The sequence below is a fragment of the Enterococcus sp. DIV0213h genome (assembly GCF_051711285.1).
Taxonomy (GTDB): Bacteria; Bacillota; Bacilli; order Lactobacillales; family Enterococcaceae; genus Enterococcus_D; species Enterococcus_D casseliflavus.
This window is the reverse complement of the sequence record NZ_JBIOMH010000001.1, coordinates 2,776,116-2,833,786: the sequence shown is the minus strand read 5'-3', so window position 1 is coordinate 2,833,786 and position 57,671 is coordinate 2,776,116. Positions and strand designations below refer to the sequence as shown.

At 43.3% G+C, this 57,671-nt stretch carries 53 protein-coding genes (2 of these 53 cut by a window edge); 35 read left to right on the top strand and 18 right to left on the bottom strand.

The window, feature by feature from the left end; translation table 11 throughout:
• Window positions 1–347, top strand: the 3' portion of a protein-coding gene (gene cls, locus IGI77_RS13265; protein ID WP_005228785.1) for a cardiolipin synthase. Its footprint begins 1,099 nt before the window's first position; the window shows 347 of its 1,446 coding nt (coding positions 1,100–1,446); its start codon lies off the left edge, out of view; the stop codon is at window positions 345–347.
• A gap of 64 nt (window positions 348–411) precedes the next feature.
• Here the strand turns inward: cls and IGI77_RS13260 are convergent, their stop codons facing one another.
• Window positions 412–531 carry a DUF4044 domain-containing protein gene (locus IGI77_RS13260; protein ID WP_005237290.1) on the bottom strand — a complete coding sequence of 40 codons (120 nt, stop codon included), beginning with the start codon at window positions 529–531 and terminating at the stop codon, window positions 412–414.
• A 332-nt stretch (window positions 532–863) separates the two neighbouring features.
• On the opposite strand from IGI77_RS13260, the gene IGI77_RS13255 reads away from it, so the two are divergent.
• From IGI77_RS13255 to IGI77_RS13165, 19 genes are all read left to right on the top strand, one after another.
• Window positions 864–1,232: a DUF3397 domain-containing protein gene (locus IGI77_RS13255; protein ID WP_005228786.1), complete on the top strand. Its 369-nt coding sequence runs from the start codon at window positions 864–866 to the stop codon at window positions 1,230–1,232.
• A 198-nt stretch (window positions 1,233–1,430) separates the two neighbouring features.
• Complete coding sequence (mraZ, locus tag IGI77_RS13250; RefSeq protein WP_005228792.1) at window positions 1,431–1,862, top strand: division/cell wall cluster transcriptional repressor MraZ; 432 nt, start codon at window positions 1,431–1,433, stop codon at window positions 1,860–1,862.
• 25 nt (window positions 1,863–1,887) lie between these two features.
• Window positions 1,888–2,847: a 16S rRNA (cytosine(1402)-N(4))-methyltransferase RsmH gene (gene rsmH / locus IGI77_RS13245; RefSeq protein WP_010749771.1), complete on the top strand. Its 960-nt coding sequence runs from the start codon at window positions 1,888–1,890 to the stop codon at window positions 2,845–2,847.
• 5 nt (window positions 2,848–2,852) lie between these two features.
• A complete protein-coding gene (gene ftsL, locus IGI77_RS13240; RefSeq protein ID WP_005228796.1) occupies window positions 2,853–3,272 on the top strand; it encodes a cell division protein FtsL in 420 nt (139 codons plus the stop codon).
• Entirely contained in the window at window positions 3,273–5,468 is a 2,196-nt protein-coding gene (locus tag IGI77_RS13235) for a penicillin-binding transpeptidase domain-containing protein (protein WP_087627818.1), read from the top strand. It begins immediately after the preceding gene.
• A 19-nt stretch (window positions 5,469–5,487) separates the two neighbouring features.
• Complete coding sequence (gene mraY, locus IGI77_RS13230; RefSeq protein WP_010749769.1) at window positions 5,488–6,450, top strand: phospho-N-acetylmuramoyl-pentapeptide-transferase; 963 nt, start codon at window positions 5,488–5,490, stop codon at window positions 6,448–6,450.
• A gap of 12 nt (window positions 6,451–6,462) precedes the next feature.
• Window positions 6,463–7,821 (top strand): UDP-N-acetylmuramoyl-L-alanine--D-glutamate ligase, encoded by a 1,359-nt coding sequence (gene murD, locus IGI77_RS13225; protein ID WP_128431585.1) that lies wholly within the window; start codon window positions 6,463–6,465, stop codon window positions 7,819–7,821.
• A 15-nt stretch (window positions 7,822–7,836) separates the two neighbouring features.
• Window positions 7,837–8,931 carry an undecaprenyldiphospho-muramoylpentapeptide beta-N-acetylglucosaminyltransferase gene (gene murG, locus IGI77_RS13220; RefSeq protein WP_010749767.1) on the top strand — a complete coding sequence of 365 codons (1,095 nt, stop codon included), beginning with the start codon at window positions 7,837–7,839 and terminating at the stop codon, window positions 8,929–8,931.
• Window positions 8,932–9,017: 86 nt separating this feature from the next.
• Entirely contained in the window at window positions 9,018–10,001 is a 984-nt protein-coding gene (locus IGI77_RS13215) for a cell division protein FtsQ/DivIB (protein ID WP_081116377.1), read from the top strand.
• A gap of 153 nt (window positions 10,002–10,154) precedes the next feature.
• Complete coding sequence (gene ftsA / locus IGI77_RS13210) at window positions 10,155–11,477, top strand: cell division protein FtsA (RefSeq protein ID WP_005228814.1); 1,323 nt, start codon at window positions 10,155–10,157, stop codon at window positions 11,475–11,477.
• 31 nt (window positions 11,478–11,508) lie between these two features.
• Entirely contained in the window at window positions 11,509–12,753 is a 1,245-nt protein-coding gene (gene ftsZ / locus IGI77_RS13205) for a cell division protein FtsZ (protein ID WP_005228816.1), read from the top strand.
• 12 nt (window positions 12,754–12,765) lie between these two features.
• Entirely contained in the window at window positions 12,766–13,437 is a 672-nt protein-coding gene (locus IGI77_RS13200) for a YggS family pyridoxal phosphate-dependent enzyme (RefSeq protein ID WP_074536072.1), read from the top strand.
• A gap of 16 nt (window positions 13,438–13,453) precedes the next feature.
• A complete protein-coding gene (locus IGI77_RS13195) occupies window positions 13,454–14,107 on the top strand; it encodes a cell division protein SepF (RefSeq protein WP_010749764.1) in 654 nt (217 codons plus the stop codon).
• Window positions 14,108–14,133: 26 nt separating this feature from the next.
• Entirely contained in the window at window positions 14,134–14,397 is a 264-nt protein-coding gene (locus tag IGI77_RS13190; protein WP_005228822.1) for a YggT family protein, read from the top strand.
• An 18-nt stretch (window positions 14,398–14,415) separates the two neighbouring features.
• Window positions 14,416–15,198, top strand: coding sequence for an RNA-binding protein (locus IGI77_RS13185; protein ID WP_010749763.1), 783 nt, complete (start codon window positions 14,416–14,418; stop codon window positions 15,196–15,198).
• A 20-nt stretch (window positions 15,199–15,218) separates the two neighbouring features.
• A complete protein-coding gene (locus IGI77_RS13180) occupies window positions 15,219–15,974 on the top strand; it encodes a DivIVA domain-containing protein (RefSeq protein WP_005228824.1) in 756 nt (251 codons plus the stop codon).
• Between the two features lie 583 nt (window positions 15,975–16,557).
• Entirely contained in the window at window positions 16,558–19,353 is a 2,796-nt protein-coding gene (gene ileS, locus IGI77_RS13175) for an isoleucine--tRNA ligase (protein ID WP_438770201.1), read from the top strand.
• 366 nt (window positions 19,354–19,719) lie between these two features.
• On the top strand, window positions 19,720–24,225 hold the full coding sequence (gene gltB / locus IGI77_RS13170; RefSeq protein ID WP_205589251.1) for a glutamate synthase large subunit: 4,506 nt from the start codon (window positions 19,720–19,722) through the stop codon (window positions 24,223–24,225).
• Window position 24,226: 1 nt separating this feature from the next.
• A complete protein-coding gene (locus tag IGI77_RS13165; RefSeq protein WP_005228830.1) occupies window positions 24,227–25,666 on the top strand; it encodes a glutamate synthase subunit beta in 1,440 nt (479 codons plus the stop codon).
• A gap of 83 nt (window positions 25,667–25,749) precedes the next feature.
• Here IGI77_RS13165 and vanS read toward each other — a convergent pair whose 3' ends face one another.
• The 11 genes from vanS to IGI77_RS13110 form a co-directional block, all read right to left on the bottom strand.
• Window positions 25,750–26,880, bottom strand: coding sequence for a vancomycin resistance histidine kinase VanS (gene vanS / locus IGI77_RS13160; RefSeq protein ID WP_015510159.1), 1,131 nt, complete (start codon window positions 26,878–26,880; stop codon window positions 25,750–25,752).
• On the bottom strand, window positions 26,870–27,565 hold the full coding sequence (vanR-C, locus tag IGI77_RS13155; protein WP_005228837.1) for a vancomycin resistance response regulator transcription factor VanR-C: 696 nt from the start codon (window positions 27,563–27,565) through the stop codon (window positions 26,870–26,872). Before vanR-C ends, vanS begins: the two co-directional genes overlap by 11 nt.
• Window positions 27,566–27,663: 98 nt before the next feature.
• On the bottom strand, window positions 27,664–29,766 hold the full coding sequence (vanT, locus tag IGI77_RS13150; protein WP_438770200.1) for a membrane-bound serine racemase VanT: 2,103 nt from the start codon (window positions 29,764–29,766) through the stop codon (window positions 27,664–27,666).
• Complete coding sequence (locus tag IGI77_RS13145; RefSeq protein WP_005228842.1) at window positions 29,763–30,335, bottom strand: D-Ala-D-Ala dipeptidase/D-Ala-D-Ala carboxypeptidase VanXY-C; 573 nt, start codon at window positions 30,333–30,335, stop codon at window positions 29,763–29,765. Before IGI77_RS13145 ends, vanT begins: the two co-directional genes overlap by 4 nt.
• Entirely contained in the window at window positions 30,332–31,384 is a 1,053-nt protein-coding gene (locus IGI77_RS13140) for a D-alanine--D-serine ligase VanC2/3 (RefSeq protein WP_063856670.1), read from the bottom strand. Before IGI77_RS13140 ends, IGI77_RS13145 begins: the two co-directional genes overlap by 4 nt.
• A gap of 339 nt (window positions 31,385–31,723) precedes the next feature.
• Window positions 31,724–32,272 carry a TIGR01440 family protein gene (locus IGI77_RS13135; protein ID WP_015510154.1) on the bottom strand — a complete coding sequence of 183 codons (549 nt, stop codon included), beginning with the start codon at window positions 32,270–32,272 and terminating at the stop codon, window positions 31,724–31,726.
• A 5-nt stretch (window positions 32,273–32,277) separates the two neighbouring features.
• A complete protein-coding gene (locus tag IGI77_RS13130; RefSeq protein WP_015510153.1) occupies window positions 32,278–32,757 on the bottom strand; it encodes an ECF transporter S component in 480 nt (159 codons plus the stop codon).
• Window positions 32,754–33,542, bottom strand: coding sequence for a bifunctional hydroxymethylpyrimidine kinase/phosphomethylpyrimidine kinase (gene thiD / locus IGI77_RS13125; RefSeq protein ID WP_438770199.1), 789 nt, complete (start codon window positions 33,540–33,542; stop codon window positions 32,754–32,756). The genes IGI77_RS13130 and thiD overlap by 4 nt, the downstream gene beginning before the upstream one ends.
• Window positions 33,543–33,645: 103 nt before the next feature.
• Window positions 33,646–35,172: a glucose-6-phosphate dehydrogenase gene (gene zwf / locus IGI77_RS13120; RefSeq protein WP_015510151.1), complete on the bottom strand. Its 1,527-nt coding sequence runs from the start codon at window positions 35,170–35,172 to the stop codon at window positions 33,646–33,648.
• A gap of 9 nt (window positions 35,173–35,181) precedes the next feature.
• Complete coding sequence (locus IGI77_RS13115) at window positions 35,182–35,829, bottom strand: metal-dependent transcriptional regulator (RefSeq protein WP_015510150.1); 648 nt, start codon at window positions 35,827–35,829, stop codon at window positions 35,182–35,184.
• 143 nt (window positions 35,830–35,972) lie between these two features.
• A complete protein-coding gene (locus IGI77_RS13110) occupies window positions 35,973–37,208 on the bottom strand; it encodes an aminopeptidase (RefSeq protein WP_015510149.1) in 1,236 nt (411 codons plus the stop codon).
• Between the two features lie 231 nt (window positions 37,209–37,439).
• Here IGI77_RS13110 and IGI77_RS13105 point away from each other — a divergent pair, with 231 nt between their 5' ends.
• Window positions 37,440–38,015: a TetR/AcrR family transcriptional regulator gene (locus tag IGI77_RS13105; protein WP_005228861.1), complete on the top strand. Its 576-nt coding sequence runs from the start codon at window positions 37,440–37,442 to the stop codon at window positions 38,013–38,015.
• A 55-nt stretch (window positions 38,016–38,070) separates the two neighbouring features.
• Here the strand turns inward: IGI77_RS13105 and IGI77_RS13100 are convergent, their stop codons facing one another.
• Window positions 38,071–38,517, bottom strand: a complete 447-nt coding sequence (locus tag IGI77_RS13100) for a flavodoxin (RefSeq protein WP_015510148.1) — start codon at window positions 38,515–38,517, stop codon at window positions 38,071–38,073.
• Window positions 38,518–38,693: 176 nt separating this feature from the next.
• Here IGI77_RS13100 and map point away from each other — a divergent pair, with 176 nt between their 5' ends.
• The 8 genes from map to IGI77_RS13060 all read left to right on the top strand — a co-directional run bounded on the left by map (window position 38,694) and on the right by IGI77_RS13060 (window position 47,034).
• The gene (map, locus tag IGI77_RS13095; RefSeq protein ID WP_005228863.1) at window positions 38,694–39,458 is read left to right on the top strand and encodes a type I methionyl aminopeptidase; all 765 of its coding nucleotides are present in this window, start codon (window positions 38,694–38,696) and stop codon (window positions 39,456–39,458) included.
• A 79-nt stretch (window positions 39,459–39,537) separates the two neighbouring features.
• The gene (locus IGI77_RS13090; protein ID WP_005228865.1) at window positions 39,538–40,461 is read left to right on the top strand and encodes a YihY/virulence factor BrkB family protein; all 924 of its coding nucleotides are present in this window, start codon (window positions 39,538–39,540) and stop codon (window positions 40,459–40,461) included.
• A gap of 19 nt (window positions 40,462–40,480) precedes the next feature.
• Complete coding sequence (locus IGI77_RS13085) at window positions 40,481–41,701, top strand: glycosyltransferase family 4 protein (RefSeq protein WP_438770198.1); 1,221 nt, start codon at window positions 40,481–40,483, stop codon at window positions 41,699–41,701.
• A gap of 281 nt (window positions 41,702–41,982) precedes the next feature.
• Window positions 41,983–42,969, top strand: a complete 987-nt coding sequence (locus IGI77_RS13080) for an aldose epimerase family protein (RefSeq protein WP_015510146.1) — start codon at window positions 41,983–41,985, stop codon at window positions 42,967–42,969.
• 141 nt (window positions 42,970–43,110) lie between these two features.
• A complete protein-coding gene (locus tag IGI77_RS13075; protein WP_008377382.1) occupies window positions 43,111–43,557 on the top strand; it encodes a CopY/TcrY family copper transport repressor in 447 nt (148 codons plus the stop codon).
• A gap of 37 nt (window positions 43,558–43,594) precedes the next feature.
• Window positions 43,595–43,804, top strand: a complete 210-nt coding sequence (gene copZ, locus IGI77_RS13070) for a copper chaperone CopZ (protein WP_005228873.1) — start codon at window positions 43,595–43,597, stop codon at window positions 43,802–43,804.
• Between the two features lie 126 nt (window positions 43,805–43,930).
• The gene (locus IGI77_RS13065; RefSeq protein ID WP_438770197.1) at window positions 43,931–46,405 is read left to right on the top strand and encodes a heavy metal translocating P-type ATPase; all 2,475 of its coding nucleotides are present in this window, start codon (window positions 43,931–43,933) and stop codon (window positions 46,403–46,405) included.
• A gap of 101 nt (window positions 46,406–46,506) precedes the next feature.
• A complete protein-coding gene (locus IGI77_RS13060) occupies window positions 46,507–47,034 on the top strand; it encodes a hypothetical protein (protein ID WP_010749742.1) in 528 nt (175 codons plus the stop codon).
• Window positions 47,035–47,198: 164 nt separating this feature from the next.
• Here the strand turns inward: IGI77_RS13060 and IGI77_RS13055 are convergent, their stop codons facing one another.
• On the bottom strand, window positions 47,199–47,918 hold the full coding sequence (locus IGI77_RS13055) for a DUF2087 domain-containing protein (protein ID WP_438770196.1): 720 nt from the start codon (window positions 47,916–47,918) through the stop codon (window positions 47,199–47,201).
• Between the two features lie 178 nt (window positions 47,919–48,096).
• On the opposite strand from IGI77_RS13055, the gene IGI77_RS13050 reads away from it, so the two are divergent.
• Window positions 48,097–49,266: a pyridoxal phosphate-dependent aminotransferase gene (locus IGI77_RS13050; RefSeq protein WP_081116389.1), complete on the top strand. Its 1,170-nt coding sequence runs from the start codon at window positions 48,097–48,099 to the stop codon at window positions 49,264–49,266.
• 194 nt (window positions 49,267–49,460) lie between these two features.
• Window positions 49,461–50,369: a phosphate ABC transporter substrate-binding protein PstS family protein gene (locus IGI77_RS13045; RefSeq protein WP_016608721.1), complete on the top strand. Its 909-nt coding sequence runs from the start codon at window positions 49,461–49,463 to the stop codon at window positions 50,367–50,369.
• A 145-nt stretch (window positions 50,370–50,514) separates the two neighbouring features.
• Here the strand turns inward: IGI77_RS13045 and pnpS are convergent, their stop codons facing one another.
• A complete protein-coding gene (gene pnpS, locus IGI77_RS13040; RefSeq protein WP_438770195.1) occupies window positions 50,515–52,251 on the bottom strand; it encodes a two-component system histidine kinase PnpS in 1,737 nt (578 codons plus the stop codon).
• The gene (locus tag IGI77_RS13035; RefSeq protein ID WP_005228895.1) at window positions 52,248–52,955 is read right to left on the bottom strand and encodes a response regulator transcription factor; all 708 of its coding nucleotides are present in this window, start codon (window positions 52,953–52,955) and stop codon (window positions 52,248–52,250) included. The genes pnpS and IGI77_RS13035 overlap by 4 nt, the downstream gene beginning before the upstream one ends.
• 150 nt (window positions 52,956–53,105) lie before the next feature.
• Here IGI77_RS13035 and IGI77_RS13030 point away from each other — a divergent pair, with 150 nt between their 5' ends.
• The 4 genes from IGI77_RS13030 (at window position 53,106) to IGI77_RS13015 (ending at window position 55,935) form a co-directional block, all read left to right on the top strand.
• Entirely contained in the window at window positions 53,106–53,579 is a 474-nt protein-coding gene (locus IGI77_RS13030; protein WP_016608717.1) for a DUF523 domain-containing protein, read from the top strand.
• Window positions 53,569–53,907, top strand: coding sequence for a putative DNA-binding protein (locus tag IGI77_RS13025; protein WP_005228897.1), 339 nt, complete (start codon window positions 53,569–53,571; stop codon window positions 53,905–53,907). Before IGI77_RS13030 ends, IGI77_RS13025 begins: the two co-directional genes overlap by 11 nt.
• A gap of 14 nt (window positions 53,908–53,921) precedes the next feature.
• Complete coding sequence (gene ffh, locus IGI77_RS13020; protein ID WP_005228902.1) at window positions 53,922–55,340, top strand: signal recognition particle protein; 1,419 nt, start codon at window positions 53,922–53,924, stop codon at window positions 55,338–55,340.
• Window positions 55,341–55,734: 394 nt separating this feature from the next.
• The gene (locus tag IGI77_RS13015) at window positions 55,735–55,935 is read left to right on the top strand and encodes a CsbD family protein (RefSeq protein ID WP_005228904.1); all 201 of its coding nucleotides are present in this window, start codon (window positions 55,735–55,737) and stop codon (window positions 55,933–55,935) included.
• A 46-nt stretch (window positions 55,936–55,981) separates the two neighbouring features.
• Here the strand turns inward: IGI77_RS13015 and IGI77_RS13010 are convergent, their stop codons facing one another.
• On the bottom strand, window positions 55,982–57,142 hold the full coding sequence (locus IGI77_RS13010; protein ID WP_159160855.1) for an ABC transporter permease: 1,161 nt from the start codon (window positions 57,140–57,142) through the stop codon (window positions 55,982–55,984).
• Between the two features lie 12 nt (window positions 57,143–57,154).
• On the bottom strand, window positions 57,155–57,671 hold the 3' portion of the coding sequence (locus IGI77_RS13005) for an ATP-binding cassette domain-containing protein (protein WP_015510136.1). 365 nt of this gene lie beyond the right edge of the window; 517 of the gene's 882 nt are visible here — the last part of the coding sequence; its start codon lies beyond the right edge, outside the window; the stop codon is at window positions 57,155–57,157.

Here is a 57,671-nt window from a genome sequence, read left to right as displayed (position 1 = left end):
CGGATCATCCCTTGGTATATTGGGCGACCTATTCCTTTGCGGCTGAGCTACTGCATTTTGGGGCAGTCATCGAAACCTATGAGAAAGGGTTTATGCATGCAAAAACGATGATCATTGACAGTGGGCTCGTTTCGATTGGTTCAGCAAATATCGATGTCCGATCGTTTCGTTTAGACTTTGAGGTCAATACGATCATCTACGATGCACAACTCGCGACGCAAACGAAAGAAGCGTTTCTGGCGGATTCGATCGATTCTAAGCACTTAACGATCGAAGCGTATCAGCAAAGAAAGCTGACGATCAAAATCAAAGAAGGCTTGGCACGCCTTGTGTCACCCTTGCTGTAAAAAAAGTGCCCTTTTCCAAAAGATGGAAGCCATCATTTTGGAAAAGGGCACTTTTTTAATAGGATTAACCCATAATACTTGTGTATGCTGCTAAGAAAATCGAGCCAACAGTGAGAATAAGCATGGTCCAGATCACGACTTGCGTGATTTTTGCAAAGGTACTTTTTGGTTTTTTCTCGTTCATTCTAATCCACCTTTTAGAGTTATTCTAGTGACAGTTTACCCTCAAATACACAAGAACTCAAGTTGAACCAAGGAGAAATTAAGAAATTTTCAATTTCAGGACAAAAAAAATCATTAGAATGGCAAGATAGACTTGTTGAAGATACGCCCTTCTGTTTTAATAGGTAAAGAAATGCATTCTTCAAGACTTTCAAAAGTCAGCTGGTGAACAAAGAGGCTCCTTAAAAAATTTCATGACTGTCTTATTCCAGCTCAGATTTTTAAAAGAACTGAAACACGGATGTAAAGAAAATAAAGTATAGTGACACTAGTTGTTAGAAAGGATTTTGCTGTATGTCTGGATTTAATCCAATCGTTTTGTTTTGGTATATCTTCCCTGTGCTCGTCTATTTCGCCTGTCGGTTCATTGTTTCCGCGTTGTCCTTGAATGATCGTTACCACGTGAAGGCACCGGATTTAGCAGTACCGTTTTTGATGGTCGGGATTCATCAATTATCAAAGTATACTTTTGATCAAGCGATCACATTGTACTATTTGATCTCCATTTTTTTATTAGGGATTCTGCTGGCAGTTTTTCAGGCATATTACTATGAGGAGATCCAATATGGTCGCTATTTAAAGATGTATTGGCGTAGTATTTTTCTATTTACGATCATTTTTCATGTCGTTTTGATCATTCTAAATATTGTTAGTTACTTATAGTGTTTTGACTCTTGATAAACGCCCATTTTTTCACTTAAAGTTTTTTTAAAAACTTTAAGTAGTCGGTTTTCCTCTTTTTCCTCATTTGGTAAAGAAAAGTCAAACAACTTCCCTTTCAAATTTCATATAATTTGTGGTAGAAAGTGGGGGATTGTGGTAGACTGTGAATATCAGGTGGAGATCGGGGGTTATTTATCGATGTTTATGGGTGAATTTCAACATTCGATAGATGCAAAAGGCCGACTAATCGTCCCTTCAAAACTACGAGAAAAACTCGGAGAAAAATTTGTTGTGACACGTGGATTAGATGGCTGTTTATTTGGCTACCCCTTATCTGAATGGGAAAAACTTGAAGAAAAACTAAACGAAATGCCTTTAGCGAAAAAGGACGCTCGGACATTTGTCCGCTTCTTTTATTCTGCTGCAACAGAGTGCGAAATCGATAAACAAGGACGAATCAATATCCCTGTTACATTGAGAAATCATGCAGACCTTACCAAAAGCTGTGTGATCATCGGCGTTTCAAACCGAATCGAGATTTGGGATGAAACGCGTTGGCAAGCATTCTCTGAAGAAGCAGAAGAAAACTTTGATGAAATTGCTGAAACAATGATTGATTTTGGCTTATAGGCTTGATAGGAAGAGGAAAAAACACATGGCAGATTTTCAACACTACACCGTTATGCTACAGGAGACCGTTGATGGGTTAAAGATTCGTCCAGAAGGCGTCTATGTCGATTGTACATTAGGTGGAGCCGGTCATAGTGAATATTTATTGTCGCAACTGTCTGAAGAGGGACATCTCTTTGCTTTTGATCAAGACCAAACTGCTATCGATCATGCGAAAGAACGTTTAGCACCATATGTTGCTAAAGGAATGGTTACGTTCATTAAAAGTAATTTCCGCTATTTAAAGGAAGCATTGCATCAACACGGTGTGAGCCGAGTCGATGGGATTTTGTACGATTTAGGTGTTTCCTCACCCCAATTAGATGAAGCCGAACGCGGCTTTAGCTACCACCAAGATGCACCGCTGGATATGCGGATGGATCAAACTGCAACATTGACTGCCTATGAAGTAGTCAATCAATTCGACTACCACCAATTAGTCAAAATCTTCTTCCGTTATGGAGAAGAGAAATTCTCGAAACAAATCGCTCGTGAAATCGAGCGGGTGCGACAAGATCATCCAATCGAAACAACGGGTGAGTTGGTCGATATCATCAAAACAGCCATTCCGGCGCCAGCAAGAAGAAAAGGCGGACACCCTGCAAAACGGGTTTTCCAAGCCATTCGCATTGCAGTCAATGATGAGCTAGGTGTGATTGAAGAATCACTTGAACAAGCGATCCATCTTTTAGCAGTCAACGGACGTGTGAGTGTCATCACGTTTCACTCTTTAGAAGATCGCATCGTGAAATCGATGTTCAAGGAATACAGCACACCGAAGGATATGCCGCCAGGTTTGCCGATGATACCAGAAGAATTCCAACCAACACTTAAACTTATAACAAGAAAACCACTACTTCCAACTGAGGAAGAAGTAGCTGAAAATAATCGTTCTCGCAGTGCGAAACTGCGAATCGCGGAAAAAATCAAGGAAAGCGAAGGGTAACAACTATGGCAGAACTAAAAGTTCATGACTATGAATTCAGAGAACCACTTGAATCACAACCTATGGAACACTCTGAACCGACAACTGAAAAACTGCCTACTGATCCCCAGCGTCCTGAGGTCATCCGCGTACCAGCATCTCCGGCTCGTCGGTTAAAAAGCATTTCTACTCTGGAAAAACTGATCGCTGCCTTTGTGATCATCTCTGTATTGACGTTGGCGATCTTGACCATCAATATTCGAACCAATATCAGTCAAGTCGAACACGATATTTCTTTGATCCAATCGGATATCAATGAAAAAACAACACAAGCAGAACAGTTGGAACAAGAGAAAAATGAACTTTCTAAAACCGAGCGCATCCAAAAGATTGCTGAGGATAATGGATTGTCGATCGATGACGGCAATTTAAGGAAAGTGGACTAAATGAAGTTAACAGATAAATTCAAGCAATACTTAAAAAAGAACAATCAAACTACAACGAACAATCGCAAAAAAGTAGGTATTATTCTCTTTGCTACGAGTATTGGATTGTTCTTTTTGTTTGTCACGCGTTTGAGCTACATCGTCATTGTCGGAGATGTCGCTGGGACTTCCTTAGCTGAAAAAACGAAAAATCTTTATGAAGGCAGTGAAGTCATCAAAGCGAAACGTGGAACGATCTATGACCGCAATGGGATTCCAATTGCTGAAGATGTGACTTCCTATTCAATTTACGCTGTTTTGAACCAAAATTACAAAGATGGCAAAAAGAATCTTTTTGCAGAAAAAGCAAACTTCAATAAATTGGGCAAAATCTTGTCGGATGTATTGTCCATCGACCAAGAAACAGCAGTCAATACATTAGAAGAAGGGCTTGAGCAACAATTATGGCGTGTTTCTTTTGGAAGCAAAGGGAACAATATTACATTAGAACAAAAGAATGCGATTGAAGATGCAATGGAAAAAGAAGGGATTGCTGGCTTTCATTTTGACAGTCATCCAGCTCGTCTTTATCCGAATGGTGTCTTTTCTTCTCACTTTATCGGGTATGCTGTTGCCAATGATGACGATACTGGTCTAGTTGGGAAAACGGGACTAGAAGCTGCGTACAATGACGTGCTTTCAGGGACCGATGGCGAGATCGTTTATCAAAAAGACAACAATCAAAATCCGTTGCCAGGAACCGTAGCCGAAACTGTTGCAGCGGTGGATGGAAAAGACGTCTATACGACAATTGATAGTCGAATCCAAAGCTACTTGGAAACGCTGATGGACAGTGTCTTTAAAGAAAACAAACCAGAAAACTTAACAGCGAACTTAATGGATGCAAAAACGGGTGAAATCGTGGCGATGGCGCAACGACCAACCTATAATCCAGAAAATTTGGATTCCATCAATGATTGGCAAAACCTATTAGTTGAGGACAACTACGAGCCAGGATCAACCATGAAGATCTTGACGACGGCAGCAGCGATCGATCAAGGGATCTTTAATGAAAACGAAACTTTTACCCCAAGCCCCGATGGAATGAAACTTTATGATGCAACCATCAACGACTGGGACTTCGGTCAAAAAGGAACACTGACGATGCGCCAAGCACTTTCATGGTCGAGTAATATTGGAATGGTGACCTTGGAACAGCGAATGGCAGATCGTTGGCAGCAATACTTAAAAGAATTTGGTTTTGGTCGCAGTACCTATTCAGGATTGCCTAACGAAAATACTGGGATCACACCAGAGGATAACCCTGTCAGCCAAGCGATGACGTCATTTGGTCAAGCGATTGGTGTGACGAATTTCCAAATGATGCAGGCCTTTACGTCGGTGGCAAATAACGGAACGATGTTGAAACCACAATTTATTAGTAAAATCGTTGATGGCAATACAGGAGAAGAAACGGTCACACAACCAGAAGAAGTTGGCCATCCCATCACAGCAGAAGCGGCAACAAAAGTACGGGAATATATGCGTGATGTTGTCGAAAGTGAAAATTACGGAAGTGCTTATGGTGTCTATGAACTACCGGGCTACAATATTTCCGCGAAAACGGGGACAGCCCAAGTAGCCGATCCAACGACCGGTAAGTATTTGTCTGGTGGTACCAATTATCTGTATTCTGTTGTTTTGATGTTTCCTTCAGAAGAACCTGAATATATTTTGTATTTGACGATCAAATTGCCAGAGAAGCACGAAAGCACCGTGTTGGGTGAAATTGCCAATCCATTGATGAAACGAGTCATGGATCTGAAAAATTCTGCATTAGAAGATAGTACAACCTCTGGTAGTGAAACGACTGTAGGGGATTATCGTAATCTTGATACAGAATCAGCGGCAACTGACGTTCAAAAAGCTGGGTTGACCCCTGTTGTCATCGGTGATGGCGAGAAGGTCATCGCACAGTCCGTTGACAGCGGCACTTCGATCATGCCTGGCGGACGGGTACTGCTGATTACGGATAGCGACAAGTATTACATGCCTGATACGACCTCCTGGTCCAAAGCAGATTTGATCAAATTTGGCAGTCTGTTGAATGTGGACGTCAGTTTTGAAGGGGACGGCTATTGTACCAAACAGAGCGTGGAGCCTTATACTGAGTTATCGGGACAATCGATCAAGTTTACACTAAGCGAAAACGAATAGAATAATAGGAGAGAACGATATGGAATGGACAGAGATGATATTACCTTTGGCAAGCGGCTTTGCGATCGTAACAGCCGCAATGCCTTTGTTTATCGGCTATTTTCAAATGAAGAAATACGGACAGGAAATACGTGGTGACGGCCCTAAATGGCATAACGTAAAGGCTGGTACACCAACGATGGGTGGGTTTGTATTTTTGATTTCTGCAATGATCACTGCAATTTGGGTAGGGGCATGGCAAAATCAACTGACTGCTTCATTGTTCATTCTTTTGTTCATTACCTTGGTTTATGGTGCATTAGGATTTCTTGACGATTTCATCAAGATTTTCCGCAAAAGAAATATGGGCTTAAACTCGCTGCAAAAATTGATTGGACAAATTTTAGGCGGACTCGTCTTTTACTTTGTTTTTCGAGCGGAAGGCAATGCAGACGTGTTAAATTTCTTTGGGATCGATGTGCCACTGTCGATCTTTTACGGAGTGTTCGTCATCTTTTGGCTGGTCGGTTTTTCAAATGCAGTCAACTTGACCGACGGTATCGATGGTCTGGTCGCAGGACTGGGCACGATTTCTTTTTCAACTTACGCACTGATTGCTTGGCGGCAAGATCAAATCGATGTATTGATCGTTTGTCTAGCAATCATTGGCGGATTGATCGGCTTCTTTCCGTACAATCGCAAACCGGCTAAAATTTTTATGGGGGATGTCGGCTCACTGGCTTTAGGCGGTCTGCTGGCAGCAATTTCGATTCTTTTACACCAAGAATGGACCCTCTTGCTTGTCGGACTGGTCTATGTTTGTGAAACAGCAAGCGTGATGCTGCAAGTTGCCTCATTCAAATTAACGGGCAAACGAATCTTCAAGATGTCACCCATCCACCATCATTTTGAAATGAGCGGATGGTCTGAGTGGAAGATCGACACTGTTTTTTGGTGTATTGCGTTAGGTTGCTCGTTGCTCACAATAGCCCTTGTATGGTAGGAGATGAAGAAAATGAAAAAAATTAAAACATATCAAAATAAAAAAGTTCTTGTGCTAGGATTAGCGCGTAGTGGATTCAGTGCGGCCAAATTGTTACATGATTTGGGCGCACTTGTGACCGTTAATGACGGCAAGCCATTTGCTGAAAATCCCGAAGCACAAGATCTTTTGGCGTTAGGGGTCAAAGTGATCACTGGCAGCCACCCAATCGAATTATTGGATGAAGGCTTTTCGTTAGTTGTGAAAAATCCAGGAATCCCTTATTCACAGCCCCTTGTTCAAAAAGCTTTAGAGAAAAAAATTCCTGTAATCACGGAAGTGGAGCTAGCGTATCAAATCTCTGAGGCTCCGATTATCGGCATTACTGGTACGAACGGAAAAACCACCACAACGACCATGATCGCCAATGTCTTAAACGCAGGGATGCAAAAAGGGCAGGCACTGCTTTCTGGGAACATTGGGTTTCCTGCAAGTTCCGTTGCTCAAACGGCCAAAGCGGAAGACCGATTAGTCATGGAATTGTCTAGCTTCCAATTGATGGGGATCGATACTTTGCGACCAAAAATCGCCGTGATCACCAATATTTATGAAGCCCATATCGATTACCATGGCAGTCGTCCAGAGTATGTCCTAGCAAAGTGGCGATTACAACAGCGAATGACTGCAGATGATTATTTGGTGATCAACTGGAACCAGCCAGAACTAGAAGCACTGTCGGCAAAATCAAAAGCGCAAATCATTCCTTTTTCCACCAAGGAAAAAGTAGCAGGCGCGTACATGCTTGACGGTATCCTCTATTATAAAGAAGAAGTGATTATGGCAGCTGATGAACTTGGCGTGCCAGGAGATCATAATATTGAAAATGCATTAGCAGCGATTGCTGTCGGTAAACTTTGCGATATGCCAAACGAAGCCATTAAGCAAGCGTTACAAACCTTTACAGGCGTGCCCCATCGGACTCAGTATGTCACCACCATCAATCAGGTGAAATTTTTCAATGACTCCAAAGCAACAAACATTCTAGCCACAGAAATGGCATTAGGCGGCTTTGATAATGAGAAACTGATTTTATTGGCAGGTGGTCTGGATCGGGGGAACAGCTTTGATGACTTAGTTCCCGCACTAAAAGGGCTAAAAGCCATCGTGTTGTTTGGTGAAACAAAGGAAAAATTAGCCGCTGCTGCTCAAGCAGCAGGGGTAAAAACAATTGAAATGACAGACAATGTTGAAACAGCCGTCCCATTAGCCTTTTCTTTAAGTGCTGCTGGAGATACGATTTTATTGTCACCTGCGAATGCAAGTTGGGATCAATACCCTAATTTTGAAGTTCGCGGCGACAAATTTATGGCGGCAGTAGCAGAACTTAAATAGAAATGAGTGACGGATATGAAAATACTTGTGACTGGCGGCGGTACTGGCGGACATATTTATCCAGCGTTGTCTTTTGTCGATTATGTAAAAGAGATTGACCCGACAGCCGAATTTTTATACATTGGTGCAACAAGGGGCTTGGAAAATAAAATCGTCCCTCCAACAGGTATTCCTTTTAAAACATTAGAAATCCAAGGCTTTAAGCGTAAGTTGTCCTTCGATAATGTAAAAACGATCCAACTTTTCATGAAAAGTTATTACGCAGCCAAAAAAATCATCAAGGAGTTTCAACCGGATGTGGTGATCGGCACCGGCGGCTACGTTTCTGGCGCGGTGGTCTTTGCTGCAGCGAAGTTGAAAATTCCTACAATTATTCATGAACAAAATAGTGTTCCCGGAATCACGAATAAATTTCTAACCAAATATGTGGACAAAATCGCCATTGCCTTTCACGATGCGTCCCAGTACTTTCCAGCGAAGAAAACGGTGCTGGTGGGGAATCCCAGAGGTCAAGAAGTACGCAACAGTCAAAAGTCAGCGATCTTGTCTTCCTACGATTTAAATCCGGCGAAAAAGACGGTCTTGGTTTTTGGTGGGAGTCAAGGAGCACTGAAAATCAATCAAGCGATCATTGATGCGCTGCCGCTGTTTGCTCAAAAAGAGTATCAGCTTCTCTATGCGTCAGGTGAACGGTATTACAAAGAGATCGAAGAAAAAATCGGCATGTCAAAAGATGCCTTTCCTAATATCAGTATTCGCCCTTACATTGATCAGATGGCGGAAGTGATGGCAAATAGTGATTTGTTGATTGGACGAGCAGGAGCCACATCGATCGCAGAATTCACTGCATTAGGGATTCCAGCGATTTTGATTCCTAGTCCTTATGTGACCAATGACCACCAAACGAAGAACGCCCAAAGTTTAGCCAATGCAGGAGCAGTCAAAATGATTGCCGATCATGAACTAAACAGTCAAAACCTCGTGGAAGCAGTAGACAGTATCATGCAAGATGAAGCCCTTCGTAGTAAGATGGCAAAAGCCTCAAAAGAACAAGGGATCAGCGATGCCTCAGAACGATTATTTCGACTTGTGCAAGAGGTAATCAAATAGTACAATGTGTGGGATAGAAAGGAGCGATTATCATTAGTAAAGACAAAACACCTCATGATGATCAAACCCCCTCGTCAACGGAAGAGTTGACCCCTTGGCAAAAAGAAAATCTAAAGTATTTGCAAGAAAAAGGCAATCAGCCAGCTTGGTCTTCTCCTGCTCCTGAAGAAACAGAAGATACGTCCAAAGACCATGAAGACGAGCAAGAAGAAACATTTTTTGAAGCAGATGAAGCAATGGAAGAGTCTGTTGATGAGAAGGAAGCATTGCCAGAGCCAGAAAATAAGGCCCGCTCCTTTGCTGATCGGCTGCCTAACCTAAAGGCGTACCGCAACCAAGTGTTGATTCGCCGTTTAGCCTTGATTATTGGATTGTTGATGATTCCTTTATTGATTGTTTTGTATTTCGTTTCGCCCCTTAGTCGTTTGGCGAATGTGGTCGTCAAAGGCAATCATGAAGTATCCGCAGAAGCAATTCTCGAAAATTCGGACCTAACCGTCAATGAAGAGATGTGGCCGCAATTTTTCGAACGTAATCAAAGCGTGTCTGCCATCAAAAAAGAATTGCCACGTATAAAAAATGCCTCAATTTCTCTATCTGGTATCAATCGCTTCGATATCACTGTCACTGAATTTCAAGAAGTTGCTTTACTAGCCCAAGATGGTGGCTATGCGCCGGTTTTAGAAAATGGCGTTGTGTTAGATGAAATCAGTGAGCAGCCAGTGGAAGGATTGCCGGTTTTAGAAAATTTTTCGGCTGAAGATAAAATCAAAGCAACACTTAGTGCCTATCAAGAATTAAGTTCAGAAATTCGCGATGGCGTTTCTCAAATCAAATATACCCCCCGTGACAGCAATGATGAGCTGCTGACTCTCTTTATGAATGATGGCAATCAAGTGATCGTCAACATTTCGAATATGGTGAGTCAAATGCAGTATTATCCGCAAATTGCCAAAGATTTGACCGAGGACAGTATTGTGGATATGGAAGTTGGAATCTTTACTTACCCAATTTCAAATACACAAGAAGACGATGCAGACGAAAATCAAACAGCTGATAGTGATTCTTAGGAAAAATTCAAGAGTTTTTTTCATTAACTTGTTTCTAAAAAGCGCCATTATATGGTAGAATTGGTAACAGTGAACAAATTATTCGAATGAACTCTAAAAACGGACTGTGATGGTTCGCTATATATCCAATTTAAGTAGGAGGGAACCCCATCCATGGCAAAAACGGGAATGTATGTTGGCCTTGATATCGGTACGACATCTGTAAAAGTTGTAGTAGCCGAATACGTTGACAGCCAAATGAATATCATTGGTGTAGGTAATGCAAAATCAGAAGGAATCAACCGTGGGATCATTGTAGATATCGATAAAACGGTACAAGCCATTCAAAGAGCAGTAAGACAAGCAGAAGAAAAAGCAGGAATTCAAATTCGCAGTGTAAGTGTTGGTGTACCAGCCAATCTTCTTGAAGTGGAAAATTGTCAAGGAATGATCGCTGTCAATAGTGAATCAAAAGAGATCACCGACGAAGACGTGCGTAATGTTGCCTCCGCAGCACTCGTTCGTTCTACCCCTCCTGAAAGACAGATCATTGCTATTTTACCGCAGGAATTTACCGTTGATGGTTTTGAAGGAATCAAAGATCCTCGTGGCATGATCGGGGTTCGCCTAGAAATGTTTGGTGTTGTGTATACAGGACCAAAAACCATCATTCACAACATTCGCAAATGTGTTGAAAAATCTGGTCTGATTGTTAATGAAGTAGTCATTACGCCATTAGCACTAACGGAATCGATTTTATCAGACGGTGAAAAAGATTTTGGTACGATCGTCATCGACATCGGTGGCGGCCAAACAACCACAGCAGCGATGCACGACAAGCAATTGAAATTCACCCATGTGAACCAAGAGGGCGGCGAATTTGTCACAAAAGACATTTCGACGGTTTTAAATACCTCTTTCAACAATGCAGAAGCATTGAAGATCAATTATGGGGATGCGTATCCTGAACGCACTTCAGCCAGCGAAGAATTTCCGGTTGATGTGATCGGAAAATCAGAACCAGTGAAAATCGATGAACGCTATTTATCAGAAATCATTGAAGCCCGTATGGAACAAATCTTCACCAAATCAAAAGAAGTCCTAGACGAAATCGATGGACTTGATTTACCGGGTGGCGTGATCTTGACTGGTGGCGCTGCAAGTCTTCCTGGTGTCGTAGATCTTGCTCAAGAAGTATTCGAAACAAACGTCAAGCTTTACGTTCCTAATCATATGGGACTTAGAAATCCTGTTTTCACGAATGTGATCAGTATCGTTGACTATTCGGCAAACTTAAGCGAAGTGTACCAGCTTGCCAAAAGTGCGATCACTGGTGAAAAAACAGTGGCGCAACAGCCCGTTGCTATTCAACAACAAGAAGTGCATTACGAACAATATGAAGCGCCAGAAGAAACTTATGAAGAAGCAGAAGAAGAGAAAAAAGGTGAGTCGATCACAAACCGAGTAAAAGATTTCTTCTCAAATATCTTTGAATAATCTAAAACGATTCTCAGGAGGAAGATAAATTATGGAATTTTCAATTGATAATAACATCAATGACGGCGCTGTGATCAAAGTCATCGGAGTCGGTGGCGGTGGCGGCAACGCAGTTAATCGTATGATCGAAGAAAATGTCAAGGGCGTAGAATTTATTGCAGCCAACACTGACGTTCAAGCGTTAAAAAACTCAAAAGCAGAAACAGTCATTCAATTAGGCCCTAAATATACCCGCGGACTTGGTGCTGGCTCTCAACCAGAAGTTGGTCAAAAAGCAGCGGAAGAAAGTGAAGATTCTATTCGCGAATCATTAGAAGGCGCAGACATGATTTTCATTACTGCTGGTATGGGTGGCGGAACCGGAACAGGTGCTGCACCGATCGTAGCGAAAATCGCTAAAGAAATCGGCGCGTTGACAGTCGGTGTCGTTACTCGTCCGTTTACATTTGAAGGACCAAAACGTGGCCGTTTTGCGGCTGAAGGCATCGCTAAATTAAAAGAGAATGTCGATACCTTATTGATCATCTCAAACAACCGTTTATTAGAAGTTGTTGACAAGAAAACGCCAATGCTTGAAGCATTCCGTGAAGCAGACAATGTCTTGCGTCAAGGGGTTCAAGGGATCTCAGACTTGATCACTGCACCTGGCTATGTCAACTTAGACTTCGCTGATGTGAAAACAGTAATGGAAAATCAAGGCACAGCCTTGATGGGAATCGGTGTTGCTAGCGGGGAAGAACGTGTAATCGAAGCAACGAAAAAAGCGATCTCTTCACCATTACTAGAAACGTCAATCGATGGCGCAGAACAAGTGCTATTGAACATTACTGGCGGATTGGATATGACTTTATTTGAAGCACAAGATGCTTCTGATATCGTCGCTCATGCGGCAACAGGCGACGTAAACATTATCTTAGGTACATCAATCAATGAAGACTTAGGCGATGAGATCCGTGTGACTGTCATTGCAACCGGCATTGACCCTTCAAAAAAAGAACGGGGTTCTCGCTCTAGCAGACAAAGCCAAGGTCAAATTCATTCTATCCCTCAAAAACCAACATTAGATATGGATCAAGCACGCCCAGCGCAAGCAGAAGAAAGCAATGGCTTTGGTGATTGGGATATCCGCAAAGAACAAAATGTACGACCTAAAGTAGAAGAAAACACATTTGAAAATGTAGAAAAGAAAGAATTCGATACCTTCAGCCGTGATGAAGTACGTTCGAATGATGACGACGAATTAAGCACACCACCATTTTTCCGTCGTAAACGCTAGGGGGCAGAGCACATGATTTCTGAGAACTTGCACAAGATTCAGCAAGAGATACAGGATTCCTGTGCTCTTGTTTCTAGAAATGCCAATGATGTCTGTTTGACAGCTGTGACAAAATCCGTCGATACAGAAACAACAAGAGTCCTTTTAGAAAATGGTGTGCGGGATTGTGCAGAAAATCGAGTAGAAAAACTACTTGAAAAGAAGGCAGCACTAAAGGATTATCCAGATGTCCGTTGGCATTTTATTGGCAATTTGCAACGCAGAAAGGTAAAATCAATTATAAATGAGATTGATTTTTTCCATGCGTTAGATTCAATCAAACTGGCACAAGAAATTCAAAAACGAGCAGAGCATCCGATCAACTGCTTTGTGGAAGTGAATGTTTCGCAGGAAGCAACGAAACAAGGGATTTTTGTTGAAGAGGTAATGGCTTTTATTGAAGCACTTGCTTCGTTCGACAAAATTCGTGTTGTTGGATTGATGACGATGGCCCCGCTCACTGCTTCCAAAGACGAGCAGCATCAGATTTTTAAAGAATTAAAAAGGATTCAACAACAGATCGCTGACCTGCATCTTACACATGCCCCTTGCTTAGAAACGAGTATGGGAATGAGTAATGATTTTCCCATTGCGATTCAAGAAGGTGCAACATTTATTCGTGTAGGAACAGCATTATTTCAATAAAAAAGGAGGTTGACCGATGTCGCTCAAAGAGAAACTGACCAATTTTTTTGGATTGACTGACGAAGAAGATTACTACGAAGAAACATTTGCCACGGAAGAACCGGCACGCACAGCGTCTAAACAAGCTGTGAACCAAGGAGGAGCTTTTACAGCCCCCAGAGCAACCACGAATACGTATGCATCTGGCCAAGCGGCAACACGTACAACAAGTCAACCACAAAATCAAGCCTATCAATACAGACAGCAACCACAAGCAGCTGTCTATCAACAAGCCTCAGCTGCGGCTGAACGGGTAAGACCGGTGACGAAGACGGAAGAAAAAGTCGTTCCGATGGCACAACAAAGAAGCAATACGAGAGTCAAAGAAACAAAAGCAAAAGAAACACCCGCACAAGCAGCTGGTAAAATAACGATCGTAGAGCCACGCGTCTATTCCGAAGCGATGGGGATTGCCAAGCAGGTCATCAATGGGGATGCTGTACTTGTTAATTTTCATTTAATTGAAGAGTACCAAGCTCGTCGAATAGTTGATTTTTTAACAGGAACAGTGTACGCTGAAGATGGTGATATCAAGCGTGTTGGCGATGAAATTTTTCTTTGCACGCCTAAGGGTATGGAAATTGAAGGCACTGCCCAAACATTAGCAGATACCAATTTTTTTGATATCTAAAGTGAGGAGGAACGCCAATTTTATTTTTGAGATTCGTTAAATTACTAAGTGATGCTGTTTATCTGTATACCATTTTATTAGTGATCTATGCACTTTTGTCTTGGTTTCCAGGAGGGTATCAATCCGCTTTTGGCCGTTTCTTAGCAAAAGTGTGTGAACCGTATTTGAGTTTATTTGATCGATTGAAATTAAGTTTTGCTGGTATTGATTTTACGATTGCGTTTGCAATTATCGTCTTACAGCTAGCATCACAAGCATTGATATTGATCTTACAATCAATTTTATTTTAACGTAAGGGGTGGTTATCGGTGAACGCAAATGTCTATCAACATTTTCGAAACGATGAACGCCCTTTTATTGATTCCGCTCAAGGATGGATCGAACAAGTGCAAATGCAGTATGCGCCTTACTTAACTGATTTTTTAGATCCGAGACAAGCGTATATTTTAGAAAGCTTGATTCGTCAATCAACGGATTTAAGCTTCCGCTTTTTTGGTGGTTACGAAGCTGCTGAAAGACGACGTTGTTTGATTTATCCCGATTATTATGAGCCCACCACCGATGAGTTTGACATGACTTTGTTTACGATTCAATACCCGAAAAAATTTACGGTGTTGAGTCATGGAAAAGTTTTAGGCACGTTAATGGGGACTGGAGTCAAGAGGGAATACTTTGGAGACATTCTTTCCGATGGTGAAATATGGCAAGTATTCGTTGCCGCTGAAGTCAGTCATTTTATCCAACTCCAAGTGGATAAAATCGGAAACGTCTCGGTGCGCTTGGAAGAAACAAAATACACCGAGTTGATCGTTCCTAAAGATGGCTGGACCGAGGAAAGAGAAACGGTTAGTTCATTGCGTCTTGATACAGTGATCTCTGCCGTATACAACATCTCACGTCAGCGTTCGAAACAGTTGATCGAATCAGGAAAAGTAAAAGTAAACTGGACAGAAGCACTACGACCAGATTTTGTTCTGGATTTACTGGATATCGTTTCAGTAAGAGGATTTGGTCGGATTCAAATACAGGGGTTAGAAGGAACCACGAAAAAAGAAAAAGTTAGATTGTTATTAGGTGTATTACGTAAATAAATCAAAGAGGTGTATAGAATATGGCATTAACTCCATTAGACATTCAAAATAAAAACTTTTCAGTAAAAATGAGAGGATACAACCAAGACGAAGTCGATGACTTTTTGGATATGATCGTCCGCGATTATGAAGAAGCGGTTCAACGCAATCGCGAGTTAGAGAAATCATTGAAACACGCCGAAGAAAAACTAGAGTATTTCAATGAACTGAAAGACGCTTTGAACCAATCCATCATCGTGGCTCAAGATACCGCGGATAAAGTAAAAACAAGCGCAAGCAAAGAATCAGAAGTGATCGTTACGTCTGCCCAAAACCGTGCGGATGAAATGGTTGCTACTGCAGAAAAACATGCCCATGCCTTGATGACCTCAGCGGAAGAAAAAGCCAAAGAGATTTTGACGGATGCAACAGACAATGCCCGTCAATTGGCAACAGAAACAAATGACTTGAAGAAGAAAACCAGAGTCTTCCACAACAACTTATTGGTTATGTTACAAACCCAATTAGAACAAGTGAAGAGCCCCGAGTGGGAAGAGATTTTGGCGCCATTTTCAAGCTACGTGCAAGATTCCCATCAAGTAATCAGAGAAGTTTTATCAAAAGAACTTGACAGTGAAAATGGTTCTGGAGTAAACTCAGAAGCAGTGGACACATTTGATGTGGACGTTGTTGAATCAGATGAAAAAATCGTTGATGTAAGCGAAAGCCCTGAAGTGAAAACATTAGATGATGCGAGAAACTTATTAGACGAATTGAACAAAACAGATAACAACTAAGACACAGAACAGAAAAATTTCTTATATTTTTCAAGCGAGTTTGGGAGAGTGGAAGCCAAATAAAACCCTGTAAGAAATCAGATCATCTGTGAGTTGCGTTCTTTAAAGAGTCGATTATCCAAAGACTCAAGTAGAGAACGACGCCTGATCCCGTTACCGATCATCAAAGAATTGTCTAACGACAAGAAAAATTTGGGTGGTACCACGAACACGTTCGTCCCTTGCCAGGGACGGACGTGTTTTTTGCTGTGAATCACTATGATTGGCTTGCGAAGCAAGACAGAATAGATGATGAACAGTACTAGGCGACCATAGGGAGCGTAGTAACCCTACTAGGAATCACTATGATTGGCTTGCGAGGCAAGACAGAATAGATGATGAACAGTACTAGGCGACCATAGGGAGCGTAGTAACCAAACGAGGAATCACTAGGATTGATTTTTAAAATCAGTGAGACCTAAACACAAGGAAGTCATGGCAACCAATCCATTTTGATACGTTCAATAGAAGCAATTGATTGGTCGAGTCAATGGATTTAGAAATTATACGGAAACGTAGTGAGACGAAAAGGAGCGAAACAAGAATGAAAATGAAAGAAACACTGCATCTTGGAAAAACCGCTTTTCCAATGCGAGGCAACTTGCCGAACCGCGAAGTGGATTGGCAAAAAGAATGGGAAGAAAATCGATTGTATCAACGCCGTCAAGAATTAAATGAAGGCAAGCCAACCTTTGTCTTACACGATGGTCCTCCTTATGCAAATGGGAACATCCATATCGGACACTCATTGAACAAAATCAGTAAAGACATTATCGTACGTTCCAAATCAATGTCAGGTTTCCGTTCCCCTTATGTACCTGGTTGGGATACCCATGGTTTGCCGATCGAGCAAGTGTTGACAAATAAAGGAATCAAGCGCAAAGAAATGAGCTTGGCAGAATACCGCAAAAAATGTGAAGAATATGCTTTGACACAAGTGGATACACAAAGAGCTGACTTCAAACGTTTAGGGGTTTCTGGTGACTGGGAGCACCCATACATCACACTGACGCCCGATTATGAAGCTGCAGAAATTCGCGTTTTCGGAAAAATGGCAGAAAAAGGCTATATCTACAAAGGATTAAAACCAATCTACTGGTCACCATCTAGTGAATCATCACTAGCAGAAGCCGAGATCGAATACAAAGATGTGAAATCACCATCGATCTATGTTGCTTTCCCAGTCGCAGATGGCAAAGATTTGCTTGATTCAGATACATCTTTTGTTATCTGGACGACGACGCCATGGACCTTGCCAGCGAATCTAGGAATCTCTGTGAATCCAACCTTTGCCTATGTTCAAATCTTGGCTGATGGTCGTAAATTTGTCGTGGCAAAAGATTTATTAGAAACCGTGACGAATGAGATTGGTTGGGAATCTGTCGAAGTATTGCAAGAATTGGCAGGCGATCAATTAGAAAAAATGACGGCGCAACATCCTTTCTATGACCGTACGTCTCTGTTGATGTTAGGGGATCATGTGACATTGGATGCCGGTACTGGTTTGGTCCACACTGCACCAGGACACGGGGAAGATGACTACATCGTCAGCAAAAAATATGGACTGGATGTCTTATCACCAGTCGATAGCCGTGGGGTCTTCACAGAAGAAGCACCAGGATTTGAAGGGGTCTTTTATGACAAAGCCAATCCAATGATCACTGAGCTTTTAGAAGAAAAAGGGGCGCTATTAAAACTAAACTTCTTTACTCACAGCTATCCACATGATTGGCGGACGAAAAAACCAGTCATCTATCGGGCAACGCCACAATGGTTTGCTTCAATTGATAAGTTCCGTCAAAACATTTTGGATGAGATCGAAAAAGTAGATTGGATCATTCCATGGGGCAAAACCCGCTTATACAATATGATTCGCGATCGCGGCGACTGGGTGATCTCTCGTCAACGTGCGTGGGGTGTACCATTGCCAATCTTTTATGCAGAAAACGGCGAAGCCATCATCACGCCTGAAACGATCGAGCATGTGGCAAACTTGTTTGCTGAACATGGTTCAACGATTTGGTTTGAAAAAGAAGCCGAAGAATTGCTGCCGGCTGGCTTTACGCATCCAGGCTCACCAAACGGTAAATTCTCGAAAGAAACTGACATCATGGATGTTTGGTTTGATTCAGGTTCTTCTCACGAAGCCGTGTTACGTCAACGTCCAGAATTGACGTTCCCAGCTGACATGTATTTGGAAGGTTCTGATCAATATCGCGGGTGGTTCAACTCAAGTATCACAACTAGTGTGGCGATCAATGAAGTCGCACCATACAAAGCCGTCTTGTCTCAAGGCTTCACCTTAGATGGCGAAGGCCGTAAGATGAGTAAATCTCTTGGAAATACCATTGCACCAGAAAAAGTGATCAACCAAATGGGTGCGGATATTTTGCGCCTTTGGGTCAGCAGTGTTGACTACGAAGCGGATGTTCGAGTGTCTATGGATATCTTGAATCAAGTATCAGAAGTCTATCGGAAAATTCGCAATACCATGCGTTTCTTATTGGCTAACACGAATGATTTTGATCCAGCAAAAGACAGCGTACCATTTGAAAACTTGCGTTCTGTTGATAAATACATGATGGTTCGTTTGAATCAAACGATCAAAACGATCCGAGAAGATGGTTATGAAAAATACAACTTCTTGCATATTTACCGAACAGTCATCAACTTCTTGACAGTCGATATGTCATCCTTCTATTTGGATTTTGCGAAAGATGTCGTTTATATCGAAGCTGAAAATGATTTCCAACGTCGCGCTATGCAAACCGTCTTTTATCAAACAGCGGTTGCGTTGACGAAATTACTAACGCCGATCATTCCGCATACGGCAGAAGAAATCTGGTCACATTTGAAAGAAGAAGAGGAATATGTCCAATTAGCGGAGTTCCCTGGCTATGATACATTTGCTAACCAAGAAGAGCTGCTTGATTTATGGCGTGCTTTCCTTGATTTCCGTGACAATGTCTTAAAAGCATTGGAAGAAGCGCGTAATGCAAAACTGATCGGGAAATCGTTTGAAGCAAAAGTGACTGTCTATCCAACCGAACCGGTTGCGGCATTACTAAAAGCCATTGATTCAGATATCGCTCAGTTGCTGATCATTTCACCGGACTTCTTAACGATCAAAGAAGCAGGTGAAGCAGCACCAGAAGCGGCCTATCAATTCGAAGACGTGGCGATCTTAGTGGAAAAAGCCGTAGGTGAAGTCTGCGAACGTTGTCGTCAAGTCCGTGTGGATGTCGGTGTAGAAGAGCAGCTACCAACACTTTGCGGCCATTGCGCAGCCATTGTCAAAGAAAACTATCCTGAAGCGGTTGCAGAAGGCTTTGAAAAATAAAAAAACGGAAAAAGATGATCCCATTGTGGGTCATCTTTTTTTTGAAATCAATCAAGCTTGTTCCTTGAAAATGGGACATAAGCAGCTGTTTGTGACATCCAAATGAGAAAATCCGCGTTAATTGATAACGATTCTCATTTGTTTGCAATAATTTTACGATAGTTTATTGTATAATAAAAAAACCTTATTAGACGAAGACTCCTGCCTGTGATTTACAAGTAACTACTTGTTCAATGGATGTAAGTAACCCTTGAAGGAAGAAAGTAACGAGATCGGATCAAGTAAAAAAAACTTGCCAGATAGAAAAACAGGTTGTAAACTGTTAAAAATCGGAATATTCAGAAAATTGAAAGAAAGTGTGATTCCATGAGTGATTTAGAGATGATGAAAACAACGAACCAAACGATGTACGATGCTGCTTTTGAAAAAGATGCTTGTGGGATGGGGTTCATTGCTCAGAAAAATGGTCATTATTCCCGAGAGCTCGTCCAAAATGCCTTAACGATGTTAGAACGGATGAATCATCGAGGGGGAACTGGCGCTGAACCTGACACGGGGGACGGAGCAGGAATCTTGATGGCGATGCCAGATCCTTTTTTTCAGCAGCGGGCAAAAGAGGCAGGAATCCCATTACCTGAAAAAGACGCCTATGCTGTTGGGATGTTTTTTTTACCGAAAGAAAAGCTCCGAGCAGCACAGGTCCAAGAAGAAGTAACTAAAGACATTCAACAAATGGGTTTTACGGTTTTATGGCAGCGCGACGTTCCATATGATTATTATCAGTGTGGGCCAGGGGCGCAAAAAGTCATGCCATCTTTTGTGCAAGTCTTTATTGAAAAGCCTGTCGATGTAGCAGCTGGCCGTCCCTTTGAAGATCAGCTTTATCGGCTACGGCGTAAACTGGAAAAAACATATCATACCGATGAGCTGTCTATCTGCAGCTTGTCCAGTAAGACAGTTGTTTATAAAGGGATGCTGCATGCCTATCAAGTTGGCTTGTTTTTCAAAGATCTTCAAAGCCCAGAAATGACTTCGAGTATTGCTTTGACCCATTCTCGCTTTTCAACGAATACCTTTCCAAGCTGGAGTCGGGCGCAACCTTTTCGTTTCTTAGCCCATAATGGCGAAATCAACACGTTACGCGGGGCGGAAAATTGGATGCATGGACATCAGATCGAAGTCTACGATGACGAAAACTCCGATTCTGCGAAGCTGGAAAATTGTATGGAATACTTGTATCGTCAAGGTCGAGACATTCCCCAAGCACTGTTGATGATGGTGCCAGAAGCGTGGTCTAAAGAAGCTGGCTTGACGCCAGAACTGACGGCTTTTAATGAATACAATGCAAGCTTTATGGCTCCTTGGGATGGACCAGCAGCTTTATGCTTTACCGATGGGGAGATGGTGGGAGCTGCCCTTGATCGTAATGGATTGCGACCATCTCGCTACTCGATCACAAAAGCTGGTTTTGTTGTCGTGGCCTCTGAGTCAGGAGTGGTGGATTTACCAGCGTCGGAAGTGATTGAAAAAGGGGTGCTTGGACCAGCAAATATGTTTTTGGTGGATACCCAAAAAGGGATGATCTTACGAAATCAAGAAATCAAAGCGCATTATGCGAATGCCCATCCTTACCAGGAGTGGCTAGCGGAACACCTATTGACACCAGAGCTGCTTCCTGGGACTAAGAAGCAGGAAGAAACAGCAGACGATGCGATCCAGACCCTTTGGAAACGGAATGGCTACACGGATGAGATCATACGCACGTTGATTTTACCAATGGCTCAAACGGGAGAAGAACCAGTGATCTCCATGGGGTTTGATTCACCCTTAGCTATTTTGAGCGAACGTCCCCAATCTTTGTTTACGTACTTCAAGCAACAATTCGCCCAAGTGACCAATCCACCCATTGATGCGATTCGCGAAAAATTAGTGATCGGTACCGAGCTGTTTTTAGGTCGAGATGGGGATGTTTCAAAGGACATCCGAATCAATTGTAATAAGCTGAAGATTGCTAGTCCTGTGTTAAAAACGAGTGAATATGAAAAGATCAAACAGTTAAATCAAAATGGTCAAAAAGCGGTTTTACAGTCGATTCTTTATGATTATGTACCAGAAAACGGGGTAGCTTTGCAACAAGCGCTAGAAGCGCTTTTTAAAGAAACGGAGCAAAAAATCGATGCTGGGGCAACGATCGTCATTTTAAGTGATCGGGAAGTCATCCAAGCGCAAGAAGGAAAAGTGGCGATTCCGATTCTCTTGGCGGTATCAGGCCTGCACAATTATTTGGTGCGAAAAGGCAAACGTTCCTTGGCATCGATCGTTGCGGATACAGCGGAAGTCTGTGAGGTCCATCATTATGCCATGTTAGTCGGCTACGGAGCAAGTGGGGTCCATCCTTATGGGGCTTACCAGACATTGGCGCATTTTGAGCTTTCAGAGAAGATCGAAAGTTACCGCAAGGCATGTGAAAAGGGCATTGTCAAAATCATGTCACGAATGGGAATCTCAACGATCGCCGGTTACCACGGGGCACAATTGTTTGAAGCGGTTGGCATCTCTGAGAAAGTCATCGCTGAATATTTTACCGGCACGGTTACCCGTATCGGTGGTCTCTCGTTAGCGCAAATCGAGCAAGAATATCTGACGCGTTATGAGGCCGCATATGGTGAAAAACGAATGGATTATCTTGATTCTGGCGGTAGTTTCCAGTACAAAGCCGATGGGGAGCATCATTTGTTCAATCCAAAAACGATCTATGGGTTCCAAAAAGCCGTTCGCACAGGCAGTTATGAGCTTTATAAAGAATATGCGGCGGAAATGAATCAAGAGGCATTGGACAATCCAACGACTTTACGGTCTATGTGGACCTTTGCGAACACAAGACGCAGTATTCCGTTAGCTGAGGTGGAGCCTGTCGAAACGATCGTCAAACGATTTAAAGTCGGGGCGATGTCCTACGGCTCACTAAGTGAAGAAGCGCATCGCTGTATTGCTGAAGGAATGAATGCGATCGGGGCAAAATCCAACAGTGGAGAAGGTGGCGAAAACCGAAATCGTTTCAAACCAGTAGAGGGCATTAATTATAATAGTCGCATCAAACAAGTAGCTTCAGGCCGTTTTGGTGTCAACGCCGAATATTTAATGAGTGCAGATGAACTTCAGATCAAAATGGCGCAAGGGGCGAAACCTGGAGAAGGCGGCCAATTACCAGGCAATAAAGTCTTCCCGTGGGTCGCCGAGATTCGAGGGTCTACGCCTGGTGTTCGATTGATTTCACCGCCACCACATCACGACATTTATTCGATTGAAGATCTAGCCCAGCTGATCTATGACTTAAAAGCCATCAATCCGTATGCACGGATCAATGTCAAATTGGTTTCTAGTACGGGCGTGGGTACGATCGCTACCGGTGTCGTCAAAGCTGGCGCAGACGTAGTCGTGATCTCAGGCTATGACGGTGGGACTGGTGCTTCTCCGAGAAATTCGATCCGTGATGCCGGCTTGCCTTGGGAGATGGGGCTTGCAGAAGCCCATCAAACGTTAGCTATGAATCATTTGCGGCAGCGAATGACCTTAGAGACCGATGGAAAATTGATGACGGGTCGGGACATCGCCATTGCTGCTCTTTTAGGAGCAGAAGAATATAGCTTTGCCTCTTTAGCGCTAGTTGCGATTGGTTGTGTCATGATGCGGGTATGCAGTATCAATACATGTCCTGTCGGCATTGCTACACAGAACCCAGCGTTGCGAAAATTTTTTGCTGGAAAACCTGAGCACATCATCAACACGATGTACTTTTTAGCAGAAGATCTACGGGAAACGATGGCTGAGTTAGGATTTCGTACCATCGATGAGATGGTAGGACATGCGGAATTGTTGACACCACGCTTCGTTGCTAAAGGCAAAGCAAAGTCATTAGACTTTTCGAAAATGATTGGGACGACGATCCCAATCGAACGCAAAGTGACCGATCCATTCCTTGAGAAACGTCAATGGCCAGAATTAGATGCTTTTGCACAAGCTGCTATCGACAACAATCAAGAAATCGTGACGAATCATACGATCAATAATGTTCAACGCTCAGTCGGCGCGCGTTTAGGAGGCTGGATCGCGGAACGTTTTGGCAATTATGAAGTTACGCCAGGTCTGTTGCAGTTTACGTATCGAGGTATTGCTGGACAAAGCTTTGGGGCTTTTGCCACCCAGGGCATCCAGTTGAAACTGATCGGTGAGGCCAACGATTATGTAGCCAAAGGGTTAAGCGGTGCCCGCTTGATCATTGTGCCACCTGAAGATGCCGCTTATGACGCAGAGCATTCACCAATTGTTGGTAATGTAGCGTGCTTCGGGGCAAATCGAGGCGAAGGCTATTTCCGAGGCATTGCTGGCGAACGCTTTTGTGTTCGTAACAGTGGAGCCAATGTCGTTGTCGAAGGTGTTGGCGATCATGGCTGTGAGTACATGACTGGCGGTGTCGTGGTGATATTAGGAAAAACCGGCCGCAACTTCGGTGCTGGAATGTCCGGTGGCGTGGCGTATGTTTACGACCCCGATCAAACCTTTGCCGATAAATGCAATCGGGAAATGGTCGATTTATATCGGATTGGCGAAAGCGGCGATGACCACCAACTAAAAGAGATGATCCAGCAGCATTTCGCCTATACAGATTCATTGAAGGCGGCTGAGATCCTAGAAGATTGGGAAAATCAGCAGCACCATTTCATCAAAGTCTATCCGACAGAATACCATCAGATGATCCAAGCGACGGAGACCTTGGCGGACCAAGGGTTTGTCGGAGATGAACTTGTGACGAAAGCCTTCGAAGCTGTCGTCGGTCCACAATTGACCATCCCAGGAAAGGAGCGTGACTAATATGGCAGATCCATTTGGTTTTTTAAAGTACCCAAGAGTAGAAAATCCTACCCGACCAGTGGCAGAACGAATCGAAGACTGGCAAGAATTACAGACGCCATTGCCTGAAAATGAGCGTCAAGAGCAAGCAGCACGCTGTATGAACTGCGGCATTCCTTTTTGTCATACCGGTTCTTTTTACGGGGGGCAACGAGCGGTTTCAGGTTGTCCCAATGACAACCTGATTCCTGAATGGAATGACTTGGTTTATCAAGGGCGTTTCCAAGCCGCTTTTGAGCGTCTTGCCAAAACCAACCCATTACCTGAAATGACTGGTCGTGTTTGTCCAGCTCCTTGTGAAAAAGGCTGTACCGAAGCACTGAATGGCTCAGGTGTCACGATCCACGACAATGAACGCTTTATTATCGATACTGCTTTTGAAAATGATTGGGTCAAAGCCTCGGGATTGCCTCAAGAAGCGACTGGGTTCAAAGTTGCCATCGTCGGCAGCGGACCAGCTGGTTTATCCGCTGCATGGCGCTTGAATCAACTAGGGCATCAAGTGACGGTCTATGAACGCAGTGATCGCTTTGGCGGTTTACTGATGTACGGTATTCCAAATATGAAATTAGATAAAGACGTCGTTCAGCGACGGATTGACTTGATGGCAGAGCTAGGCGTGACCTTTGTCGCTAATACGGAGATCGGTCGTGACTTGTCAGCAGAAGAATTGGCCGCTCAGTATGATCGGGTCATCTTGGCAACAGGAGCTAGTGTTCCTCGTGACTTGAAGATTCCAGGTCGTGAATTGACTGGGGTGCAATTTGCAGTCGATTATCTGACGGAAGCAACCAAAGATGTGTTAAAGCATGGCAAAGCGGCAACAAGTAAAAAACTTGCTGGCAAACATGTTATCGTGATTGGTGGCGGCGACACTGGAAATGACTGTATTGGTTCAGCGATTCGGCAAGGAGCCGCCTCTGTGCGTCAATTGGAGATCACGCCCCAACTGCCATTGACACGGACCGACAGCAATCCTTGGCCAGAATACCCAATGACAGCTCGCACAGGATATGGGCAAGAAGAAGCGGCTGAAGTGCTACAAACACAAGTGACGTATCATGGAGTGTCCACAACGGCCTTTATCGGCGCCGAACGCGGCCAGTTGATCGCCATCGAAACGGTCTCAGTAGATCAACAGTTTCAGCCGATCCCTGGCACAGAGCAAGTGATCAAGGCGGATTTGGTCTTGTTAGCAATGGGCTTTGTTGGTGCAGAGACCCAACTCTTCGATGCCTTTGGTGTGCGAGAAGTGTACGATGATTACACGACGAACAATGAACGAGTGTTAGTCGCAGGAGATGCCAAACGAGGACCGAGTTTAGTCATCTGGGCGATTCGTGAAGGACGCTTAGCGGCAGAAAAAGTCGATCAAGCATTACGATCGTTGGTGTATCAATAAGCAATCAATAAAAAACAACCTGAGCAGCTATTCCTCCTTCTGAATTAGAAGGGGAGCAGCGAAATGCTCAGGTTGTTTGCCTGTTAAGCGGTTGGTTCAGATGGATGGGGCTTAGACAGCTGTTCATTTTTTTCCATTGCTGCCTTCGGTAGGCGAATCGAAAAGACGATGGTTTCATCACGGCTTTCCGCCCAAATCTTTCCACCTAATGCTTCAACGATTTCTTTGGCGATCGGCAAACCAAGACCCGTCCCACCCGTCGCTGTTGCTCGGGAAGCATCCATGCGGTAGAAAGGCTCAAAAATCAAGCCGATCTTTTCAGCTGGGATCGTTTTTCCTTGATTGGTCAAACGAATCAGGATATCATCAGACTCGCTGATGGCTAATCGCAAAGGGGAGTTAGGATAGCTATAATTGATGGCATTGCGGATCAAGTTGTCAAAAACGCGTTCCATTTTCTCCGTATCAACGGTCGCAAAGACTTTTTTCTGTAGCTGAAGTTGCCAATGGAGATTTTTTTCTTCTAACAGCGGCAAAAATTCAAACGTCAACTGTTCCAGCATCAAGCTCAAATCCGTGGTTTCAGTTTGCAAGGCGATCGTTGTAAGATTAAAGCGGGTAATTTCGAAAAATTCGCTGATCAATAGTTCCAGCCGTTGGGCTTTTTGCAAGGCGATCTTCGTATAGCGTGCGCGTAGTTCGGTAGAAAGCTGCGGTTCCTCTTCTAAAAGCGTCAAATAGCCGATCACACTGGTCAAAGGCGTTCGTAAATCATGTGCGAGATAGACGATCAAATCATTTTTTCGTTGTTCCGCTTCTTTGGCGGCTCGTTGATCCTGTAAGTTTTTCTCTCGCAACTGGTTCATTTCTTCTTGCACATCAATCATATTGCTGGAAAGAACGATTCGCTTCGTGGGTTCGGCAATCAGTTGGTTTGTGGCTTGGATCGTTTCATTCAAATAACTGATAGCTTTACTCATATAATAAATCGTTGTGCTCACCCAAATCAGTAAGGCCCCGATGGCTAAGCAAAGAAGCCAATAGTCAGCGAAAAGTCGTAAAATTTGATAAATGGGTTCATAGCCATACCAGACCCTCATTCCAGCAACGAAGCGTACTGCGAAAGGAATGATGATCAAGATCGCCATCAAGATGCCCGTGGTGATAAAGTATTGGGTCAAGAGCTTGCGGATCAATGGACTTCTATTTTTCAATGATATAGCCGACCCCCCATACGGTTTTGATTAATTTCGGTTTGCGGGGTTGTTCGTTCAGTTTTTCCCGCAAACGGGCGATATGTGCCATCACTGTGTTATTGTTGTCTAAATACTTTTCTTTCCAAACTGCTTCAAAAAGGGTTTCCGAGGCAACGACCGATCCTTGGTGTTCAAATAAGTAAAGCAAGATTTTAAATTCGATGGGGGTCAAGAAAACCTCTTTGCCATAAAGAAAACATTGGTGGCTGTTGATTTTCAACAGTAAGCCTTCCTTTTCGTATTCTTCAATCTTCTGGGGATTCGCTGACTGGTTGTAACGCTGGTATCGCCGCAGCTGCGTTTTGACCCGAGCAACGACTTCTAAAGGATTGAAGGGCTTGGTCACATAATCATCTGCCCCAAGGCTTAGACCGGTGATTTTATCCAAGTCTTCCCCTTTTGCCGTGAGCATCAGGACTGGGAAAAAGTGGGTCTTACGAATTTGCTGCAACAGCTGGAAGCCGTCGATATCCGGCAGCATCACATCTAAAACCGCCACGTCGACCGTTTCTTTTTCAAGATAGGCCAAAGCGCTCGTTCCATCATAAAAAGGTTCTACTTGGAAGCCTTCATTCCTTAGAAACGTCGTGACTAACTCCGCGATTTCTTTTTCATCATCCACAACAATTATTTTTTCTGCCATCCTTGATTCACTCCAACTATCTACGATCATTTTTCATTTACACTACCATTTACTCTACACCCATCATACCGTAATCGGTAAGCGAATGCATTCGTTTTCTACTTTGAACTAGAGGTGATGCGGGAACCTAGGCGGCTGATCAATTCATTGGTAATGGTTTGTGCTTGATCAGCCGTAGTCGTCCAATCGCTGATTACTTCGAGCGAACTTTCGACCGCCAGTTCTGGATAGTCCGTTAAATCGATCAAGAGCATATCCATACAAACCAACCCAATCTGCGGGAGTAAAGCACCTTGATAAGAAAGTTGGAACCCTTGGTTTGATAGGGCACGTGGAACCCCGTCGCAGTAGCCGATGCTAACGATCCCGATGGTGGCTGGTCGATCAAAAACAGTGCCTAATCCATAGCCGATCGCTTCACCAGCGGCAACTGTTTTTTTGTCTACCAGTAAGGCTTTGAGTGTCAAAATCGGTTGTACGTTTATCTTCTGCTTCGTTGGTTCGTTCGGGACGCTCAATGAACCAGTTAGAAGAATACCTGGGCGTACATAATCATAGTGTTTCTCTGGGTAATTCAATATTCCGTAGCTGCTTTGCAGATGTGTCAGTCCATAGGCGATATTTCTAGCGGATAAGCCAGCCAACAGATCATCAAAACAAGTGATTTGGGCTTGTGTCCGCAAGATACTTGCCGTATCCAGCTGATCTGAAGAGCCTAGATGGGAAAAAATGCCCGTAATCTTGAGAGATGGCAAGGCGTAAAGTCCAGTAACTGTCTCAAGATCAGGTGCAACGCCTAAGCGGTGCATACCAGTATCTACCGCTAAATGGCATTCGATCGGAATGCTTGTTTGGGCTAAAGCATGGCCATGGGCCTCGCTAACGATGGTTTGAATCAAGGAATATTGTTTCAGCTCTTTGGCACGTTGGGCAGAAGTGTACCCTAAAATCAGTAAGGGACTTTTGATGCCAGCTCGCCGTAATTCAATGGCTTCTTCAAGGGTAGCAACGGCAAAGAAATCGACGCCGGCTCTTTCTAGGGTACTGGCGACCGTCTTCGCATCACAACCATAAGCATCCGCTTTAACCACCGCCATCACTTTTGTTGTTGCTGGGATCAATCGCTTGATTTCCTGCAGGTTGTGCAACAAAGCGGGGGCGGAAAATTCTTTGGCTGCTCGCTGCAATATGGGCGGCGTTTTTTTCGAAAACGGGAACAGCTTTTGCAAAGCAAAGAGACCTTGCACCATCCCAATGGTCAGTCCTAAGACCACGAAGAAATTGATCAGATTGTTTTGCAGCAAGGGCAGCTTTTGACTAAGAAAATGGGTCACTGCAATGGTATAAGGATGGAGCAAATAGAGCCAAAGGGACAGTCGACCCGCTTGTTTCCAGATTATGGGTGCTTGCCATTGCTGGATGATCGGAAATAAAAACAACAGGACGAAGGGCAAAAAAATATACATGCTGTCATGTTTCGGCGTGGTAAAGTGATGCAAAAGGTAACTTTCCAAAAGCAAGCAAATCAGACTGATCAGCAGATAACTATAGTGATGGGGAGAAGCTGGTTTCTTGGCAAATCTTCTGGCTAGTACCCCTAAGATCAAAAACAAAGGAGCAAAGAAAATGCCGTTGCGAGTTCCATCCAATAGTTGAAAAATCAGTGAATAGAGTGGCGTAATGGCTGTTTGTGCAGCCAGGCCAGACCAACTGTCCCCACCTAAACCAACCACATACAAACCGACAGCAATGAAAAACACCTGCTTGAAAGAAAGCCGTGTCAAGAGGCCCATCACTAGTAGACTGCCGGTAATGATCGCAGGAAAATACCAAAGATGGTAAAGAATGCCAGTGACCAACAATGTTTGGATAAAGGTGCCCAGCGGCATGTTCAACCCAAGCATGCCGCTGTACCAAGCAAGCGGCAAAAAGAGCAGTGTGGCTATGAGGTAGACTTGCAGCTGCTTTTTAATAAACTGCCAGACACGCTGTCTGGCAGGATAGCTGTTTTGGGTGGCTAAGTCGCTGAACACGTAATATCCGCTGATCATAAAAAAGAAGGGGACGGCAATTCTGAAGAACGTCAACGTGATCAGGATATCACCGTCAGGCCATAAGCGGTGAAGAGGCAGACAGTGGATCGCCACCACCATCATCGCCAAAATCACCCGGAATTGCTCGATTCCTTGATTCTTCTTCATGCGAACTGCCTCGCAGTTTGTTCAAGGTATTGATGGTATTCTTCCAAGGTCCACTGTTGACTGGCGATGATTTGACTATGAGGCAGACCGACATAACGAAAATGCCATGGTTCATAGCCAATCCCTGTAATCTCCTGTTTGTCTGCGGGATAGCGTAAAATAAACCCATAGTTCATCATTTCCTGGGTAAATAAATCGGCGGCTGCGCTGTCACGAAATCGTGGGCAGATCAAATCATCCTGGCTGCCCTTTAAACCAACATCGATCGCTAAGCCTAACTGATGTTCACTGCAACCGGGCAATGCCACAAATTGTTTCGTATAGGCTAGCCCATTTTCTTTCAAGGAATATTCCCATAAATACCGTTGCTGCTTTTCGGTTCGGTAGCCATCTAACAAGCAGATCTCGTTTTCAAGCTTTAAGGCTTTGACGAGCCGTTTCCATTGTTTGGCTGCTTCTGGCTGCAAGTAAACCTCGTCTTCGCTGAAGGCAGCAAGGACTAAATGAGGGGGTTCTTGGTTTTTTTCTAACGGAAATTCTTTGCTAACTAACTGTAGATAGGGATTCATTTGACTTCCTCCTTTGCTAAGACAAGCAGTTTTTGTAGTAGTTCTTGATAGGATAAGCCGACCGCTGCCATCATGGCAGGATAACGGGAGTGACTCGTAAAGCCCGGCATAGTATTGATTTCATTCAAGTATAGTTCTCCTTGATCCGTGACAAAAAAGTCGATGCGAGCAAGACCTTTAAGACCAAGACTACGATAGAGCAGCTGAGCTTGTTCTTTGACCTTGGTTTCAATCGTTTCAGGCAATGGCGCAGGGACGGTGATTTTGGCGCTGATCAGCTGGTACTTTTCTTCAAAATCGAAAAAGCCGTCTACTAATGAAATGGCGTCACAAGCACCGACAGTCAAAGAGTCGTTGCCCAAAATACCGCAACCGATCTCAACACCGGCAATATTTTTTTGTAGGAGCACTGCGGAACAATAAGTAAAGGCTTCTTTTAAGGCAGAAGCGATTTCTTCAACGCAGGTGACTTTAGTGATCCCTTTTGAGGAGCCCGCTTCATTAGGCTTAAAGAAAACTGGAAAGCCATGGGTCTGGATAAAAGCTTCGATTTGTTCTTGCTGGTTGGCTTGATTTGTCAAGAGAATCGTAGGAGCACTTTGTACGCCAATGGCTGCTGCAGCTTGATGTAGCAGCCATTTGTTCATACATAAGGCAGAACCTGCCACCCCGCAACCTACATAAGGCAGCTTCATCAATTCAAACAATCCTTGGATACTGCCATCTTCCCCATATTTGCCATGCATAATGGGAAATAAAACATCAGGTACCAACGTTTGCTGCTCTTCACTTAGCCAAAAGCCGTTTCCTTCGAATAGCGGCTGTATTTTCTGTTTATGTTTCGTATCCAACAACCACGTGTCTTGTCGGATGTTTTCCAGTTCTCCTGTATACAAGTACCAATCCATAGCATCTGGGGCGATCCCGATCAAAGAGAGGTCGTAGTCATAGGGAGATGATTGGAGTGCTTCGATTGCGCTAGTTGCTGAAGCTAAAGAAACGGTGTATTCCGGTGAATTGCCTCCAAAAATAATGGCGATTTTTTTCATGTTTTTCTTCCTTCCGCTTTTCGATTCTTACTACATTCAGTCTATCAAGGAAAGAAAAAAGAAATTTGCGGGCTTACTGGTATCTTTCTTTTCTTTTTGTGATGAAATTCTGACGAATTTATGACAAAAGGAAAGCGACAGCTGCCGCTCCTTTTACACCAGAAAGAAACTTGCCTTTGAAGTAGAAAAAGCTGCCATAAGATGGAGTGGAAAAAATAGTGAAAAAAGAGCACTCTGAAGGAAAGGGGGAGGCAATAGCAGGAACGTTGACACAAAAAAAGCACGCCAAAGCATGCTTTTTCTTTTTGATGAGGGCTTTTCGATTATTATACGATTCGCTTATTGTGCGTAATGCGCACGAGGACCACCAATATATTTGGGCCGTGATCCCAGAGCTGTGACATGGGCAGCGCCGAGGGACTTGATAGAGGGACGGATCGGGATTTGAACATGTTTGACATGCATGCCGATTGCTGTGTCGCCAATATCGATGCCAGCTTTTGCTACTATGTGCTCCACTTCAATAGGCTCATCGAACAGCTGGAAAGCGGCAACTGAGCAAGCACCGCCTGCATGCAACTGGGGCACTACTGCGACTTCTTCTAATTGATATAGTCGAGCCGTTTCACGCTCAACAGCTAAAGCCCGATTGAGATGTTCACAGCCTTGAACGGCTAAATGAATATTTTTGGGACGCAAGATCGCTCGTAGTGTTTCAACGATAACCATGCCTACTTCTTGACTGGAATTTTTGCCAATCAAGCCGCCCACGACTTCACTTGTTGAACAACCAAGGACAAAAAGATCATTTTCACCAACATTCGCTGTCGTAATGACTTCTTCAACGATCGTAGTTAAATCCGTTTTTAATTGATTGATATCTGTCATAAGAATCACCTTTCATTTAAAGAAAACTTTTTCGTGCGGCGCAAGGCATGCGTCAGGGGTAAAGCAACGATGCTGCCAAAGACCGTTTGGATCAAATTACTTGGGATCGAGGCGATCCCAGCGCCTAAACCGAATAGCAAAACCGTTGCTGCTGCATAGCCGGCGATCATGATTAAACTGCCGACAATGACGGCTGCTAGTGGCCGATGGCTCATTCTACCTACGATCCAGCCTTGCACACCATGGATCACGATGGAAAAGAAGGCCCATTCAGGGTAACCTGATAGAAAATCAATGATGCCGCCGCTCATTCCACCGACGAAGGCACCCGCGCTAGGTCCGAACAAAAGGGCCGAGATATAGATCCCTGCTTCACATAAGGTCACAAAGCCCTTCGTTTGCGGAACAGGAATGATAAAGGTCAAAGAAAGTGCACACGTGAGTGCCGTCAGCATAGCGATCGTCGTTAGGTTTCTTACTTTCATAGGTGTTCCTCCTTTTTAAAATAGGCGAGCTGATTGACGTTGCCAGAGGTACCTAAAGGCAGACCGTCTTCAATCCCTGCCCAAACAAATGCTTTTGCGGTTTGGATAGCTGCTTCCAACGAAGTGCCTTTAGCAAGCATTGCGGCAATCGCTGATGAGAGGGTACAGCCAGCACCGTTGGTTGTGGTTCGCGTACTTTTTTCTGCCTCAAAAACGGTAAATTGTCCTTCTTGATACAAAACATCATAGGCTGTTTCCCCAGTTAGTCGACTGCCACCTTTGATCAGAACATTTGGGGCACCAAGCGCATGGATTTTTTTTGCCGCCGTTTTCATCTCTGCTAAAGAGGTAATGCTTTGTCCAGATAAGTGTTGTGCTTCGAGCAGATTAGGTGTCACTAATGCTGTGTAAGGAAACAATGAGATCAATCCTGCTTGATAGGAGTGGTTAAAGGCAGTATCTCCTTCTTTGAAGGCGAGAACGGGATCGAGCACGATCGGTCCGGTAAATGTTTGTAAAAAATCTCGCAGCAATTCAATGATGGCCGTTTGATGAAGCAGCCCGATTTTGATTGCATCTAGGGATACGACCGAACGCAGTGAATCCAGCTGTGCTTTGATCACAGGCTCAGGGAGATCATGGAACATAAGATCATCCTTGATGGCGACCACACATGTTAATAGGGAATGGCCAAACACCCCGAATTCCTCAAATGTTTTCAAATCAGCCGTCATGCCGCCACCTGCCAAACTGTCGAGACCGGCGATCGATAAGACTTGTTTCATGTCTGCTGCTCCTTTCATTTCTCATTTCTTTCTATTATAAACAGTCGGTAAAAAAGAAAAACGGCCAATTGGATGTTTTTTTCTCATCCAATTGACCATTTGCTTATTTCTCATTTAGTAAATCTCGCTCACGATACCATTCATCGGGACGCCAGATCCATTCAAAGCCATCGGCAGCTAAGAGATCATAGGCTGCTTGGGGGCCCATCGTTCCTGCGGCATAGTTTGGAAAATCAGGTGTTTCTTGGTCCCAAGCGTGACGGATCACATCAACGATGCGCCAAGATTGGGCAACTTCATCCCAGTGGGTAAAGTTAGTGCCATCACCGTTCAAGGCATCTAGAATCAGTTTTTCGTAAGCTTCAGGGGTGTTTTCGACGATTTCAGTACTATTTCGGTAATCGAGCTTCACTGGCAATGTCTCAAACCCTTGACCAATTTCTTTTCCGTTCAAGGAAAGAGAGAAGCCTTCCGTCGGTTGAATGTAAATCGTCAGCACATTCGGTGCCAAACTCTCGATTTGCTTTTGTTCATTCAGGTCTTGCTTAAAGACATTGACTGGGACTTGTTTAAAGACAATGTTGATGCGAGTGCCTTTTTCCGTCAACCGTTTCCCAGTGCGCACATAAAATGGTACGCCGGACCAGCGGAAGTTATCGATCAAAAATTTCCCAGCAACGAAGGTTTCCGTTGCCGATTCTTCATCCACATTGGCTTCTTCACGGTAGCCAACAAATTTCTTGTCTTCTAATTGTCCTTTATCGTATTGCCCACGAACGAAGTGTTGTTTCACTTCTTCTTCGGAGTAGATACGGATCGCATTTAAGGCTTTGATTTTTTCTGTCCGTAATTCTTTTTCAGAAAAAGCCACTGGCGGTTCCATGGCTAATAGGGAAAGAATCTGCAGAATATGATTTTGGACCATATCCTTCAAGGCACCGCTCTTATCATAATAGCCGCCGCGTTCTTCTACGCCTAAGTTTTCTGCGATATTGATCTGAACATTGTCAATGTAACGATTGTTCCACATTGACTCAAAAATGTTATTGGCAAAACGAATCGCAGAAATATTTTGGATCATTTCTTTTCCTAAATAGTGATCGATTCGGTAGATTTCTTGTTCCGTAAAGACTTGATTGATCTCTTCATTCAATTCTTTTGCTGAATTATAGTCGCTTCCAAACGGTTTCTCGATGATCACCCGATGGTAGCCGTCAGTATCCAGCATTCCTTGGGATTTCAAGTGAGAAACGATCGTCCCAAAGAAATTAGGGGACATTGCTAAGTAAAAAATCTGATTGCCTTCTAAATGGTATTTCTGATCTAAGGTTTCCGCCAAATCCTTTAATGAATCATAATGGCTCGTATCTGTTACATCATGTGATTGGTAGTAGAAATGAGAAGCGAATGTCTCTGCTTGTTCTTGTGAGTCACTCAACTCTTTGATTGTACCTATCACCACTTCACGATAGTGTTCATCCGACCAAGGACGGCGTGCAGTACCAATGACTGCAAAATCTTCTTTTAAATCGCCTTTTTTGTACAACCGAAACAAAGAAGGATATAGTTTGCGTTGGGCAAGGTCGCCCGTACCGCCAAAAATCGTAAAAAGGACCTTTTTTTCCATCATCTTCACTCCTTACAGTTTATCGACAAAAATCGTGCTGGCGGCTTTGTAGCTGACAGCAATTTCTTTTGTGTCATTTTTGATCGTAATCGGACCCTCGTATGCTGCCGCATCGATGATCTCGTATTCTTCATGAATATTCAATTTGATCGAAACGAGATAATCCAGCAGTTCTCGTTCGTCAAGGACACGGGCGATACGAATCTTGGTTCCTACCGGATAAGAACTCATGGTGTTTTTTTCGCCTTCGTGAATGAGTTCTCCTTGTTCAGGAATCATTCCCCCATGTGGGCAATACCGAGGATGATCAAGGTAGGCTTCTAAGCGGCTCGCCAACGTTTCTGAGGTGACATGTTCTAAAACTTCTGCGTCATCATGAACTTCATTCCATGAATAATGCAGGTGCTCCACAAGAAAGACTTCCCATAAACGATGCTTACGAATGAGGGCACTTGCAGAAGCTAAACCAGTTTCAGTCAACTGTACCCCTTGATAAGGTGAATGTTCCACTAAGCCTTCTTTTAATAATTTTGAAATCATTTCACTTACTGAAGCTGCTGAGACGTCCAGACCTGACACGATTTGTTTGTTATTGATCTTCTTTTGGTCACCACCAAGCTCTAAGATGAGCTTTAAATAATCTTCACGATTTGGTGTCATCGGATCCATCCTCTCTTATCAAAGACTATCAAAGTAGATTTTATCAAAAAAGCCAGCTGATTACTATGAAAAAAGCCGCCGGTTCTCAATATTCTATGTAAAAAGAAGACCGAGGGGAGCTACTCCACCTCAGCCTTTTTTTATTAAGCCCAATCACCATTGCGGAAGACAGGAACTGTGGTGCCATCTTCTTTGATGCCATCGATGGACATTTGGTCAGAGCCGACCATGAAGTCTACGTGGGTTTGGCTGCGGTTTAAACCAGCCGCTGCCAGTTCTTCTTCACTCATCTCAGTGCCGCCTTGTAAGCTGAAGGCATAAGCAGAGCCTAAAGCCAAGTGGTTTGAGGCATTTTCATCAAACAACGTATTGAAGAAGATGATGCCAGATTGTGAGATAGGGGAAGGGTCAGGGACTAAAGCGACTTCACCTAAAGATTTCGCTCCTTCATCGATCGCTAGCAATTTGCCTAACACTTCTTCGCCTTGTTCTGCAGAAAAGTCCACGACTTTACCGTCTTTGAAGGTGAATTTCATGCCAGAAATAATCGTTCCTGCGTAGCTCAATGGTTTCGTACTTGAAATATAGCCATCGATGCGACGATTATCTGGGGCAGTAAAGACTTCTTCTGTCGGCATGTTCGCCATGAATTTTTCATTGCGGGTGTTGTAGCTGCCAGCACCTTCCCACAAGTGATTTTTTGGTAGGCCGATGATCAAATCGGTACCCGGTGCTGTATAGTGTAATGCGCTGAATTGTTCTTTGTTCAATTCTTCTGCCTTGACTTGCAGTGTTTCATCATGTTTTTTCCAAGCAGCAACAGGATCTTCTTCGTAGATACGCGTCGTTTTGAAAATTTGATCCCATAGCTTGTCTTGTGCTTCTTCTGGGGAAGCATCAGGGAACACTTTTTGTGCCCAATCTTGACCTGCAGCAGCAACAACGGTCCAGCTGACTTTGTTGGCTTGTGTTGCTTGACGCAGTTTCATCATCGCCTTACCAGAAGCTGCTTGGAAAGCGGCGACCCGATCTGAGTCAACGCCCGCTAACGCATCGGGATTGGCAGAAACGACACTGATGCGGCTCGCACCTTTTTCGACCCAATCTTCTGTTTGATCAATTTTGTGTTGAGGGATCGTAGACAAACGATCCTCAGCTGCATGCGCAAGAAATTCTTTTTGAACCACATCGTCGGTCCATTGAACGATTACTTCATCAGCGCCTAGCTCATACGCTTTTTTTGTCAATAGTCGAGCTAACGGTGCTTGGTCCACGGCGATTTGGATGACGATGGTGTGCCCTTTTTGGACATTTACACCAACTTCTGTGATCAGTTGGGCATATTTTTCAAGGTTCTGATTAAAGTTTGGTAAAACCATTAAAATTCCTCCATTTATTCTAAAATTATAACTGTCTTCATGATAGCACTAAGTATTTTTGAAAACAAACGAAAAAGAGAGCAAAAAAACAGAGGTCTTCAAATTGAAAAACTGGAAACACTAGGGGCAATAATTTTAAAAGTTTTTTTGCAAACTTAAAAAAACATGATACAATAAGTAAAAGGTATTTCTGAAAGCGATGTATAGCAGAATTAAGGAGATTAAAAAATTATGGCAAGAAAGAAAACTATTACTAGAGACCAGATTTTAAAAGCTGCCTATGAAGTTGTCGCAACCGAAGGATTTACACGTTTTACCGCACGCAATATCGCAGCGAAGATGAAATGTTCAACGCAACCGATCTACTTAGAATTTAAAAATATGGATGACTTAAAAAATGCATTGATCAATCAGATTTACGACTACTTAGCGACAGAAGTTTTTCCAGTTGAAAGACGGGGAGATGTCATCGTTGACTTAACGTTAAATTATATTGGCTTTGCAAATAAAGAAAAACGATTATACCGAGCGCTATACTTAGAAGAGCATGGTGGTGGGGATTCCATGCAGCAGTTTTCATTTGACCTTTTTGTGAAATCAGTAAAAAAAGAACCAAAGTATCAAGATCTATCGGACGTGAAATTACAGTCCTTGCATACTGGTGTCTGGATCGTCGCTACTGGCTTAGCGGCATTGATGTCTTCGGGGATCATTCATCCCACAGAAGATCAGATTGCTAAGCTGATGACGGAAACCACCGATAATATTTTAGCAAGAGAAACACCCATCGATATCAGTTATCATTAAGCAAACAAGAAAACCTCCGACAGAATCAAGTGATTTTGTCAGAGGTTTTCTTGTTTTATTCTGCAAATGCTTCCGCTAGCTTTTTGGCAAAGGCTTCTAAGTTTTGAATATCGTCTTCTTCCGCAGCCAAGTCGACCTTGACGCTATCTGCCCCTTTTGTTGCACCTGTCTTACTAAAGACGGCTTCAAAGTCATCGACGGACTTACAAAAGTCATCATAAAACGTATCGCCAGAGCCGCAGACCCCAAAGATTTTGCCACTTAAATCAAGTTCTTGCAAATCTTCGTAAAAATCGACGATCTCATCAGGCAATTCACCGTCACCGTATGTATAGGTTGCGACGATACAGATATCGGCGTCTTCAAACTCATCGGCATCCACTTGGGTACACTCATTCATTTCAACTTCCATGTCAAGATTTTCAAGGGCTTCAGAAACGATATCTGCAATTTCTTCCGTATTCCCCGTCATACTCGCATAGACGATTTTTGCTAAAGCCATGGGCTTTTTCCTCCAATCTCATTCCTATTCTCAAGGAAAACTCTCTTACAGATTATAGCAAATGCACGAAAGATTGAAAACAAAACTTGAAAAACTCTTTACAATGTCTGTGAATTTTGTAAAATAAGGGATTTCTATGGTAAAATAAGAGGAATTTAATTAAGGGAGACGAGAACATGATTACATTAAAATCTGCCAGAGAAATAGACCGCATGGCCGAATCCGGCGCGCTGTTAGCAGATGTCCACAAACAATTACGCAGCTTCATCAAACCTGGTATCACCAGTTGGGATATCGAAGTGTTTGTCAGAGATTATATTGAAAGCCATGGCGGAATTGCCGCCCAAATTGGTTTTGAAGATTACAAATATGCCACTTGCTGCAGTATCAACGATGAGATTTGTCACGGGTTCCCCCGAAAAAAACCATTGAAAGATGGCGATCTGATCAAAGTTGATATGTGTATTGATTTAAAAGGCGCCATTTCTGATTCTTGCTGGAGTTATGTGGTAGGAAACTCGACGCCTGAGATCGATCGTTTAATGGAAGTAACCAAAAAAGCGTTGTATCTAGGAATCGAACAAGCCCAAGTTGGCAACCGAATCGGTGACATCGGTCATGCCATTCAAACCTATGCGGAAAAAGAAGGCTACGGTGTCGTGCGCGATTTCGTTGGACACGGCATTGGTCCAACGATCCATGAAAGTCCGATGATTCCTCACTACGGAGAAGCCGGCAAAGGGTTACGTTTAAAAGAAGGAATGGTTATTACCATCGAACCTATGATCAATACAGGGACGTGGAAAATGAAAATGGATCCTAACGGCTGGACCGCCTATACTCTAGATGGTGGCTTAAGTTGCCAATACGAACATAGTTTGGCGATCACCAAAGAAGGGCCACGCATTTTGACTTCTCAAGGAGAAGAAGGAACCTACTAAATTTTGGCGGTAGGAGACTTCTGATTGTTACGTATGACAAAGAAAAAAAGGCAGATGATTCGCTGGCGGAGGAAGAAACATGAAAATCGTTGATAAAGTAAAAAGCAATCAAAAGCTGATGCGTTTCATTGAAACAACGCAAAATAGAATAACCGATTCAGAGATGGGGACCACATCGGTCGTCGTCGCCTACTATTTATTGCTTTCACTTTTCCCGTTAATGATTGCGCTGGGAAATCTGTTGCCTTATTTATCGATTGATCCGAACACGGTTTTATCTTATGTACAAGAATTGATCCCTAGTCAAATCTATGACTTTATCGGACCAGCGATCGAAAACCTCCTCACCACAAGCTCTGGCGGGTTGTTATCGATTTCCGCCTTGGCTGCGTTGTGGTCTGCGAGTCAAAGTATCAATGCCTTGCAAATTGCGATGAACAAAGCCTTCGGTGTGGACCAACGTTCCAATTTTATCGTGGTGCGCGCAGTATCATTTGTGATCATCCTGCTCTTTATGATTGCGATCGTTGGTGTTACGATGGTATTTGGGCTTGGAAAAATCATTCTTGATTTTTTGCAGCCGATTTTTAAGTTTCAAGACAATCTGATCGATACGTTCCAAACAGTCAAATGGCCAGTCACGATCGTTGCTTTGCTGTTTATCATGATGCTGATCTATTGGTTAGTGCCGAATGCAAAGGTCAAGTTGCGTTCGACTTTGCCAGGGGCGATCTTTGCAACGATTGGCTGGATGTTGCTGTCACAAGTGTTTGGCTTATACGCCCGTTACTTTGCTGCGAAAATCATTGGCTATCAAATTATTGGAAGTTTTATTGTTTTAATGATCTGGTTGAATCTTGCTGCGACGATTATTATCTTGGGTGGAATCATCAACGCAGTGGTAGAAGAGTATGTGTCGGGACAAGAGATCAAAGAACGAACAGATCCTGTTCAGCGGATTTCTTCGAAAATCGAAGATACATTTACCAATAAAGAGAAATAACGGAAAGCGAGAATAAACGATGGATTTTGCATTCAAATTTGTAATGCGCTTATTTATAACAATGATCGTGTCTTTATTATTGACACCAGTCATCAAATTGATATCTTGCAAGATTGGTGCAGTTGATCGTCCAGGAGAGCGTCGGATCAATACGAAGACCATGCCTTCAGCTGGGGGATTAAGTATTTTTTTAGCCTTTTCCTTTGCGCTGCTTTGGGAATTTCGAACAATGATTCCTTTCAACTTCGTTTGGCCGATTCTTTTAGGTGCAACAATAGTGGTGATTACAGGATTGTTGGATGATATATTTGAACTGTCGCCAATGCAAAAATTAATAGGTCTGACATTCGCAGCGCTGGAAATTTATTTCGTTGCTGGAATAAAAATCAGCACAGTCACGATTCCTTATTTTGGCTTTATTGATCTGGGATGGTTTGCCTTGCCTATGACTTTGGTTTGGATACTGGCAATTACCAATGCGGTGAACTTGATCGATGGTCTCGATGGGTTGGCGAGCGGCGTCTCTATTATCAGTTTGACGACGATAGGGATTATCAGCTATTTCTTTCTGCCGAATTTTGTGGAAGTACCAATGGTCATTTTTACTTTGATCGCAGCAATCATCGGTTTCTTTCCATATAATTTTTATCCCGCAACCATTTTTCTAGGAGATACGGGAGCATTGTTTTTAGGATTTATGATCTCTGTGCTCTCACTACAAGGATTGAAAAACGCAACTTTTATTTCTGTTCTGACGCCCATGTTTATTCTCGGTGTACCGATCACGGATACCGTTTATGCGATGATCCGAAGAAAGTTTAATAAACAGAAGATTTCCTCTGCCGACAAAATGCACTTGCATCATCGATTGTTGTCGTTAGGGTTTTCTCATCGCGGCACAGTGTTAACGATCTATGCCTTAGCATTAGTCTTTTCTTTTATTGCTTTACTAATGAATTACGCGAGCAATACAGCGATTGTTTTATTAATCATTAGCACAGGATTTGGAATTGAGCTGTTTATTGAGCTGATTGGATTAGTCGGTGAAAATCGTCAACCACTCATGTGTGCGTTAAAGTTTCTGGGAAATCGGCGATTCAGACAAAGTGTACTAACTGAACGTGCTGAAAGAAGAAATGCTGATCAAGAAAAAGAAAACAAAGATTTGGCTGCTAATGTTTCTCGGACTAAGGAAAAGCGACGAAAGAGAAAACATTACCAAGCAAAACACAAAAAATAAACGATACAGTTGCGGCAAAGGTGTCCAACAGGTGAGATGAATACGAGTGATCGTTGAAGGTCAGGAGGAGTCAGTGCTTCTTCTAGCGCGTTCTCTTACGATCAGCTGTCGATGATTCGATCAATCCGTTGGCGATGCTTGCCGCTTTTTGTTTGTTTGAAAATGGTCAGACAAACAGTATTTCCTGTCGAATTCTTCCGTCTTGAATTGACGGATCTAGCCCTAAACGTCTATACTTAAAAAGAGCAGCAGACTAATCAAAGAAAGAAGGATATGAACGAATGCCAAATGTGAAACAACTGACGTCAGAAAGAATGGGAACAATTTATGAGCTTTCCAATGATAGCGGTACCATCGTAAGGCTAAGTCCTGAAGGCGCACGCTTATTGGATTGGGTCGTTCCAGTAGAAGAAGGTCGCGACATTGTGGTCGGTTATGACACGATCGAAGGACATCGCCAAGCACGTTATTATGGCGCAACGATCGGCCCTGTGGCGGGAAGGATCGCAGGTACTCGCTTTGAGATCGACGGACAAGAATACCAAACGGAAGACAATGATGGCGGCAATACGCTTCATGGCGGTTCAAAGGGGCTGGATACTGATACATGGATCACTGAAACCTTTGAAGAAGCAGACAAAGCTGGGGTGATTTTTACTACCACACGGCAAGATGGCGATGGCGGGTTTCCTGGGAATGTTCGTTATCAAGTCACCTATACGTTGACGAATGACAATGAACTATTGCTTGCTTATGATGCCAACACTGACAAAGCGACTTTATTTAACCCAACGAACCACGGTTATTTCAATTTGACAGGTGATACCCAACAGCCGATCGATGACCACTTGGTTCAAATCAATGCCGAACATGTGGCTGAAACGAATGACGATGTGACGACGACCGGTGAAAAAACGCCTGTCGCAGGCACAAAGTTTGATTTTAGACAAGAACGCCCGATGGGAACGACGATGTTGGATGATCCGTTCTTATTAGACCATACGCAAGAGTGGGATCTAAAAGTAACCAGTCCTGATCAAAAAGTGCAGCTGACTGTAACTACTGACCGTCCTGCCGTTGTTATTTACACAACGGGTGAGGGAGAAGCTGGTGCATCAATGAAGACTGGTCCTTTTGCCAATCATGGCGGGATGGCGATCGAAACACAAGGTGTTCCTGGCTCTGAGAAATTTACCCACTTTGGTGAGATCGTGTTGCGTCCAGAAGAACCCTTCCACTCTGTGACGACGTATCAGGTCCACTTTTAAGCATAGGAACCAAATCATTTTTAATGAAATAGAAAAAAGCATTGTCAAAACGCAGAAAGTTTGGCGATGCTTTTTTTTGACAAAATCCGATTACAGATGTAAACTTAAAAATGTGAATCACTTGTGAAAGGAAGTGGACAAATGCAATCTGTGGTCGAACCAATCAAAATCAGCGATTCTGAATGGGAAGTCATGCGTGTGATCTGGACATTAGGACAATCCGACGCGAAAGAGATCACCGCTTTATTGAGCGAAAATAAAAATTGGAAAGCAGCAACGGTCAAGACGCTTTTAGGACGACTCGTCAAAAAAGGCGTATTGAAAACAGAAAGCCAAGGGAAAAAATTTGTTTATTCGCCGCTTGTTTCCGAAGAAGCAACCGTTCGCAGCGCAGCTGAGAATCTTTTTTCTCATATTTGTGCCAAAAAAGTTGGGCAGACATTAGCAGAAATGATCCAAGAAGCAGCATTGACGGCAGAAGATTTGGCGATGCTCCAAGCAGCAGTCGACCAAAAAGTGCCAGTAGCAGCGATCTCATGTAATTGTATTCCTGGTCAGTGCCAATGCAAAACCCATGCAACAAAATAAGTAGCCAACGAACTGTTAAAAGAAATGAGGAATCGTAATGAAAAAAAACATGCAAATCAGCGGAATGAATTGTGCCCATTGTGCCGCAAAAGTTGAAAAAGCGCTTAGTGAAGTACCGGGTGTGAAAAAAGCCAAAGTGGACTTGAAAAAAGCTCGAGGAACAGTCAAGTTTGACGAGTCGCAAGTGACAGAAACAGCCTTAGTCAATGCGGTCACCGAAGCGGGTTATCAAGGGGTATTTGAGTAAGCAATGGAATTGCTAAAGTGAAAATGAAAAATCAAAACAAATGAAAAGTGTCCAGCCGCTTGAAGCTTTTGTATGAAGGAGCAAGACTGTACGCACATTCAGTGAAATAGGAAGGGGAATACTAGGATGAATCAGAAAAAAACGTCTTCCGCAAGTAATAGTCAGACGTCAAGCCATCATAGGCATGAACCTGCTTTGAATGAGCGGGATAATGGTACACAGGGAAAAGAGCAACATGCGCAATCACAAGTGACAGAAGTCCCTGAGCCTAGCCATGAGATGAATGGGATGGATCATCACAAGGCGACATCAAAACAGCAGGAGCATGAAAGCTCCGATAGTAACCATGGTCCTATGGATCATGAAGTGTCCAGCATGGACTATAGCCATAAGGGCCATGAGATGTCTGGCATGGATCACGGCCACAAGGACCACGAGATGTCTGGCATGAACCATAGTCACATGAATCATGAGATGTCTGGCATGGAACATAGTCACACGGATCATGAGATGTCTGGCATGGATCACGGCCATAAGGACCATGAGGTGTCTGGTATGAATCATAGTCATATGAATCATGAGATGTCTGGTATGGATCATAGTCATATGGATCATGGAATGGGTGGCATGGATCATAGTATGCATATGGGAAATTTTAAGCAAAAGTTTTGGCTATCCTTGGTTTTGGCGATTCCAATCGTCATTTTATCACCAATGATGGGCATCGAATTGCCCTTTCAGTTCACGTTTCCTGGCTCAGATTGGGTCGTATTGCTTTTAGGAACGATCCTGTTTTTCTATGGAGGGCAGCCGTTTTTAAGTGGTGCGAAAATGGAATTGAAACAAAAAAGCCCAGCCATGATGACGTTGATTGCTATGGGGATCACGGTTTCTTATTTTTATAGTCTTTACGCATTTATCGCCAATCATTTTCTTGCTGTTCCTCATGTAATGGATTTCTTCTGGGAACTAGCGACTTTGATCGTGATCATGTTGTTGGGGCATTGGATCGAGATGAATGCCGTTTCTAATGCTGGCAATGCATTACAGAAATTAGCAGAACTATTGCCAAAAGAAGTGATTCGGAAAAATGCGGATGGATCAGAAGAACAGATTCCATTAGAAGAAGTGACCAACAAAACACAGTTGATCGTTCGCTCAGGAGATAAGATTCCTACCGACGGAACGATCCTTGAAGGAGAAACAACAATCGATGAGTCGGCAGTGACTGGTGAATCCAGACGGGTACCTAAAACCGTCGGCAGTACTGTCATTGGAGGATCTGTCAACGGCAATGGTACCATCACGATGGAAGTCACAGGAACTGGGGAAGACAGCTACTTAGCGAAAGTCATGGAAATGGTGCGAAAAGCCCAAGCAGATAAATCCCGCTTAGAAGCACTTTCGGACAAAGTGGCAAAATGGCTGTTTTATATTGCGTTAGTTGCTGGTGTCTTGGCATTTGCTGTATGGATGTTTGTTGCTGATCTACCGACTGCTCTTGATCGAATGGTCACGGTATTCGTCATTGCCTGTCCCCATGCGTTAGGGCTAGCGATTCCCCTCGTAGTTGCTCGTTCGACATCGATCGCTGCCAAAAATGGCTTGCTCTTAAAAAATCGCAACGCACTGGAGAATGCGCATCATGTTGATTATCTGATCCTCGATAAGACCGGTACGTTAACAGAAGGAACGTTTACCGTAACTGGCATCGAGGCGACAGGCAGTCTTTCTGCATCAGAAGTACTAGCTTACCTAGCAGGTCTTGAGAAAACCGCCAATCATCCGATCGCAGAAGGTATTTTAGCCCAAGCTGAAAAGGAAAACATCACAGCCAAAAAGGCGACTGATGTTCAAACAAGGACAGGGATTGGTCTGGAAGGCGTGATTGATGGACAGAAGTGGGTGATCGTCAATCAAAAAGGATTGGAGCAATTAGCCATTCAGTATCAAGGGAACTCCTTGGAAAATTATCAAGAACAGGGCAATACCATCAGCTATTTGGTTCATGACGGCAAAGTAGAAGGAATCGTCGCATTAGGGGATAAGGTGAAACCAGAAGCGAGTCAATTTATTCAAAAAGTGAAAGACTTAGGCATCACGCCAGTTATGGCTACTGGAGACAACCAAGAAGCGGCGCAAGCCGTAGCCGATTACCTAGGAATCGAAGCCTTCCATGCGGCAATGTTGCCAGACGATAAAGAACGTCTAGTCAGTGACTATGTCAAAGAGGGCAAGCGCGTCGTAATGGTAGGAGATGGGATCAATGACGCCCCAAGTCTTGCAAGAGCGACGATCGGGATTGCGATCGGGGCTGGTACCGATGTAGCGATCGATTCAGCCGATGTCGTTTTGACGAATAGCGAACCTCAAGATATCTTGCACTTCTTGACTTTGGCGAAAAAAACAAGACGCAAGATGATTCAAAATCTTTGGTGGGGCGCAGGATACAATATTTTTGCCATTCCTTTGGCAGCTGGCGTCCTCGCACCAATCGGGATCATTTTGAACCCAGCAGTCGGAGCTGTCTTGATGTCTATGAGCACGATCATCGTTGCCATCAATGCAATGACCTTATCAATCGAAAAAAGCGGCGATTAGCCGCTTTTTTGTTTCTTTTCCTAGGAGCAGTGAAATACCTCTATAATCTGCTTCTTGATTTATGCTATAATGTGTTCGTTGAGACAAGGAGGACGTTGATTATGGAACTGAAGAAATTGGATGTTCCCACTACTTCAATTACTGAAGTAAAAAAATCTCCGATGGATGTATTTAATCAAGCGCGAGAAGCAGGAACAGCAGTATATGTATTCAATCGTGAAAAAGTGGCGGGGGTCATGTTGACACAAGAGCAGTATGAAACGTTATTGCAGGAATTAGATTATTTGCGTCAGCGACCGATGATGGAAGAAGAACCCGAACAGCCGCCAGTGGCAGGGCTAGAGGAATTCTTACAAATCATGCGGCAAGCGCTGATCACCGGTGCGAGCATCTCGGCAAAAAATTTAGATGAGCGAATGGTGGCGTTAGGGTTCATCACTCGTAAAACTGGTTTTGGCGGTGTCGTTGACATGGTGAACGAATTGAAAGAAACAGGCAAGATCGTTTACCAGCTACGTAAAAAACAAGATGGTAAATCGGTGACCGCTGAAGTCATTGGAGAACAAGACAATCAAACGCAATTATTTGATAAATTGATCATCAAAAAAATCTTTCTAAAAGAAAAATAAACGCTGGAACTTGTCCCAGCGTTTCAGACGGTAGACAAAGTACGGATGTGTTCGTACTTTGTCTTTTTTTGTTGTAAAAAAGTGGAACTTGTTAACTTTTTTTAAACTGTGAAAGATACTGCTCATCCAACCAACAAAAGTTCCAGCCAGTTACAGACTAGGTTTTAAGTCAGCCAGTAAGTTTTCCCGTCTTTCGTCCGTTGCATAAATCCGTATTCGATCAAATAACGTCGGACAGTGACGTAATCGGTGATCGCTTGCTTTAATACATCGTTGACGGCAGCTTCTGAATAATTTTTCTTCGGATCAAATTTTTGTGCCAGTACACTCAAGACAACGATCTTGCGCTTTTCTTTGCTGGGAAACTGTTTGATAAACCCCGTTTCATCAAAATAAGTAGCAATGATCTTTTCTCTTTCACTAGCCGTAATGGCATAGCGATCATCAAGCATCGTCGCCCCTTTGTGAGGCGGCAGCAACGGGGTATCTTGCAACAAGGACATGATACTTAAAAAAACAGTCGCTTGTCGCTGTTTTTCTTTTAGTTTAAAGCGATGATTCCTGACGGTCGAAGAAGAGATACCTAAGCGTTGGGCAATCACAGTATCGCTAACATCTTGGGCAAACAGTTGTAAAATCTCCTGTTGGCTCTCTGATAAGCCTGTTTGTTCTTTGGGTAAAGCCAACAATGCGGATAAAACGGTTCCGTGATGCTCAGTGATATGATGCATCATTCGTTTTTTTGCTGTAAAAAAGGCGCCATCAACGGGATAGATTTCTTCTTTGTCGAAGGTCTCCTGACAAAAGACGCAACAATAATCCGTTGGTGTTGCGACATATCCTTGCTGATAATCAGAAATGGTAAACTCTTGATAAGGTTTCATTTTGGGTTCTCCTTTTATTGTTTAGGTATATACTAACATAAGTTGAATTTGTTTGTAAATAGACAAACAGATTTATCGTTATTAGATTAATTTCATCCGTTGCTTAAAATCGTCGCCTTTTTGTGTTAGGATTAACAACAATAGCGAATGAATTTGCTTAATTCAAAGGAGTGATACTATGGCAGACGTAAGCCAACGCTTCAATCACGAAGTGTACAATATAGCTGTTTCATTGATTCGTAAATTTGATGAACGGGTTTCTTCAATTCCTGATATTTTAAAGTTAACGTTAGGCGAGCCGGATTTCAACACACCGGAGCACGTGAAAAAATCGGGTGTCCAAGCAATCGAACAAAATTTCAGCCACTATTCTGGAATGGCAGGCTTAGCAGATGTTCGGCAAGCAGCCAGTCTCTTTTTGAAAAATAAATATCAGCTTGATTACGACTTTCAATCAGAAGTATTAGTGACGATCGGTGCAACGGAAGCAATCTCAGCTTCTTTATTAGCCACGTTAGAACCTGGTGATAAAGTGATTCTACCAGCACCAATTTATCCAGGCTATGAACCAGTCATCCATTTAGCTCATGCCAAACCGATTTATCTTGATACGACGGATAATGACTTTGTTTTAGCGCCAGAAGTTTTGGAAGCAGCCTTAAAAGAACATGGGGAGCAAGTCAAGGCAGTCATTTTAAATTATCCTAGCAATCCAACAGGGGTCGTTTATACCCGAGAACAAGTCAAAGCATTGGCAGAAGTTTTAGAAAAATACCCCGTTTTTGTTATTAGCGATGAAATTTATAGTGAGTTGACTTATGATGAAACCCACGTATCCATTGCTGAATACTTGCGGGATCAAACGATTGTAATCAACGGCTTGTCGAAATCACACGCGATGACTGGTTGGCGCGTCGGCTTCATTTTTGCACCAGCAGCGTTGACTGCTCAGATCATTAAGGTCCACCAATACTTAGTGACCGCGGCATCAACGATTTCTCAAAAAGCCGCAGTGCGGGCATTGATCGAAGGCATCAACGATGCAGAAGTCATGAAAGCCGATTACCGTGAACGCAGAGATTACTTGTTTGAAAAGATGACTGCCCTTGGTTTTGAAATGGCGAAGCCATCTGGTGCATTCTACATTTTTGCCAAAATACCAGCAGGTTTCAACCAAGATTCCATGGCTTTTTGTGTCGACTTAGCCGAAAAGAATCAATTAGCAATCATTCCAGGGATCGCCTTTGGTCCCGAAGCAGAAGGCTATGTTCGTTTAAGCTATGCGGCAAGTATGGAAAACTTGGTGGAAGCGATGGATCGCTTGACACGCTATATGCAAAGCAATTGATTCTACAAACGTTTCTTTCGTTCATAAGTGTTAGATAAAGTAAGCCCCCTCTGATGGATGCAGCGGGGGCTTTTTTAGGCAATCGACGAACTTTACAAAAGATTTACATCGCTTTATCGATTCTTTACATGAAATCCATCAAGGGTTTACACCGCCTTGCTAAACTAAGCATATAACGAAAGGAGATTTACTAAATGAAAAAATTGGGACTTTTATTTTTTGCAACTGGATTATTATTAGCTGGCTGTGGGAGCGGTGGCGCAAGCACTGAGAGCAGTCAAGCATCAGGCGGATCTTCATCAGGTGCCGCATCAAATGAAAATGTAGAAATTTTAGCTGTGGGCTCAACGGCATTGCAACCCTTGGTTGAAGCAGCAGGTGAAAGCTTCTCAGCAGACAATCCCAATTATACAATTACGGTTCAAGGTGGCGGTAGCGGAACTGGCTTAAGTCAAGTAGAAGCAGGCGCTGTGACGATCGGCAATTCCGATGTGTTTGCGGATGAAAAAGATGGTGTGGATGCTAGCAAATTAGTTGACCATAAAGTAGCCGTAGTTGGTATGGCACCAGTGGTAAATAAAGACGCAGGCGTTACGGACCTTAGCCAACAAGATTTAATCGATATTTTTACAGGCAAAGTGAAGAATTGGTCTGAACTAGGCGGAGCAGATCAAGAAATCTCTGTAATCAACCGCGCATCAGGCAGCGGTACGAGAGCGACCTTTGAAAAATGGGGCTTGGATGGTGCAGAGACGATCCAAACACAAGAGCAAGATTCTTCTGGAACAGTCCGTAAAATCGTTGCTGAAACACCAGGAGCAATCAGCTACCTTGCTTTATCCTATTTGGACGATTCGATCCAAGCGCTATCTCTTGATGGGGTAGAAGCGACTCCTGAAAATATTGCAGATAACAAATGGCCAATCTGGTCTTACGAGCATATGTACACGAACGGCGAGCCAGATGCAAACGTCAAAGCCTTTCTTGATTACATCATGACAGACGATGTCCAACAAGGAATCGTTATTGAATTAGGTTACTTGCCAATCACTGATATGAAAGTAGAACGCAGTGTAGACGGCGAAGTAACGAATGTTGAATAGTGAAATGACCGAAGAAGGAGAATGCTCCTTCTTTTTTTGTGTTTAAGCATTAAGAAGATGCTACTGGCTGGTGGTTCGTTTGGTAATGAAAAACAACTAAAAAACAACCGATAACAATTATTCACCTGTTATCGGCTGTTTTTTATTAATAATCATCTTTTTCATGAAGCGGCAAAGTCACCGTAAAGGTAGAACCAATTTTGGGGAAACTGTCAACCTTGATGCTGCCACCTAATAATTTGGTATAGTCTTTAACGATAGCCAGCCCAAGTCCAGTGCCGCCAGAATTGCGGGCGCGGGCTTTGTCCACCCGATAAAACCGCTCAAAAATCCGTTCCTGATCTTCTTCATCGATGCCGATGCCTTGATCCTGCACTTGAAATAACAGCTGGTCATCTTGCTCTGAATAGGATAATGTGATGACACCACCAGGTTTTGAATAGGTGACAGCATTTTCTACCAGATTTTTTACGATGGGCTGCAGCAGCTCTTTTTTGGTAGATAAAATGAAGGGTTCGGGTCCTTCAAATTGAAAGGTCAATTGCTTCTTAGCAGCTGCGGGACCATAGGTTTGAACGACTTGTTGCAGCAGCTCAGAAAAGTTGATCGGTTGGTCGACATACTGGAAAGAATCACTGTCTTGAGACAGTTGGATGATATCTTGTATTAGATTTTTCAAGCGATAAGCATCTTTTTGAATGATCTCTAAAAAGGTCTGCAATGTTTCTGGGTCTTCTTTGGCGCCGTCCAGCAGTGTTTCGGTAAACCCAATCAAGGAAGTTACCGGCGTTTTTAATTCATGGGAAACATTGCCGACAAAATCTTTTTGCATTTTTTCTAATTGTCGGATGCGCGTCAAGTCATAAGAAATACCAATCAACTGGTTTTCTTGGAAGCTTCGCAAGGTAACATCCAAGACTTTTGAACGTTCCCCGCTAAGGGTGGTTTCCGCATGGAAAATAGGGGTCTCGTCGTTAAATTGATAGATCAATTGGATCAGTTGTGTGTCATGAATCACTTCAGTGAAGGGCTGCGGCAAGGTTGGCGCAGTTTCCATCCCCAACTGTTCTTGCATCGTCGGATTCAACAGCAGCAGTTGATTTTCTTCATTAATGATAAAGACACCGATCATCAGTTCACTGAGCAAGCCGTACAGCTGTTGTTCAGATGCCGCATAGGCACGATAGGTCTGGCTCATTTGTTCGCTCAGCTGATTGATCAGTTGATACAACTCATCATGTTCAGGGGTTTCTTGCATAATGATTGCTTGTTGATCGGGCGAGGTGATCATTTTTTTTACGACGGGCAGAATCGTTTGGATTGGACGATTCCGCTGACGCAGCGTGTGAAAAATCAGCAGGCTGATCAAGAAACAAAAGACAAGATAGACAATCAAGATCGATTGCTTGATTCCTTGGTTTTTCGCAAAAAAAGCAGCAGTCGGTTCTGCGATCCGCAAGATTTGAGTTAAGTTTCCATCTTCTTTGACAGGAATCGCCACGTAAAGCAATTCTTCATGCAAGGTGTCGCTTTCCCGCAACGATTGACCAACGGCGCTTCCGCGCAAAACGGCTTGAACTTCTGGACGATCGGAGCGGTTTTCATGGAGGGTATGATCATAAGTATCGAAAATGATTTGGCCTTGATCATCTAACAAAGTGATGCGGCTATTGCTGTCTTGAACATAGGCATCGGCAAATTGTTCGAGCGCTGCGGTTTGGTTATCTGAGAGATTCAAAAACACAGCGGCTTTCTCTTTCAGAAAATCCACTTGCTGGGCGATGACTTGCTGACGGTAAAAACTGCTTAGAACTTGCCAACACAGGAAAAAAATCAGCAATAGACCGATTGACCATAAACCATAGCCATAGCGTTTTTTCATTGGGTCGGCTCCTGAAATTTATACCCAAATCCTCGAACGGTCACCAAGTATTCTGGACGCTTGGGATCAGCTTCCAATTTTTCTCTTAAATGACTGATGTGAACATCCACGATGCGACTTTGTCCATCAAAGTCAAAATTCCAAATACGATTGAGTAAGGTATCGCGATCGATCACGCGGCCTTTACGTTTCATAAAGTAAACCAGCAGCTCGAACTCTTTCGGGGTCAGGAAGATTTTCTCCCCATCCACACTGACCTGGAAATTGGTCAGATCGGCTTGAATTCCGCCGATTTGCAAGATTTCTGCAGGTTGATCTTCTTCTCGTGCTTGTTGACGAGGTTCTAAGCGACGGAAGATGGCCTTCATTCGAGCCAATACTTCTCGAGGGCTGAAGGGTTTCGTCAAGTAGTCGTCAGCCCCGATCTCTAAACCCAAAATCCGGTCGATCGGATCATCTTTTGCGGTCAAGACGAGGATCGGTGTCTCGATTTTTTCTTGCCGTAATTTCTTTGTGATTTCGATGCCGTCTAAATTCGGCAGCATGACATCCAAGATGATAAAGTCAAAAGGTTTTGACAACGCCAAGTCGAAGGCTTTTTGACCATCTGAGGCGGAAACGACTTGGTAGCCCTCTTTTTCTAAATTAAAGGTTAAAAGTGTGACGATTGAAGGTTCATCATCGACAACGAGTATTTTTTTCATGATAGACTCCTTTCGTTTCTTTTTTTCAAGAAACGATTAAATTTCAACGAACAAGTCCTATTTTAGCATGAATAGACAATTGGTACTATTGCAACCACTAAATAAATGCTATAATAAAGGACGATTTCATAGGAAAGCTGAGGGTGCTAAATGATTGGAATCAGTGCGTGTCTAGGCGGTGCCCTTTGCCGCTACGATGGAAAACATCAAGCAGTACCACAATTGATCGAACTTGTTCGTGCGGGTCAAGCAATGATGGTCTGTCCAGAAGTTCTTGGCGGCTTGCCGATTCCACGCGAACCGGCCGAAATCGTCGGTGGCGATGGGGTGGATGTTTGGGCGCAACGAGCGAAGGTCGTCACCATTTCAGGAGAAGACGTGACGGAACAATTTACTAAAGGCGCGAAAATTGCTTATCAAAAATTGCAAGAGCAAGGCATCACCCAACTGATCTTAAAAGAGAAAAGTCCCTCTTGTGGCAGTCAGACGATTTATGATGGCAATTTTTCTGGAATCAAAAAAACAGGGGTCGGTGTCGCTTGTGCCTATTTTCGACAACAAGGCATGACTGTTTTGTCCGATGTCGAATGGCTTGCAAAACAGGAGGAAGCAAATGGAAATTGAAAAGACCAATCGCATGAATGCGTTGTTTGAGTTTTATTCCACGTTATTGACGGAAAAACAGATGAATTACATGGAATTGTATTACGCAGATGATTTTTCTCTAGGAGAAATCGCTGAAGAGTATCAAGTTAGCCGTCAAGCAGTCTATGACAACATCAAACGCACCGAACGTATTTTAGAAGACTATGAAAAAAAACTACATATGTTTTCGGATTATATCATGCGGGAAGACTTGCTGGATCAGCTAAGCGAGTATACGAAAACCCACTATCCAAAAGACGAAACCTTACAGGGGTTTATTCAACAGCTCCAAGAAATTGAAGAATAAAGGAATGAAAAAAAATGGCATTTGAAAGTTTAACTGAACGCCTCCAGCAGGCAATGAGCAAACTGCGCAGAAAAGGAAAAGTATCTGAAGCAGATGTAAAAGAAATGATGCGTGAGATTCGTCTAGCTTTATTAGAAGCCGACGTCAATCTGCAAGTTGTAAAAGAGTTTACCAAAAATGTCCGTGAACGGGCAGTGGGAGTAGAAGTATTAGAAAGCCTATCTCCAGCGCAACAAATCGTTAAGATCGTTGATGAAGAATTAACCAAAACATTAGGATCAGAAACAGTTGGGATCGAAAAATCACCGAAGATCCCAACGATCATCATGATGGCTGGTTTGCAAGGGGCAGGGAAAACCACCTTTGCTGGGAAATTAGCCAACCATTTGATCAAAACCGAAAACGCACGTCCATTAATGATCGCTGGTGACGTGTACCGACCAGCTGCGATCGACCAGTTGAAAGTATTAGGGCAGCAATTGGATGTACCTGTTTTTGATATGGGAACTGATGTCAGCCCAGTTGAAATCGTCCGCCAAGGATTGGCTTTGGCTCGGGAAAAGAAAAATGACTACGTTTTGATCGATACGGCGGGTCGTTTGCATATCGACGAAAACTTGATGGAAGAGCTAAAACAAATCAAGGACTTGGCACAGCCAAATGAAATTTTACTGGTAGTAGATGCGATGACAGGACAAGATGCTGTCAACGTGGCGGAAAGCTTCAATCAACAACTGGGGATCACAGGGGTAGTCATCACCAAGCTAGATGGCGATACTCGTGGCGGGGCGGCATTGTCGATTCGTCAAGTTACGGGCGCTCCAATCAAGTTCACTGGTACCGGTGAAAAATTGACCGACCTTGAAGTATTCCATCCAGATCGGATGTCTAGTCGGATTCTCGGTATGGGTGATATGCTGACTTTGATCGAAAAAGCACAGCAAGATTACGACGAGAAAAAAGCAGAAGAACTTGCTCAAAAAATGAAGGAAAACTCCTTCGACTTCAATGACTTTGTCGAACAGATCGATCAAGTTATGGGCATGGGCCCAATTGAAGATCTCTTAAAAATGATTCCGGGAATGAGTCAAATGCCTGGTATCGAAAATGTCAAAGTTGATCCGAAACAAATTGCTCGACAAAAAGCCATGGTTTATTCTATGACACCAGCTGAACGGGAAAATCCTGATTTGTTAAATCCAAGCCGTCGCCGCCGTATTGCTGCTGGTTCTGGAAACAGTGTCGTCGAAGTCAACCGTATGATCAAACAATTCAAAGAATCTCGCAAAATGATGCAGCAAATGAGTAAAGGGAATATGAACATTCCTGGCATGGATCAAATGTTTGGCGGTGGGGTCAAAGGGAAACTTGGAAAAATGGCCATGAACCGCATGGTCAAGAAACAAAAGAAGAAAAAGAAAAAACGCAAATAATCGTTTAACACTGATAGGAACTGAGAACTGAACCTTATCTTCGTGTAATTAAAAAAACATGATCTGAAAAGGCACCAAATCGAGAAGCTGTACCTGCTGATTCTAGCAACTGCAGCGCCTCAGATTGCCTTCTTCAGGTCATGCTTTTTTATGCTCACAGCGTCCTCTTTAAATGAACTCCTTCAAAGAACATCAAATAGAACATCTAAAGAACATCCTTTTTTATAGAGAAAGCCAGCTTTCTACCGAATATCTCAAATCGTCCAAGAGTCAAAAATAGCGATCAACTATCGTTGCGGACAACTCTAAGAATAGGATGGAAGCAGAACATTCGTGCTTTCTGTTAAATGGTGCTACTATTAATTTATAGCAAGTATGAAAGGAGTTTTTTACGATGACAAACAAAGATCGCATTGAAGGAAAAGTAACCGAAACAAAAGGGAAACTTACAGGAGATGACTCCGAAGAATTAAAAGGCAAAACCCAAAATAAATATGGGAAAGCCAAAGATAAGGTTGAAGATTTTGCGGATGATGTTTCTCGTAAAGTAAATGACTTCTTTGACAAAAAAGACGACGACAAACCTAGACATTAAACTTAAAAGCATCCCTGCAACAAGAACATGTTGCAGGGATGCTTTTTTATATTCCACTGATTTGTTTGTTTTTTCGTTTGTACCACCAATTCATCAGCGCTTTAGGATAGACAAGCAGCAAACTGATGAATAAGCAGGCAACCAGTAATAAACCGAGCCGAAGGGCAATGTTCCAAAGACTGACATCATACCCCTCATAAAGATTACGGTAAAAAATTTCTAGTGGGTAATAAGAAATCATGGATAAATAGAACCAGGTTCCCAAAGAAAGCAGCCAATAAACTGGTGCGCGCAATTTAGGGATCGTTATATAATCACCGTCATTTTCTAAAGAGATTTTCGAGAACACTTTTTCGGCAGCCAGAATCAGCAAGCCGCTCAAGCCGAGGTAAAGGAGCAGCAGCCACCAAGGGTAGACATATCCTTGCGGCCAATCGATCCAGGTTTGAAAAGGAATCAGAAAATCCCCATGACCAAGAAACACAAAACTAAAAAACTCGCGGGTACATTGGAAAAAGCTATATCCCATTGATCCTAGCGAAATAGTGAAGAAGACCGAGAGCACGCCAGTAAACAGATTCCCCAGCAAAACGCCTAACAAGAGACCTGCAGCAAATACTAGCAGATTCGTTGCCAAGGTACTAAGGGCAGAAAGCAGCACGTCTTGAAGCGGCACAGCGAGATAGCGAGCTGGGATCATCGTGTATTCGATCAGGATATGACCTAACAGACCCAACACTAAACAAGCGGTCAAGGGTAAGCCGATAAAAAGCAGTTTCTTGTGAAAGACGTGCTTTCTGCTAAAGGGTAAAGCAAATAAAAAGCGATTGAAATTGGTGCGGCCATCGACAAAAAAGGACAAGAAGCCCCAAATAAACAGGAAGACAATCACAAATTGATTCATGGTGGTCATATAAGGGTGATTGTAATAAATCTCATCAGGGGACTCATTGCTGATCGTCAATACCGCATCGCGGTACTCTGTTGCCGAATCAAAGTAAACCGGGGTTTCACCCTTGTAGCTTTTGACATAGTACTCTCGATTTTCGTTGAAATCTTTGATAAATTCTTCAGATGTCAAATAGCGTTCTTGCTGATGCCAGGCTTTTTGTGATTGCCAGCCATCACCAAGATACATTAAGAGTAAGACAAAACAAAAGCCGATCAGCAGCTTGCCGTAGCGTTCTTTAAATATATTGCTTAACATCGTTTTCCACCTCTATCCTTCCACTAATGCCTCTTGTCGTAAATTTGCTTCAAACAGATCTTCCAAGGTCAAGGGCAATTCTTCGAAAACCAAAGGGTCAAGCTGCTGGATCTCAGCCGCCAGCTCTTTTGTGTAATTGTCAAACAAAGCGGTCAAGACTCGACCTTGTTTTTGAATCAGCTTGGAGCGCTGCTTGATAAGGGGAGGAATCTGCTTGCTGCGAAAGACGAGTTGAAGTTTGCGAGATTGTTCGCGAATCGTTTCCAAACGGTAGTCTCCTTCAATCGTTTTCCCTTTGATCAACAAGGCACGATCAATAATATGCTCTAATTCATTTAGATTATGGGAAGCGATCAATGCGGTACGATTCGACTCGCTGAGGCTTTCCAGCAATAGTCCGATCACTTTTTTACGGACGATCACATCAAGCCCATCAAAAGGTTCGTCTAACAGTAAGAACGTCGCATTTGAAGCGATCGCTAGAATCATCTTATAAAGACCTTGCATTCCTTTTGACATTCGCCGGTAA

Bases quoted from the DNA above. Each gene is read 5' to 3' on its own strand.
- ffh (WP_005228902.1), top strand. From the start codon at position 53,922: ATGGCATTTGAAAGTTTAACTGAACGCCTCCAGCAGGCAATGAGCAAA.
- IGI77_RS13080 (WP_015510146.1), top strand. From the start codon at position 41,983: ATGCCAAATGTGAAACAACTGACGTCAGAAAGAATGGGAACAATTTAT.
- IGI77_RS13085 (WP_438770198.1), top strand. From the start codon at position 40,481: ATGGATTTTGCATTCAAATTTGTAATGCGCTTATTTATAACAATGATC.
- IGI77_RS13200 (WP_074536072.1), top strand. From the start codon at position 12,766: ATGATTTCTGAGAACTTGCACAAGATTCAGCAAGAGATACAGGATTCC.
- IGI77_RS13145 (WP_005228842.1), bottom strand. From the start codon at position 30,335: ATGAATCCCTATCTACAGTTAGTTAGCAAAGAATTTCCGTTAGAAAAA.
- IGI77_RS13195 (WP_010749764.1), top strand. From the start codon at position 13,454: ATGTCGCTCAAAGAGAAACTGACCAATTTTTTTGGATTGACTGACGAA.
- IGI77_RS13075 (WP_008377382.1), top strand. From the start codon at position 43,111: ATGCAATCTGTGGTCGAACCAATCAAAATCAGCGATTCTGAATGGGAA.
- gltB (WP_205589251.1), top strand. From the start codon at position 19,720: ATGAGTGATTTAGAGATGATGAAAACAACGAACCAAACGATGTACGAT.
- vanR-C (WP_005228837.1), bottom strand. From the start codon at position 27,565: ATGGCAGAAAAAATAATTGTTGTGGATGATGAAAAAGAAATCGCGGAG.
- IGI77_RS13050 (WP_081116389.1), top strand. From the start codon at position 48,097: ATGGCAGACGTAAGCCAACGCTTCAATCACGAAGTGTACAATATAGCT.
- murD (WP_128431585.1), top strand. From the start codon at position 6,463: ATGAAAAAAATTAAAACATATCAAAATAAAAAAGTTCTTGTGCTAGGA.
- zwf (WP_015510151.1), bottom strand. From the start codon at position 35,172: ATGATGGAAAAAAAGGTCCTTTTTACGATTTTTGGCGGTACGGGCGAC.
- thiD (WP_438770199.1), bottom strand. From the start codon at position 33,542: ATGAAACAAGTCTTATCGATCGCCGGTCTCGACAGTTTGGCAGGTGGC.
- ftsA (WP_005228814.1), top strand. From the start codon at position 10,155: ATGGCAAAAACGGGAATGTATGTTGGCCTTGATATCGGTACGACATCT.
- rsmH (WP_010749771.1), top strand. From the start codon at position 1,888: ATGGCAGATTTTCAACACTACACCGTTATGCTACAGGAGACCGTTGAT.
- IGI77_RS13110 (WP_015510149.1), bottom strand. From the start codon at position 37,208: ATGGTTTTACCAAACTTTAATCAGAACCTTGAAAAATATGCCCAACTG.
- IGI77_RS13035 (WP_005228895.1), bottom strand. From the start codon at position 52,955: ATGAAAAAAATACTCGTTGTCGATGATGAACCTTCAATCGTCACACTT.
- murG (WP_010749767.1), top strand. From the start codon at position 7,837: ATGAAAATACTTGTGACTGGCGGCGGTACTGGCGGACATATTTATCCA.
- IGI77_RS13065 (WP_438770197.1), top strand. From the start codon at position 43,931: ATGAATCAGAAAAAAACGTCTTCCGCAAGTAATAGTCAGACGTCAAGC.
- IGI77_RS13025 (WP_005228897.1), top strand. From the start codon at position 53,569: ATGGAAATTGAAAAGACCAATCGCATGAATGCGTTGTTTGAGTTTTAT.
- ileS (WP_438770201.1), top strand. From the start codon at position 16,558: ATGAAAATGAAAGAAACACTGCATCTTGGAAAAACCGCTTTTCCAATG.
- vanT (WP_438770200.1), bottom strand. From the start codon at position 29,766: ATGAAGAAGAATCAAGGAATCGAGCAATTCCGGGTGATTTTGGCGATG.
- IGI77_RS13260 (WP_005237290.1), bottom strand. From the start codon at position 531: ATGAACGAGAAAAAACCAAAAAGTACCTTTGCAAAAATCACGCAAGTC.
- copZ (WP_005228873.1), top strand. From the start codon at position 43,595: ATGAAAAAAAACATGCAAATCAGCGGAATGAATTGTGCCCATTGTGCC.
- IGI77_RS13010 (WP_159160855.1), bottom strand. From the start codon at position 57,142: ATGTTAAGCAATATATTTAAAGAACGCTACGGCAAGCTGCTGATCGGC.
- IGI77_RS13180 (WP_005228824.1), top strand. From the start codon at position 15,219: ATGGCATTAACTCCATTAGACATTCAAAATAAAAACTTTTCAGTAAAA.
- ftsL (WP_005228796.1), top strand. From the start codon at position 2,853: ATGGCAGAACTAAAAGTTCATGACTATGAATTCAGAGAACCACTTGAA.
- pnpS (WP_438770195.1), bottom strand. From the start codon at position 52,251: ATGAAAAAACGCTATGGCTATGGTTTATGGTCAATCGGTCTATTGCTG.
- IGI77_RS13135 (WP_015510154.1), bottom strand. From the start codon at position 32,272: ATGACAGATATCAATCAATTAAAAACGGATTTAACTACGATCGTTGAA.
- mraZ (WP_005228792.1), top strand. From the start codon at position 1,431: ATGTTTATGGGTGAATTTCAACATTCGATAGATGCAAAAGGCCGACTA.
- IGI77_RS13105 (WP_005228861.1), top strand. From the start codon at position 37,440: ATGGCAAGAAAGAAAACTATTACTAGAGACCAGATTTTAAAAGCTGCC.
- IGI77_RS13165 (WP_005228830.1), top strand. From the start codon at position 24,227: ATGGCAGATCCATTTGGTTTTTTAAAGTACCCAAGAGTAGAAAATCCT.
- IGI77_RS13235 (WP_087627818.1), top strand. From the start codon at position 3,273: ATGAAGTTAACAGATAAATTCAAGCAATACTTAAAAAAGAACAATCAA.
- IGI77_RS13090 (WP_005228865.1), top strand. From the start codon at position 39,538: ATGAAAATCGTTGATAAAGTAAAAAGCAATCAAAAGCTGATGCGTTTC.
- IGI77_RS13015 (WP_005228904.1), top strand. From the start codon at position 55,735: ATGACAAACAAAGATCGCATTGAAGGAAAAGTAACCGAAACAAAAGGG.
- mraY (WP_010749769.1), top strand. From the start codon at position 5,488: ATGGAATGGACAGAGATGATATTACCTTTGGCAAGCGGCTTTGCGATC.
- IGI77_RS13115 (WP_015510150.1), bottom strand. From the start codon at position 35,829: ATGACACCAAATCGTGAAGATTATTTAAAGCTCATCTTAGAGCTTGGT.
- IGI77_RS13100 (WP_015510148.1), bottom strand. From the start codon at position 38,517: ATGGCTTTAGCAAAAATCGTCTATGCGAGTATGACGGGGAATACGGAA.
- IGI77_RS13060 (WP_010749742.1), top strand. From the start codon at position 46,507: ATGGAACTGAAGAAATTGGATGTTCCCACTACTTCAATTACTGAAGTA.
- IGI77_RS13045 (WP_016608721.1), top strand. From the start codon at position 49,461: ATGAAAAAATTGGGACTTTTATTTTTTGCAACTGGATTATTATTAGCT.
- IGI77_RS13140 (WP_063856670.1), bottom strand. From the start codon at position 31,384: ATGAAAAAAATCGCCATTATTTTTGGAGGCAATTCACCGGAATACACC.
- map (WP_005228863.1), top strand. From the start codon at position 38,694: ATGATTACATTAAAATCTGCCAGAGAAATAGACCGCATGGCCGAATCC.
- ftsZ (WP_005228816.1), top strand. From the start codon at position 11,509: ATGGAATTTTCAATTGATAATAACATCAATGACGGCGCTGTGATCAAA.
- IGI77_RS13130 (WP_015510153.1), bottom strand. From the start codon at position 32,757: ATGAAAGTAAGAAACCTAACGACGATCGCTATGCTGACGGCACTCACG.
- IGI77_RS13055 (WP_438770196.1), bottom strand. From the start codon at position 47,918: ATGAAACCTTATCAAGAGTTTACCATTTCTGATTATCAGCAAGGATAT.
- IGI77_RS13030 (WP_016608717.1), top strand. From the start codon at position 53,106: ATGATTGGAATCAGTGCGTGTCTAGGCGGTGCCCTTTGCCGCTACGAT.
- IGI77_RS13255 (WP_005228786.1), top strand. From the start codon at position 864: ATGTCTGGATTTAATCCAATCGTTTTGTTTTGGTATATCTTCCCTGTG.